53 protein-coding genes (1 of these 53 running past the window's edge) are annotated in these 57671 nt (G+C 44.2%); 29 read left to right on the plus strand and 24 right to left on the minus strand.

Annotation, left to right across the window (positions count from 1 at the left end; translation table 11 throughout):
* The 4 genes from G6R11_RS20165 to G6R11_RS20175 all read left to right on the plus strand — a co-directional run.
* On the plus strand, nucleotides 1-7520 hold a 7520-nt coding region (locus G6R11_RS20165; RefSeq protein WP_163134872.1), incomplete at its 5' end, for a DUF6862 domain-containing protein.
* 358 nt (nucleotides 7521-7878) lie between these two features.
* The gene (locus tag G6R11_RS21840; RefSeq protein ID WP_240352513.1) at nucleotides 7879-8157 is read left to right on the plus strand and encodes a transposase; all 279 of its coding nucleotides are present in this window, start codon (nucleotides 7879-7881) and stop codon (nucleotides 8155-8157) included.
* Nucleotides 8133-8876, plus strand: coding sequence for a transposase (locus tag G6R11_RS20170; protein ID WP_240352514.1), 744 nt, complete (start codon nucleotides 8133-8135; stop codon nucleotides 8874-8876). The genes G6R11_RS21840 and G6R11_RS20170 overlap by 25 nt, the downstream gene beginning before the upstream one ends.
* Nucleotides 8877-9394: 518 nt before the next feature.
* Nucleotides 9395-10150: a hypothetical protein gene (locus G6R11_RS20175; protein ID WP_163134874.1), complete on the plus strand. Its 756-nt coding sequence runs from the start codon at nucleotides 9395-9397 to the stop codon at nucleotides 10148-10150.
* A gap of 255 nt (nucleotides 10151-10405) precedes the next feature.
* Here the strand turns inward: G6R11_RS20175 and G6R11_RS22000 are convergent, their stop codons facing one another.
* A complete protein-coding gene (locus tag G6R11_RS22000) occupies nucleotides 10406-10702 on the minus strand; it encodes a transposase (protein ID WP_163134876.1) in 297 nt (98 codons plus the stop codon).
* On the minus strand, nucleotides 10699-11040 hold the full coding sequence (locus G6R11_RS20185) for a transposase (RefSeq protein ID WP_163134878.1): 342 nt from the start codon (nucleotides 11038-11040) through the stop codon (nucleotides 10699-10701). Before G6R11_RS20185 ends, G6R11_RS22000 begins: the two co-directional genes overlap by 4 nt.
* Before the next feature lie 101 nt (nucleotides 11041-11141).
* Between G6R11_RS20185 and G6R11_RS20190 the strand changes: the two genes are divergently transcribed.
* The 3 genes from G6R11_RS20190 (at nucleotide 11142) to G6R11_RS20200 (ending at nucleotide 13409) form a co-directional block, all read left to right on the plus strand.
* Nucleotides 11142-11534, plus strand: a complete 393-nt coding sequence (locus G6R11_RS20190; protein ID WP_163134880.1) for an HAD family hydrolase — start codon at nucleotides 11142-11144, stop codon at nucleotides 11532-11534.
* Between the two features lie 406 nt (nucleotides 11535-11940).
* Entirely contained in the window at nucleotides 11941-12573 is a 633-nt protein-coding gene (locus G6R11_RS20195; protein WP_163134882.1) for a LysE family translocator, read from the plus strand.
* A 158-nt stretch (nucleotides 12574-12731) separates the two neighbouring features.
* Entirely contained in the window at nucleotides 12732-13409 is a 678-nt protein-coding gene (locus G6R11_RS20200) for a GyrI-like domain-containing protein (protein ID WP_163134884.1), read from the plus strand.
* Nucleotides 13410-13732: 323 nt separating this feature from the next.
* Here G6R11_RS20200 and G6R11_RS20205 read toward each other — a convergent pair whose 3' ends face one another.
* Nucleotides 13733-14164, minus strand: coding sequence for a hypothetical protein (locus G6R11_RS20205; RefSeq protein WP_163134889.1), 432 nt, complete (start codon nucleotides 14162-14164; stop codon nucleotides 13733-13735).
* A 615-nt stretch (nucleotides 14165-14779) separates the two neighbouring features.
* On the opposite strand from G6R11_RS20205, the gene G6R11_RS20210 reads away from it, so the two are divergent.
* The 3 genes from G6R11_RS20210 to G6R11_RS20220 all read left to right on the plus strand — a co-directional run bounded on the left by G6R11_RS20210 (nucleotide 14780) and on the right by G6R11_RS20220 (nucleotide 16182).
* Entirely contained in the window at nucleotides 14780-15118 is a 339-nt protein-coding gene (locus G6R11_RS20210) for a thioredoxin family protein (RefSeq protein WP_163134891.1), read from the plus strand.
* Between the two features lie 104 nt (nucleotides 15119-15222).
* A complete protein-coding gene (locus G6R11_RS20215) occupies nucleotides 15223-15696 on the plus strand; it encodes a YcxB family protein (protein WP_163134893.1) in 474 nt (157 codons plus the stop codon).
* 102 nt (nucleotides 15697-15798) lie between these two features.
* Nucleotides 15799-16182: a VOC family protein gene (locus G6R11_RS20220; protein WP_163134895.1), complete on the plus strand. Its 384-nt coding sequence runs from the start codon at nucleotides 15799-15801 to the stop codon at nucleotides 16180-16182.
* Between the two features lie 64 nt (nucleotides 16183-16246).
* On the opposite strand, the gene G6R11_RS20225 is transcribed toward G6R11_RS20220, so the two are convergent.
* Nucleotides 16247-17440, minus strand: coding sequence for an MFS transporter (locus tag G6R11_RS20225; RefSeq protein WP_163134897.1), 1194 nt, complete (start codon nucleotides 17438-17440; stop codon nucleotides 16247-16249).
* A gap of 187 nt (nucleotides 17441-17627) precedes the next feature.
* On the opposite strand from G6R11_RS20225, the gene G6R11_RS20230 reads away from it, so the two are divergent.
* Nucleotides 17628-17948, plus strand: a complete 321-nt coding sequence (locus tag G6R11_RS20230; RefSeq protein ID WP_163134899.1) for a DUF1330 domain-containing protein — start codon at nucleotides 17628-17630, stop codon at nucleotides 17946-17948.
* Nucleotides 17949-18086: 138 nt separating this feature from the next.
* Here G6R11_RS20230 and G6R11_RS20235 read toward each other — a convergent pair whose 3' ends face one another.
* A complete protein-coding gene (locus tag G6R11_RS20235) occupies nucleotides 18087-22115 on the minus strand; it encodes a carbohydrate-binding protein (RefSeq protein ID WP_163134901.1) in 4029 nt (1342 codons plus the stop codon).
* A gap of 779 nt (nucleotides 22116-22894) precedes the next feature.
* On the opposite strand from G6R11_RS20235, the gene G6R11_RS20240 reads away from it, so the two are divergent.
* Nucleotides 22895-23236: a hypothetical protein gene (locus tag G6R11_RS20240; protein ID WP_163134903.1), complete on the plus strand. Its 342-nt coding sequence runs from the start codon at nucleotides 22895-22897 to the stop codon at nucleotides 23234-23236.
* Here G6R11_RS20240 and G6R11_RS20245 read toward each other — a convergent pair.
* Nucleotides 23233-23664 carry a hypothetical protein gene (locus tag G6R11_RS20245; RefSeq protein ID WP_163134905.1) on the minus strand — a complete coding sequence of 144 codons (432 nt, stop codon included), beginning with the start codon at nucleotides 23662-23664 and terminating at the stop codon, nucleotides 23233-23235. The genes G6R11_RS20240 and G6R11_RS20245 overlap by 4 nt on opposite strands.
* A 1-nt stretch (nucleotide 23665) precedes the next feature.
* On the minus strand, nucleotides 23666-23833 hold the full coding sequence (locus G6R11_RS20250) for a hypothetical protein (protein WP_163134907.1): 168 nt from the start codon (nucleotides 23831-23833) through the stop codon (nucleotides 23666-23668).
* Between the two features lie 182 nt (nucleotides 23834-24015).
* Here G6R11_RS20250 and G6R11_RS20255 point away from each other — a divergent pair, with 182 nt between their 5' ends.
* Nucleotides 24016-24246, plus strand: coding sequence for a carboxymuconolactone decarboxylase family protein (locus G6R11_RS20255; RefSeq protein WP_163134910.1), 231 nt, complete (start codon nucleotides 24016-24018; stop codon nucleotides 24244-24246).
* 22 nt (nucleotides 24247-24268) lie between these two features.
* Here G6R11_RS20255 and G6R11_RS20260 read toward each other — a convergent pair whose 3' ends face one another.
* Both G6R11_RS20260 and G6R11_RS20265 read right to left on the minus strand, forming a co-directional pair.
* Entirely contained in the window at nucleotides 24269-24655 is a 387-nt protein-coding gene (locus tag G6R11_RS20260) for a carboxymuconolactone decarboxylase family protein (RefSeq protein ID WP_163134911.1), read from the minus strand.
* A gap of 64 nt (nucleotides 24656-24719) precedes the next feature.
* The gene (locus G6R11_RS20265) at nucleotides 24720-25610 is read right to left on the minus strand and encodes a LysR family transcriptional regulator (RefSeq protein WP_163134912.1); all 891 of its coding nucleotides are present in this window, start codon (nucleotides 25608-25610) and stop codon (nucleotides 24720-24722) included.
* Nucleotides 25611-25817: 207 nt separating this feature from the next.
* On the opposite strand from G6R11_RS20265, the gene G6R11_RS20270 reads away from it, so the two are divergent.
* Together G6R11_RS20270 and G6R11_RS20275 are read left to right on the plus strand one after the other, a co-directional pair.
* A complete protein-coding gene (locus tag G6R11_RS20270; RefSeq protein ID WP_205472978.1) occupies nucleotides 25818-27011 on the plus strand; it encodes an MFS transporter in 1194 nt (397 codons plus the stop codon).
* A 274-nt stretch (nucleotides 27012-27285) separates the two neighbouring features.
* Nucleotides 27286-27756 (plus strand): hypothetical protein, encoded by a 471-nt coding sequence (locus G6R11_RS20275; protein WP_163134914.1) that lies wholly within the window; start codon nucleotides 27286-27288, stop codon nucleotides 27754-27756.
* Between the two features lie 43 nt (nucleotides 27757-27799).
* Here the strand turns inward: G6R11_RS20275 and G6R11_RS20280 are convergent, their stop codons facing one another.
* Nucleotides 27800-28429, minus strand: coding sequence for an MBL fold metallo-hydrolase (locus G6R11_RS20280; RefSeq protein ID WP_163134915.1), 630 nt, complete (start codon nucleotides 28427-28429; stop codon nucleotides 27800-27802).
* 135 nt (nucleotides 28430-28564) lie between these two features.
* On the opposite strand from G6R11_RS20280, the gene G6R11_RS20285 reads away from it, so the two are divergent.
* Together G6R11_RS20285 and G6R11_RS20290 are read left to right on the plus strand one after the other, a co-directional pair.
* Nucleotides 28565-28981, plus strand: a complete 417-nt coding sequence (locus G6R11_RS20285; RefSeq protein ID WP_240352515.1) for a CBS domain-containing protein — start codon at nucleotides 28565-28567, stop codon at nucleotides 28979-28981.
* A 2-nt stretch (nucleotides 28982-28983) separates the two neighbouring features.
* Nucleotides 28984-30417 carry a cobyric acid synthase gene (locus tag G6R11_RS20290; protein WP_240352516.1) on the plus strand — a complete coding sequence of 478 codons (1434 nt, stop codon included), beginning with the start codon at nucleotides 28984-28986 and terminating at the stop codon, nucleotides 30415-30417.
* Nucleotides 30418-30428: 11 nt separating this feature from the next.
* Here the strand turns inward: G6R11_RS20290 and G6R11_RS20295 are convergent, their stop codons facing one another.
* Entirely contained in the window at nucleotides 30429-31391 is a 963-nt protein-coding gene (locus G6R11_RS20295) for a TAXI family TRAP transporter solute-binding subunit (protein ID WP_163134916.1), read from the minus strand.
* Nucleotides 31392-31682: 291 nt separating this feature from the next.
* Between G6R11_RS20295 and G6R11_RS20300 the strand changes: the two genes are divergently transcribed.
* Complete coding sequence (locus G6R11_RS20300; protein WP_163134918.1) at nucleotides 31683-32444, plus strand: copper homeostasis protein CutC; 762 nt, start codon at nucleotides 31683-31685, stop codon at nucleotides 32442-32444.
* 1 nt (nucleotide 32445) lies between these two features.
* Entirely contained in the window at nucleotides 32446-34290 is a 1845-nt protein-coding gene (locus G6R11_RS20305) for a glycerophosphodiester phosphodiesterase family protein (RefSeq protein WP_163134920.1), read from the plus strand.
* Between the two features lie 30 nt (nucleotides 34291-34320).
* Here the strand turns inward: G6R11_RS20305 and G6R11_RS20310 are convergent, their stop codons facing one another.
* Genes G6R11_RS20310 through G6R11_RS20335 form a run of 6 tightly spaced genes read right to left on the minus strand, consistent with a single transcriptional unit; the run spans nucleotide 34321 to nucleotide 38680 of the window.
* On the minus strand, nucleotides 34321-34608 hold the full coding sequence (locus G6R11_RS20310) for a TfoX/Sxy family DNA transformation protein (RefSeq protein ID WP_163134922.1): 288 nt from the start codon (nucleotides 34606-34608) through the stop codon (nucleotides 34321-34323).
* Nucleotides 34601-35584 (minus strand): biotin-dependent carboxyltransferase family protein, encoded by a 984-nt coding sequence (locus tag G6R11_RS20315; RefSeq protein ID WP_163134924.1) that lies wholly within the window; start codon nucleotides 35582-35584, stop codon nucleotides 34601-34603. The genes G6R11_RS20310 and G6R11_RS20315 overlap by 8 nt, the downstream gene beginning before the upstream one ends.
* Nucleotides 35577-36239, minus strand: coding sequence for an allophanate hydrolase subunit 1 (locus tag G6R11_RS20320; protein WP_163134926.1), 663 nt, complete (start codon nucleotides 36237-36239; stop codon nucleotides 35577-35579). The genes G6R11_RS20315 and G6R11_RS20320 overlap by 8 nt, the downstream gene beginning before the upstream one ends.
* A 5-nt stretch (nucleotides 36240-36244) precedes the next feature.
* Complete coding sequence (locus G6R11_RS20325; RefSeq protein WP_163134928.1) at nucleotides 36245-36988, minus strand: 5-oxoprolinase subunit PxpA; 744 nt, start codon at nucleotides 36986-36988, stop codon at nucleotides 36245-36247.
* Nucleotides 36989-36997: 9 nt separating this feature from the next.
* Nucleotides 36998-37900, minus strand: a complete 903-nt coding sequence (locus tag G6R11_RS20330) for a LysR family transcriptional regulator (protein WP_163134930.1) — start codon at nucleotides 37898-37900, stop codon at nucleotides 36998-37000.
* Nucleotides 37901-37918: 18 nt separating this feature from the next.
* Entirely contained in the window at nucleotides 37919-38680 is a 762-nt protein-coding gene (locus tag G6R11_RS20335) for a YciK family oxidoreductase (RefSeq protein WP_163134932.1), read from the minus strand.
* A 148-nt stretch (nucleotides 38681-38828) separates the two neighbouring features.
* Between G6R11_RS20335 and G6R11_RS20340 the strand changes: the two genes are divergently transcribed.
* A complete protein-coding gene (locus G6R11_RS20340) occupies nucleotides 38829-41285 on the plus strand; it encodes a VolA/Pla-1 family phospholipase (RefSeq protein WP_163134934.1) in 2457 nt (818 codons plus the stop codon).
* 109 nt (nucleotides 41286-41394) lie between these two features.
* A complete protein-coding gene (gene sohB, locus G6R11_RS20345) occupies nucleotides 41395-42420 on the plus strand; it encodes a protease SohB (protein ID WP_163134936.1) in 1026 nt (341 codons plus the stop codon).
* Nucleotides 42421-42484: 64 nt separating this feature from the next.
* Here sohB and astB read toward each other — a convergent pair whose 3' ends face one another.
* Nucleotides 42485-43825 (minus strand): N-succinylarginine dihydrolase, encoded by a 1341-nt coding sequence (gene astB, locus G6R11_RS20350; protein ID WP_163134938.1) that lies wholly within the window; start codon nucleotides 43823-43825, stop codon nucleotides 42485-42487.
* Between the two features lie 302 nt (nucleotides 43826-44127).
* Here astB and topA point away from each other — a divergent pair, with 302 nt between their 5' ends.
* The gene (gene topA, locus G6R11_RS20355) at nucleotides 44128-46770 is read left to right on the plus strand and encodes a type I DNA topoisomerase (protein WP_163134939.1); all 2643 of its coding nucleotides are present in this window, start codon (nucleotides 44128-44130) and stop codon (nucleotides 46768-46770) included.
* 55 nt (nucleotides 46771-46825) lie between these two features.
* Here the strand turns inward: topA and G6R11_RS20360 are convergent, their stop codons facing one another.
* The 3 genes from G6R11_RS20360 to G6R11_RS20370 form a co-directional block, all read right to left on the minus strand.
* Complete coding sequence (locus G6R11_RS20360) at nucleotides 46826-47785, minus strand: methylenetetrahydrofolate reductase (protein ID WP_163134940.1); 960 nt, start codon at nucleotides 47783-47785, stop codon at nucleotides 46826-46828.
* Between the two features lie 111 nt (nucleotides 47786-47896).
* Nucleotides 47897-48661 (minus strand): DNA repair protein, encoded by a 765-nt coding sequence (locus G6R11_RS20365; protein ID WP_163134941.1) that lies wholly within the window; start codon nucleotides 48659-48661, stop codon nucleotides 47897-47899.
* Nucleotides 48662-48693: 32 nt separating this feature from the next.
* The gene (locus G6R11_RS20370; RefSeq protein ID WP_163134942.1) at nucleotides 48694-49386 is read right to left on the minus strand and encodes a sensor histidine kinase KdpD; all 693 of its coding nucleotides are present in this window, start codon (nucleotides 49384-49386) and stop codon (nucleotides 48694-48696) included.
* 163 nt (nucleotides 49387-49549) lie between these two features.
* On the opposite strand from G6R11_RS20370, the gene G6R11_RS20375 reads away from it, so the two are divergent.
* The 4 genes from G6R11_RS20375 (at nucleotide 49550) to G6R11_RS20390 (ending at nucleotide 52856) form a co-directional block, all read left to right on the plus strand.
* Complete coding sequence (locus G6R11_RS20375) at nucleotides 49550-50566, plus strand: DUF2817 domain-containing protein (protein ID WP_163134943.1); 1017 nt, start codon at nucleotides 49550-49552, stop codon at nucleotides 50564-50566.
* A complete protein-coding gene (locus tag G6R11_RS20380; RefSeq protein WP_163134944.1) occupies nucleotides 50563-51330 on the plus strand; it encodes an alpha/beta fold hydrolase in 768 nt (255 codons plus the stop codon). Before G6R11_RS20375 ends, G6R11_RS20380 begins: the two co-directional genes overlap by 4 nt.
* Before the next feature lie 49 nt (nucleotides 51331-51379).
* Complete coding sequence (locus G6R11_RS20385) at nucleotides 51380-51946, plus strand: hypothetical protein (protein WP_163134945.1); 567 nt, start codon at nucleotides 51380-51382, stop codon at nucleotides 51944-51946.
* Nucleotides 51947-52034: 88 nt separating this feature from the next.
* Nucleotides 52035-52856, plus strand: coding sequence for an Mbeg1-like protein (locus G6R11_RS20390; protein WP_163134947.1), 822 nt, complete (start codon nucleotides 52035-52037; stop codon nucleotides 52854-52856).
* 16 nt (nucleotides 52857-52872) lie between these two features.
* On the opposite strand, the gene G6R11_RS20395 is transcribed toward G6R11_RS20390, so the two are convergent.
* Entirely contained in the window at nucleotides 52873-53250 is a 378-nt protein-coding gene (locus tag G6R11_RS20395) for a hypothetical protein (RefSeq protein WP_163134948.1), read from the minus strand.
* Between the two features lie 251 nt (nucleotides 53251-53501).
* On the opposite strand from G6R11_RS20395, the gene G6R11_RS20400 reads away from it, so the two are divergent.
* Nucleotides 53502-53663 carry a hypothetical protein gene (locus G6R11_RS20400; protein WP_163134949.1) on the plus strand — a complete coding sequence of 54 codons (162 nt, stop codon included), beginning with the start codon at nucleotides 53502-53504 and terminating at the stop codon, nucleotides 53661-53663.
* 29 nt (nucleotides 53664-53692) lie between these two features.
* On the opposite strand, the gene G6R11_RS20405 is transcribed toward G6R11_RS20400, so the two are convergent.
* Both G6R11_RS20405 and rssA read right to left on the minus strand, forming a co-directional pair.
* A complete protein-coding gene (locus G6R11_RS20405; protein ID WP_163134950.1) occupies nucleotides 53693-54634 on the minus strand; it encodes a YeiH family protein in 942 nt (313 codons plus the stop codon).
* Between the two features lie 179 nt (nucleotides 54635-54813).
* On the minus strand, nucleotides 54814-55743 hold the full coding sequence (gene rssA / locus G6R11_RS20410) for a patatin-like phospholipase RssA (RefSeq protein WP_163134951.1): 930 nt from the start codon (nucleotides 55741-55743) through the stop codon (nucleotides 54814-54816).
* Between the two features lie 278 nt (nucleotides 55744-56021).
* Here rssA and G6R11_RS20415 point away from each other — a divergent pair, with 278 nt between their 5' ends.
* Both G6R11_RS20415 and G6R11_RS20420 read left to right on the plus strand, forming a co-directional pair.
* The gene (locus G6R11_RS20415; protein WP_163134952.1) at nucleotides 56022-56678 is read left to right on the plus strand and encodes a TetR/AcrR family transcriptional regulator; all 657 of its coding nucleotides are present in this window, start codon (nucleotides 56022-56024) and stop codon (nucleotides 56676-56678) included.
* On the plus strand, nucleotides 56665-57671 hold the 5' portion of the coding sequence (locus tag G6R11_RS20420; RefSeq protein ID WP_163134953.1) for an efflux RND transporter periplasmic adaptor subunit. Its footprint extends 295 nt past the window's final position; 1007 of the gene's 1302 nt are visible here — the first part of the coding sequence; its start codon is at nucleotides 56665-56667; the stop codon falls past the right edge of the window. The genes G6R11_RS20415 and G6R11_RS20420 overlap by 14 nt, the downstream gene beginning before the upstream one ends.

The raw sequence follows: 57671 nt of genomic DNA on the forward strand, positions 1-57671 counted from the left end.
TGGTAGAGACCCTGAATACACTTGGCCAATTAGAAGGCGGCCAAGCACTTAGCCTGAACGCCCAAAGCGTCAGCAACAGTGGCAGTATCCTCGCACAAGGCGATGCCACGCTTAATAGCGATAGTATTGATAACAGCGGAGCCCTGGTCAGTAATCAGGTATTTACGCTGAATGCAGATAGCCTGCACAGTAGTGGCCAGCTGCAAGGCGGGCAAGGTGTGCTTATCGACGCGGCAGAAGATGCCACCTTCAGCGCTGGCAGTGAGTTAGCCAGTGGTGGCGACTTACAGCTGAGTGCCAGCGACTTAGTGATGGCGGGTGAGAGCTTCGTGACAGGCGATAGCACACTGAGTGCCACCCACCTTACGCACAGTGGCGTATTTACTGGTTTAGGCAATGCCGAGCTAGTGGTGAGTCAGGCGCTGATAAACGCCGGAGAGCTGAGTGTTAATGGCGGTTTAGTGGCAAATGCAGGCAGCTTCACCAATAGCGCCTCAGGGCAGATGAATGCAGGCACCAGTCTGCGTATTGATGCAAACACGCTAACCCAAGCAGGGCAATTGACCAGCGGTGTCAGCTTAGCGCTAGTGGGCACTAATCTTAACCATACTGGAACTTCTCAAAGCATTGGAGAGATGCAGTTAAGTGCAGCTAATAATGCTGATCTGGCAGGGAGATTGTTAAGCAACGACTCGATTTTAGTTACTGGATCTGGGATAACGCAAGCTGGGCAACTATCTGCCGCAAAAAATATTGATATTGATGCGTCAAGTGTTGCAATAAATGGCGAGCTATATAGTGGTTTAACAAGCTCTGTTAATGCCGATTCTATTTCATTTAGCAATACGGCCAGTGTTGATGCCAACAATATTAACTTAAGCAGTACCGGTTTATTGCTCAACCAGGGCGCACTGGTTAGTCAACAGCAAATCAATGTAGCCGCCAATGATTTTGATAATCGGGCTCAAGTGGCGGCTGGGGCAAGCATCGCTGCTAATGCCGAGAAGATTAGCAACTCAGGTGCGATATCAAGTAATTCCAATATAAGCCTTAACGCCAATAACACGCTAACTAATAGCAGTAGTATTCATTCTTTGGCGAGAGTTGATTTAAGTGCTGCTAACTTAAACCAAATGGGAGAGGTAAGAGCTAATCAGCTAAGTCTTAACGCCTCTTCTATCTTAAACCACGACGGAGTGAGCTATGTTAGCGGTGCAACGACCTTAAACGCTGGAACGGGTAGCTTAGTGCAATCAGGCACTCTGGTAAGTGGTGGCGATATTAGCCTAATTGGTGGCAGTATTCAGTTGGCTAGCGGCAGTATTACGGATTCTCTTGGCAAGGTAAGTATCGTAGGGAACTCGTTAACTAATCTAGGCAAAGTACTGGCTAATCTTGGTGCAACCGTAGATGTTGTTGGCAGCATAAACAATAGTGGAGAAATACAAACTGCAGGTGTGCTGAACTTAGAAGCGGCAAATTTGTATAACAACGGCAGTCTAAGTGGGCATGGGCTTGTTGTTGATGTAACAGGAGTGGCAGACAATCGCGCTAACGCCGATATTCAATCTACCAATGGTTTGTTGATTGATGCGCAGTCCATCAAAAATAGTGGCCATATTGCGGCGACCAATGATATTACCTTTAACTCAAGCAGTGATTTTACCCAGTTGGGATCGGTTCATAGCTTTGGCTCCATTACAGCTAACGCAGGCTCTGCACTTACTAATAGCGGCGAGATCTTAGCAAATGATGATATTAAGCTAAATGCTAGCGGTAAATTGCTTAATACTGGTGAATTAGAAGCTGGGCGAGATATAAACTTAGTCAGTAGCGCTAATGCGGTGGTTAACCAAGGCGACGTTATTGCTAACCGAAACCTGTCTATTACCAGTTATCAAAGCATTAATAACCAAAACAAACTTAACGCCAAGAACAATTTAAGCTTACTAAGCAATACTGGAACACTTGTTAACTCTGGAGATGTTATTGCCGACAAAGCCTTGAGTTTAACCACCCAAGGTTCACTTACTTTGCAAGGCGGGATCTCGGCGGGTACAGACTTAAGCTTAAATACCAACGGCAACATAGTGAATAACGCCAGCTTGCAAGCCGGCAGAGACATTAATTTAGCTAGCCAAAACTTCACCAATAACAGTACTGTGAATGCTGGTGAAGACTTGGTCATTAGCGCAAACGGCAGTATTACTAACAATGGCGCTTTAGTGTCTGGTCAAGACATGGAGTTGAGCGCTAGCAATATCAACAATGTCAGCTCATTGCTTTATGCCGGCCGTAACATGGCTCTGTACACCACCAATAGCATTAACAATACCTACGGCGACATACTTGCAAATAACAATTTGGTGATGCAACGCAGCGCCAGTGGTGGAGCCAATAATTTAGTAAAAAATAGCTCGGGCACTATTCAAACCATTAATGGTGATATAACAATCAATACTCAGCATTTGCTTAATCAGCGAGAAGTGTTTGATATTGATACCTATACTTCAAGTGGAGAGGATGCCCCAGCTTCAATTACGTTAGATTATGGCGAAGAAAGCTTTCCCGACGTTCAGGTAAATAATCATACGCAAAATGGTTCAGGGGACAGGAGTGACAAGCACTACCAGTCAGTAAGTGCAACTGGAGGTATGAGTTTCACCAAAGATGGAGATGTAAATCGAGTAATCGTAAGTAACTCGAGTAGTAGTGGACAGATTATTGCTGGCAGAAATATGAGTATCAACGCAGCAACAGTTGATAACTTCTATAGTCTTATTCATGCAAATGGCAATTTGGCTCTTACTGGGAATACGCTGGCTAACTTATCTGCTCAAGAAGGTGAAGAGTCAACCCAGTACGTTTATCAACTAGATAGGCTAGAAAACAACCGCTGCAAATCCGCAGGATGGGGACATAGCTGCAAAGTAAATCTAAACAACGTTAGGGCGGTATTCAATTTAATTGATAGCCAAGTAACCCGCAGCGGCGGCACGCTCTACCAAGGCACTATCTCCGCTGGCGACACTATCACCGCCAACTTTACTGGAGGTGTTAACAACGAGCTGCTTTCTCCTTATTCGCCTACCCAAAATGTACAAGACCAAAATACTGGACCCATTAATGTAGGAAGCAGCAGCAGTGCCTCGCAAGGCGGAGCGGTTAACAATCAGCTATCTCATGGCCAAAACCAAAGCGCTAATGCTGCTGTTGGTCGTTCGCATGGCCAAAGTGCCAATGGCGGGGGAGTTGTAAGTGGCTCAACCCAACAATATGTGTGGCAAAATCTGGTTGGTGGGGTTTCGGGCAACCAAGCCGCTTTAGGCAATACCAACAATAATAATCAATCTTTACAAAGTAGCAGTATTAACTCAATCGGTAGTTCGAATGGAACTGTCGACTCTCAGCAAACTAACCATATTGGCTCTGTAGCTGATCGAGACGCAGCCGTTAACGGTAGCCTTGTTGCTACGAATGGCGGTTTTGGCTCCCATTCTTTAGATAGCCATAGCGCACAAAGTGGTGCTGTAAACGCATCGGCAATAGGTAGCATCGGCAACGCTCTTGCCTATGTTAATGCAGAGCAAGCTACAACTAGGGATACCCAGCAAGACTTAGGCGCTAACAATGTATCAAGCGCAGCGGCTAACTCTGGCTCTGTTAGTGCTATGTTCTTGGGCGCACTGGGTGGCGCTTATTCAGCAGCTGATGCTAATGCTGGCCAAGTGCAGCAAAACCAAATTAGGCCTTTAGGTTTAGCTAACGCTAACGTGCAAGCAAGGCAGCAAGATGGTGTAGCTTTAACTCATTTGCAAGGTGCAAACAGTGTTCCTGTACCTAGCTACCCTTTGCCTTCGGCTAACGGCTTATTCATTACGTCACCTAACCCAGATAGCGGTTATTTAATAGAAACCAACCCCGCGTTAACTGACTTTGACCAATTTATTGGATCTGACTACTTGTTTGATGAAATAGGCTTTAATCCCGACGACGATATTCTTCGTTTAGGTGATGCCTATTACGATACTCGCGTGATTATGCAGGCGATATTTGAGCAAACTGGCCAGCGCTACTTAGCTCAAAATATTGGCTCAGAGCTTGAGCAGATGCAGCAGCTTCTTGCTAATGCGGCCGAAGCTAATGAATCTTTAGGTTTAACAGTAGGTATTAGCTTAAGCCAAGAGCAAGTGGCTAATCTTACCGCCGATATAGTTTGGTGGGAAACCATCGAAGTAAATGGCCAGCAAGTGCTCGCACCTAAGTTGTACTTAGCCAATGCAGACCAACAAAACTTTAAAGGCGGCTTAGTGGCAGGCGGTGACATAAACATTAAAGCCGAAGAGCTCAACAACCAAAATACCATTGCCAGTGACGGTCGTTTGCACGTTAATGTGAGTAAGGACTTGCTCAATGACCAAGGTCGACTTAGTGCCAATGATGACTTAATACTGGCCGCTGGAAACAACATCACCAATATTAGCGGCGAGTTGTCGGGTAACAATGTGGCGCTGGTTGCTGGCCGTGACATCACCAATAAAACCTGGGTAAGCCAAGATAATGTAGCCGACGTTCATACCCGAACTGACATCGGCAACATTGCTAGCATTAATGCAGATGGTGATTTGCTGATGCAAAGTGGTGGCGATGTGGTAGGTGTTGCCAGTGAAATTAGTGCTAAAGGCAATGCCCAAATAAATACCGGTGGCGATCTTAATCTCGTCAACATAGATGATACACATCATTTACTGGTTGAAGGTAAGTGGAAAGTTACCGAGCAAGAAAGCACTAAATCAATTAACAGCGTATTGAGTAGTGGCGAAAACTTAAGCATTAATGTGCAAGGTTCGCTAAACAGCATTGCCAGTGACATATCTGCCAATGGTGATATTGCTATTAGTGCTGGCACCGGTTTAAATTTAATAGCTGCGAACGAAAGCTCGCTCGATAGAGTTGAAACAGGGTGGGGCAAAAATAAAGATATAAGCCAATCTAGCCAGCAGAAAGGCAATGAAGTTAATGCAGGTGGAAATTTATCTCTAGCCAGTGGCGGAGATAGTTATATACAAGGTGGTGAATTAAATGCCAATGGAAGTTTAAGCCTTGAAACAGCAGGCGAGGCAATATTTGATGTAACCACCGATAGTGAATACAGCCTCCATCGTAGAGAAAGTAGTAGCTTTTGGGGGGACAACTTATTAGAGATTGAAAAAAGTACCACTTCACGTGAAGGTGTTTCGCTCACTGGTGAAAATATCACGGTTAACAGTAAGCAAGACTTAACCCTCGTCGCCAGTGAGTTAGATAGTAATTCTAACATTACGCTGAGCTCGAGCGACGGCTCGGTAAATCTACTGTCGGCTAACGATGAAAACTACTACCGAAAAGATGAAACCAGCAGTGGCTTTTTTGTCGTCACTTCCGGCGAAGGAGAAACGGCCACCACCGCAAATTACGTGGAGTTGCGTCATCAAGGTGAACTAAGTGTTGAGGCCGCCAATGGCATAGTGGTCGACTTTAAACACGAAAAAGGCCAAAGCATAGAGCAAAGCTTACAAGCCTTTGCCGATAACCCAGATACAGCTTGGATAGCAGAGCTGCAAGGCCGAGAAGATATTGACTGGCAGCAAGTTACCGACGCCTACGACAGCTGGGAATATCACAACGAGAGTTTAAGTGGCCCAGCGGCGGCGATTATTGCCATTGCGGTGGCGGCGGTTACAGCGGGTACAGGACTGGCTGCGGCAGCTGGAACGATGGCGACCAACGCGGCAGCGTCGGTGGGTATGAACGCCACGCTAGCGGGCGCGGTGGGTGCGGCAGGCTCAGCCGGTACAGCATCACTCGTCAATCAAGCGGCCATGGCTCTCGCGAATAACAAAGGGGATATTGGTGGTGCGCTCAGTGACTTGGGCTCTAGCGATACAGTAAAAGGCTTAGCTACTGCCATGGTCACCGCAGGCGCCCTAAATGGCTTTGATGCCGTAGCTGGTTTTGCTGAAGGCACCAGCACCAGCACCAACACCAGCATCAGCACCAGCACTGCAGCGCAAGCCTCAGGCAACCCTATCATCAGTATCCCAACCGGAGAGGTGTCTTGGGCCAGCTTGGGGCGTGGCCTAGCTCACTCCACTCTTCAAAGTGGTGTAGACACCGCAATTAACGGTGGCAGTTTTAGTGATAGTTTGCTAGGCAACTTACAGAATATGCTGGCCAATGAAGCGCATGCTTCAGCATCTGGTTTGATTGGCGACTACAGCGCTGAGCTGGGTGGTGACGGTAGCCTGAGCAAAGGCTTGGTACACGCCGCTGCAGGTGGAGCGGCCGCTGAATTGGCCGGTGGCGACTTCGCAGCGGGGGCAGCTTCAGGCCTAGCCACCGAACTTAGCTCGGACCTAGTTCGGGATAACTTTGGTGATGAGCATGCGGCTACTGTATCTGGGGTGGTTGGCTCTTGGGCTGGCGTGGCAGCGACGGGTAAGGCGGAGGGGGCTTATACCGGGCAGACCGTGGGCGAGACCGTGATGCGGTTTAATCATTTGAGTCATGCAGAAGCTTCAGAACTAGCAGAGCAGCGTGAGGGTTGTAACAGCGGCAACCAATCCGCTTGTGAACGAGTCAATGAACTAAATCGACTAGACTATGAACGGGATCAAGCTCTCAACCTTGCCTGCCAAGATATGAGCAGTGCGGCCTGTCAGCAGCAAGTTGACTTTGCTGAAGAGAATCTAGCAAGTTATGAGGGAAATGTTTCACCATTTGATGAATTTGGAATTAGCCAAGCATACGGTGATGTTGAAAGAGAAGCTAGCGACCCCTCTGGCGCAATCCGTGAGCAACAAATTGGTGGCGTTCATGCGGCAGCGGGCTTGTTGGCTGATTTCACCCCTGGTGTTGGCGATGCTAAAGGGTTTGCTGAAGCGGAATCCAATATGGATTACTTATTGGCAACTGTGGGTTTGGTGCCGGTTGCGGGTGATCTTATTAAGAAAGCTGCTGATGCCTTTGACACAGGGGATATTAGTGCAGCACAAGACTTAGTCGCGCAAGCGATGCGGAAGATTGATGAGAGTCCTAAGCTGCTTGAATACAAGCCGGATGCGTCTAAACAACTGACTGGTGGAACGGATAAATCTGTTGGTGATTTAGCGAATGTGACGCCTCATCAGTTGAGTAGTCCATCTGAAGTAGACGAATTAATCGAACGAGACACTACAACTCTCTGGAGAGCTGTCGAGTTAGAGGAACTTGCTGATGTCCAACATTTTGGGGATTATAATATTCACCCAAACTCAACCTTTAAGAGATTTGCGTTTGATGAGATGTCATTGGATGATTTTGCAACTGCGAACCCGGGTAGAGTTTATACAAAAACCTATATTGAGCTTCCAACTGATAGGTTAGGTGATATGATCCCTCACCCTGATCCAGGAGGCGTTGAAAAAGCAATTGGAATTGATGTGTATGAATATCCAGAGTTCTATGATTGGTTTGATGGAGTGAATATTAAAAATGATTAAATATCGTGCGCGAGTAGAGATTTACTCTAGTGATAGGGGGGGGCGACCATGTGTTCCCACAGGTAGTGGTTTTTCGCCTCATGCGTGCTCGCTTGATGGCAATGAGTACTTGCCCATAGTAATTCACGATGTGCCATCAGCAGCATCATTAAACGAGGAGTTTGAGGCATCAATCGAGTTCTTATATCCGGATAAGCTTGACTATTCCGTCTTGACATCTAGGCAATGCTTTGATCTGATTGAAGGAATTAAACGTATAGGAATAGCTCGAATATACTCCTAAAAATAAAGGACACCCATAAATTTGACGCTTTAATTTTCCTCTTCTGGGCTTAAATACACTAGAAGGGGAATGGCTATGACTCGCGCCCGTGAACAGCAAATTTGTTTAGACAGCACGCCTTATTACCACTGCATTTGTCGCTGTGTTCGACGCGCCTATTTGTGTGGTGAAGACAGGGTAACAGGTACGAGCTTTGAGCATCGCAAGCAATGGATAGTGGATAAATTCACCCAACTCACCCAAGTATTCTCGGTTGAGGTTTGTGCCTATGCGGTAATGAGCAATCATTACCATTTGGTATTGCGGGTTAACCAAGAGCAGGCAGAGCAGTGGAGTGGAGTTATCGTGAAATAAATACCCGCTGGAAGCAGCTGTTCGCAGGCCACAATATGGTAGAGCAATACCTTAACGACCCACAAGCCAAAGATGAAGACCATCCTAAGACGATAGAAAAGCTAGAAGACTGGCGTAAACGCTTATTTGATATCTCTTGGTTTATGCGTTGCCTAAACGAACACATTGCCCGCCAAGCGAATAAAGAAGARCAATGCAAAGGCCGTTTTTGGGAAGGGCGYTTTAAATCCCAAGCCTTATTAGATGAAGCCGCAGTATTAGCCTGTATGGCTTATGTGGATTTAAACCCTGTGCGTGCCCAAATGGCTGATACCCCAGAAGACTCAGACTTTACCAGTGTGCAACTACGCATGCAGGCGCTAAAGGCCGCTAAATCAGAAGAAAACTTACAACCCTCAACTGTGCTACCGTTTACTGGCTACAAAGCCCATGGTGAACCTAGCCCCGGTTTACCCTTTAATCTTTACGAGTATTTAGAATTGGTAGACTGGACAGGCCGCTGCGTGCGAGCAGATAAACGCCGGGCGATACCTGCCAATGTATTACCGATAATGGCTCGGCTTAACATTAACCAGAAAGACTGGTTGAGCGTAGTGAAAGACTTTAATCGGCACTTTATTAGCGCAGCTGGCTCAAATAAACATCTGCAACAACATGCTAGTCAAACGGGCCGGCGATGGTGTGCCACGCATAGTCAGTTACAGCTCTGCGACACCTAGCTTAACTCACCAACATCCCATCAAAGTATTAGTTAAGCTTCTTTAAGGGCTGAGCTATGGCCGCCTTTCGCCAATTTAACTGCGGCTCCGTAACGCAGCCAATGTATCGGTAATCATGGTAACGATTGTTGTTGTCCGCATAGTAAACAGGCAGGCTAGAGTGAGTTTTAGCTTTAGCAATTTATGGGTGTCCTAAAGTAATTCTAATAAACTACCCAGAGATGAGTAGCCAAGCCTTTGTATTTTTTGATAAGTTTGTTGATAGAACGAATATTGGTGGGGATGGTGCCGTGATAAGTCGGCTCATCTCTTGAGTTATCAACACAATAAGCGACATCAGTGGTCTCTTTGTGAACATCTAGTCCAATGAAAAACGTGCTAGATTTAGATATGTCGATCTCCTGTTCTGTTATGACTTTGCATCTAACAGTGTGGCTCTAGTTTGACTAACCCACGATAAACGCAGGAGTTCGACACTTTCACCGGGGATCATTATGTCTATATTTTGAAGGGTGAAAATGTTAGCTACATATATTCGTGATATGTACAAAGAAAGCGATAAAGAAAAACTTGCCGACGCAATTGAGGAAATAGCCTCTGCGGTTGACGTTAATGGGTGGGCATCTTCTGGAGTCTATTGTTTTTGGGATCCTCAAACCAATCATATTCTCTATATCGGATTAGCTAGTGATTTGTATAATCGATTCAGGGAACACAATGGTCTGAAACCATGTCTTGCTAAAGGTTGTAAAAAAGAGCCCATAGCCTCATGGTTCAAAGATAACGATTATCTTGGATATTCAATTTTAGTTCAATCACGTTTAAGTCAAACTGAAGTGGCTAGAAATAATGGAAAGCTTATAAAAAGTTATGCTTCTGATTTATATGATCCTAGAGAAGCAATTGGTATTTCAGAAGGCTTGTTAATAGAGACTGAAAAGTTAAAACATGGGCAGCTCCCCCCTTGGAACAAGATTAGCGGAGCCTCTTACGGTAAAAATAAAGCAAGTCAAATGCACATCGAGCTTACAGAGTTGTTTACGGGAAAGCGCACAGATTTAAGGGTTGCCCAAAAAACGATAAGAGAAATCGCCAGCAGTGCTGAGTTCGAATCATTTGAGCTTTTTCTCCATGGGGTTCGACAAATGATGGCAATTACAGATTGGACCTTTGGTCGAGCTTGGAATGAGCTACCAGATGACTTCTATGCAAAAGATAGAATCATCGAACAAAGCTATGTTCCTAATATTCGAAGTCTGCTAAAAAAAATATAACAAATAAGAATAGGTGTCGCGCAGCCGACACCTTATTCGGGTGTTGAACAAGCCCAATGCTCCCTTCTATAGTAAATAGCGGTGTTGATATTGTCGGGGCCAAGGCCTTGTTACTTTTAGCAAGGCGAGTTTGGCTAAGACAGGGGGAATGGCGCTAAGCCTTTACCTGGCATACGTGATGCTAAGCTGTTATTTTTGTGTGTTTTCATCCTCATGTTAAGCCCTGCCATTCTCCTTATAAGGTTCGCCTTTCGGCTAGCTCGTTCGGCTAATGCCTGTGCAGTGCATGGGGTGTTGGCAGCAAGGGCATGGTCGGGTAGCGCTGTTGTTGTCGGTTTGGAGCGCGTCGAGATTAACGCGTTGCGACACACGCAGTAGTAACTGAATACGCAGCAATACCTGTTTAGCGTTACCCCGTAAAAAACCATAATCTCTCACCCGCTGTAAGCCCTTGGGCAATACATGCTGCAAGATAAGCGTTAAGAATTGCAAGGTAGGCAGGGTGGGGGTTTTGCTGGTGTGGCTTTGGCTATCTTGATACCTAAAACTCACTTGCACATTCTCGCTAAAGCGATGGCATCACGCCTATCGGTTTTGACTTTATCACCAGGCGCTTTAGGGATAAAGGCGGGAGCCACTGCCCAACATTCAATACCGTGCTTAGCTAAATGACGATAAAGCCAAAACCCACAGGGCCCAGCTTCATAAACTACGCAGAGGTGAGTAGCCAAGCCTTTGTATTTTTTGATAAGTTTGTTGATAGAACGAATATTGGTGGGTATGGTGCCGTGATAAGTCGGCTCATCTCTTGAGTTATCAACACAATAAGCGACATCAGTGGTCTCTTTGTGAACATCTAGTCCAATGAAAAACGTGCTAGATGTAGACATGTCGATCTCCTGTTCTGTTATGACTTGCATCTAACAGTGTGGCTCTAGTTTGACTAACCCACGATAAACGCAGGAGGTCGGCACTTTCACCGGGGATCATTATGTCTATAAGCCAAGGAGACCCCGTATTGCACCATGTAATGTTTGATGTCGATGGAACACTTGTCGAGTCCTTTAAATTCGATGAGGAGTGCTACATTGATGCAGTGTCTGAAGCTCTTGGACATAAGCTAGATAGCGATTGGTCTAAATATCCTCACATTTCTGACGCCGGTATTCTGGATCACCACTTGGCACAGCGCGGCCAACTACATACCAGAGAAGATGCACATACTAAGGTCAAAGCTGCATTCATCGCAAACATCAAAGGCCACCTATCTAGCTCATCAGCGAAGCAGGTCAATGGTGCCGCTGAGTTCATCACTCACTTGCGAAAGCAGCCGAACGTAAGTCTTTCTATTGCCACTGGTGGCTGGGGGAAACTGCGCGACTGAAGTTGGAGTCGGCTGGGATTGATGTCACTGGCATCCCACTAGCCTCTTCCAGTGATCACTATTCCCGCACTCAAATAATGAAGCTTTCTTTGCAAAAAGCAGGTATCCCGTCAGGCCATAAACTGACGTACTTCGGTGATGCTGCGTGGGATAAGAAAGCCTGTAAGGAGCTTCAGTTCAATTTTGTGCTGGTAGGTAACCGAATTGAACACAATCAGGCCATCAGCAACTTTGCATGCGTTGAGTAGGCGTGCAGGTTCATTGGCTTATAACAAAGCGCTCCGTCAGAAAACCAAAAGCCTCGCTGCGCTCGAAACGCTTTGTTTTCCGGTGAGCTTAAGCGTTAGAGTTTACGGCAAGTTACGGATGTTCAATTTTCAACTTAAATGTTGTAAGGGAAAAAAATATGGAAATTATAGTGTCTCTCGTAAGCATTTTAGGCGTAATGAGCCTTGGTATAATGAGTCCTGGGCCGAGTTTTGTTTTGGTAGCACGAACCGCTGTGGCAAGCTCAAGAGCTGACGGTTTAGCTACAGCAATCGGTATGGGAGTTGGCGCTCTCTTTTTTGCTACTTTGGCTCTTTTAAGTTTACAAGCAGTATTGTTAAGTGTCCCAACTTTGTACATGGCATTGAAGATACTTGGTGGAGTTTACTTGTTCTACCTTGCTGTTGTCATATGGCGGGGGGCAAAACAGACTATTGACATAGTTAATGGCTCAGGTGACAAGCCAAGTGAGGTTTACCAATCGTTTAAAATAGGTCTAATTACCCAACTCAGTAATCCGAAAACCGCTATATTTTATGGCAGTGTTTTCGCCGCTTTAATTCCTGAAAATTTGTCTATCTCTCTTGTGCTTGTTTTAGTTCTGATGCTATTTATACTTGAAGCGGACTGGTATTCAATTGTTGCTTTAGTTTTATCTTCAAGTGCTCCGAGAAGAGTTTATTTAAACTCAAAGACAGTTTTAGATCGCCTAGCTAGCTTTATTATCGTTGGCTTAGGGCTTAGATTAATTTTTAAAGCGAGCTCAGAGTAAAACTCTAAAAGGCACTTAAACGGAACAAAAACAGTGGCTAAGTTTCGCTTCGCTCCACATTTTAACCCACAACTTTAGTCCGCTTAACAATGCGCTACCCTCAACAATACCAGCTCCATTTGATTGTAAAAATGTAATTTAACTAACTAAGGTAAACAATGGCTAAAGATGCGCACTGTTCAGCAGACTTCAAACATGAGTGGCGCAAACATGAGAAGGCGCTTTATCTTCCCAAAAATAAGCCAGAGGTGGCTGAGGTACCTGCTTTTAAGTTCATCACCGTTAAGGGTGAGGGTAACCCTGGCAATGAAGCCTTTTCGGAATGTGTGGCCGCTTTATACTCGTTAGCCTACGGCTTAAAAATGAACTTAAAGAAAATGGCAAATGAACCAGCAGGGTATACCGATTATACGGTGTATCCGCTAGAAGGCCTTTGGGACATTAACGAGCAAGCTAAAAAGTCATTTAAAGGCACTATCAATAAAGATGACTTGGTGTATACCCTGATGATTCGCCAACCTGATTTTATCGACGAGTCATTATTTAATGAGATAAAAGCCTTGGTTAAAATGAAGAACCCGTCACCGCGTCTTTCATCGGTAAGCTTTGAAACATTGGTTGAAGGTCCTTGTATTCAAATGCTGCACTTAGGCCCTTTTGAAGATGAGCCGCTAAGCTTTTCGCAAATGGAAAACTTTGCCGAAAACGAAGGCCTGAACCGAATTTCAAAACAGCATCGTGAAATCTATTTAACAGATGCTAGGCGTGTGAGCCCTGAAAAATACAAAACCGTATTACGCTTCCAAGTTGAACCCAAAGCCATCGCCCAAGTTTAGATCTTGTCATTACTACTTTAATCGCTAGCCGAGCTTAAAGGTTTGGCGGTTGTTGTTGCATTGTGAATTCGGACACTTAGCTGTTTGTAGTGTTAAGCGCAACTGAGTTTTAATATTTGCCCTGAAAGCTACCAAAGCGAGCACTATTGAAGGTGGGCTATCAATGATGTTAAAAGAGATTATCTACAAGACGGCTAGTGCAATCCTGTTGCCGTTGAAGGCTGCGTGTTGTCACCCAGCCAGAGCAAAACATGCCGTTCTTTTACCCTGAGCTAAAAGCGTTGTGCATGAATTTGCTTGGTACCGTATGTGACCGAGCTTTGTTAGCTTCTTTTCCCTGTAAAACGGATCTTTTCAGCTTCTATAAGCGCATCATGAAAACCTGCTGTGGTAAAAGTAGCGTTATTAAAGCTGACTTTATGCATGCGGTTAAATGAAGAATTAACGATGGCTTTGTCTTTAAGACTTTTGGGCACCAATAAACAATGGTTTTTTTGATGCTTTGACTTAAAGGTGACTAGCTTTCCGGCAACTGTGTGTTGTTGTTCGGCCTTTGTGCAATTACCACTAACAGTGCTTGAAATGATGACGCCACCATCTGTAAAACTAAATTCAGCTAGGTAACCTTGATCTTGACTCAACACTGCAGCATTGTTGTTATTGGCTACATGCCAGTGTTGGGAAAACTCATCGATGTTTGCTAGAGAGCTGGCTGAAACAAACAGGCTTAAAAATACTAAGTAATACTTATTCATATTAGTCTCTCTCACAATTAAAAATTTTGCCTGAGTCAGTATCTTTTAAGCACTCGTATTCAACTCCATCTTTGTAAATTTCTACTTCAATGATTTGAGCATGAGCATTGTGACTAAGCATGATTGAATAGATGAGCAGTGATAATAGTGTTGTGTCGGTCTTTTTCATTGTTGTTGTCTCGTAGCGGTTAAGTTGATGAGGCTATTGTGTGACGTTGGTTGTTTTATTACCAACTAGCACCTTTAAGTTGAGCTTTGAGCTACTGGCCAACTGACCTGTATGTTGAAAATATTCAATGTTGGTTTTGTGGTTTCGTTAAGCTGAGGCGTTATGATGAAAAGCACTTATGCATGGCAAAGTTAACTTTTCGCAGACTCTGCAAAGCCCTTGGTAGATTTATGCATTGCAATTAATGTCATCAACAGGTGGAATAGAATCTAAAAAACCTTTAAGCCAGAGCTAAACAGCTATAGAGCTAGCCAAGCAAGTTATCCAGTAGTTGCTCTTTAGCTGTAAATTAGAAGGCTGTTATACAAAGTGTATGATTTCCCTCAGTAAAAGTAACTTGGGTGAGTGTTACTTTTAACGTCTGCCAACCACGGAGAAATACCAAGATGAACGCATGCCAAACTGGATTTAACCCTGAATACCATGAAGAAGCACCGAGCTTAGAGGAGTTAGCCGAGCTTAAAGGTTTGGCGGTGTTGGAGTTTGGTGCTACCTGGTGTGGCCATTGTAAAGCGGCAGCCGCCGCGGTTGAGACGGTGTTGTCCCCAAAAGATCTTCCGCACATTAAGGTGTTTGACGGTAAAGGTAAGCGCTTAGGACGAGCTTTTAAAGTAAAGCTTTGGCCAACACTGATACTGCTTGATTCAGGTAAAGAAGTTGCTCGAATCGTAAGGCCGGTAGAGGCAAGTGAGGTGCAAGCTTTGTTCGCAAATACAGGTGCTTAAGCTTTTGCTATTGCTTTGGCCTTAATTTAAGTAAAATGCCTCGCTATGGATAGCAAGCCAACGGGTTTGCTATTACGCCCACTTGTTATTTTATAAGTATCTTTATGCAAGCTTTTAGTACCCAGTTCACCTTATCTCGCGAATACTTAGCCGAGTGTTTTGATCAAACATCACCCTTTGAAAAGAAGTCACTGTTAAAGAAGTGGTTTCCAGCCTTGCTGCTGTTGGCAGGTTTAGCACTGCTGATGTTTACCGATCAACCGAAAGTGGCAGGCAGCATGCTTATTGGTTTAGCGATATTAGAGCTTATTCACCTTCGCTTTAAACGAACTTGGTGGCTAACCCGCCAAATGTGGGGCCGCAGTTCTAATAGCGAAGTAAAGCTTAGTGTGAGTGAAGAGGGTATTGAAACTCAAAACCCTTATACCAAAACAAGCCTCGCTTGGAGCGATGTAGAAACCGTTATAGAAACGGAATTAGGTTTTATATTGGTTGCCAAAAGCGGTGGGCGACAGTATTTGTCTAAGTCGCTATTTCCGGCTGAACTGGTGAGCGAGATACTAGCCAAGTTTAACTAACAGTGATTTAGTATCGCTCTCTACTAGCAATTTTGTTCTATAGGCTACTGTGCTGTTGCGTAACACTGCTTCTAGATTTAGCTAGATTCTTAAGGATAAGAAATGTTTAGTCACGTAATGATTGGCACCAACGATTTATCTCGCTCACAAGCTTTTTATGACGAGATAATGCAAGTGCTGGGTTATAAAAAGGGCGTAATGGATGCCAAAGGGCGTTGCATGTATGTCACCGCTTCTGGAGTATTGGGCTTAACCAAACCGATAGATGGAGAAGCCGCCAGTATTGGTAATGGTATGACCGTGGGCTTTTTAGCAAGTAGCCCAGAGCTAGTGAACGAATGGCACCGAGTAGGGCTTGAAAACGGTGGAACCGCGATTGAAGAACCACCAGGTGTAAGAGGCCAGCCACCGCGTGAACTGTATTTAGCTTATCTTCGTGATCCCGATGGTAACAAAATATGCGCAACCCATTTTGTGGCTAAATAGTTTGAGTGAACAGAGTAGCAATGCTAATTGCTGCTTGTTTGTATTAAGCTTTAGGTTGCGTTGGCTATTTAAGCTGTAACCTTTTTCCTTTAGCGGCCAGCGCCGAAAACACCGTACAAGCAATACCAAACAAGGCAATAGTGAGTAGTGGCAGCACCCAGCCTTGGCTAGTGGTATGGATAAAACCAATCATTGAAGGGCCCGTTGCTGCTAGTGCGTAACCAATACTTTGTGACATGCCCGATAAGGCTGCGGCTTGTTGTGAATTACTGGTTTTATGGCCAATAAAACTTAAGGCCACAATAAAGGTTGAGCAGTTACTTAAGCCAAACAAACCCACCCACATAATCGCTAAACTTGGCGCGATTATCATGCCAATTAAGCTAAACACCACCGTTGAAGCACAAAGAGTAATCAATACCGTATGGTTTTTAAGCTTTGCCAAAATAGGCATTAAGGCTAAGCCTGGCACCATGGTAGAAAACTGCAAAAAGCCATAGATATAACCGGCGTCTAATTCACTGTATCCCACATCGTTTAAGATTTTAGGTAACCAACCGGCAAAGGCATAAAAAGTAAAAGAGTTTATGCCAAGAGCTAAGGTAACAAACCAAGCCATTGGTGAGCGTAGTAATGTGCTTATTGCTGGAGTATTGTTTTCTTCTTGCGCTTGCTGCTGTTGCGTTTTACTTGATAGCTTGGGAAGCCAAAATAGCAGTGCAGCTAGGGGGAAGATGAGGTTAAAGGCTAAGGCAAATTGCCAGCCCGATACTTGGCTTGGCGCATGCAGCGACAGCGGCACCATAATGCTAGCAGCTAAAGTAGAGCCCACTCCCATGATAAAAATGTACAGGGAAGACACTTCGGATATGCGCTCGGGGAAGAATTTTTTTACCACTGCCGGTAGCAATACGTTACCAAAGGCTATACCTGCACCTAGCAGCACCGTACCAAGATATAAGGGGGAAACATAACCTAAAGAGCGCACACCAACACCTAAAGCAACACACAGTAGTGACACAACAAGTGCTTTTTCTAAGCCTACTCGTTGCGCCAGTTTTGGCGCTAATGAAGAAAACACTGCTAAGGAGATTAACGGCAGGGCAGTAACAAAACCTGCTTGTGCGGCGTTTAGAGAAAGGCTCTCCATTATTTGTTCTAAAACAGGCGCTAGGCTAGTGAACGGTGCTCTTAAGTTAAGAGCGACTAAAAACACGCCTATTAAGGTAAGTAATGTAACAGGTGATAAACGAGGCATCTTGGTTACTGCGAAGATAAAAACAAGATTTTACATCAAATTAGCATATTTGTATTACATATTTGCTATCAGTTTACAGATTAAATTGTTGTCCGGTATCGCCGATAGCCATGGCTTATTCTCAGGTGTAGAGTAGGACTTTGAATAATCACTAGCGTTACTGGTTTCACTATACATGGAGAACTTTATGTCTTACGAAATACTGGTGGGTTTACAGGTAATTGATGATGCAAAGTATGCTGAATATCGCGCTGCGATGAAGCCCATTTTAGCTGACTATCAAGGCCACTTTGTGTATGACTTTAGGGTGTCGGAGGTGCTTAAGACCGAACAGCAAGATTCACCTGAGCAACGTAAAATTAACCGTGTTTTTACCATTAACTTTAGCAGTGAAGCTCACATGGAAGACTTTTTTGCCGACGCCAGTTACTTAAAAGTTAAACAGCAGCATTTTGTGGATTCGGTGGCTAGTACCACCATAATTTCTGCTTATCAGAAAGCGGATTAGGTGAAGTACCCATAGTATGCAGAGTGTGTTCTGGTCGCTAGCTTAGTTGCTTAACGGTTTTAGAAAAAAAGCGCCACTCAGGGGAAGTGGCGCTTTTGCTTACGGTCTTGGTGCTAGGGCCAAGAGATTGCTAAGGCGTTAGCGCTGTGGCGGGGCGGAGAAGTCCCAAACCACCATGCTGGCAACCGTTAGCTCACCGTTATGTTTAAAGTCAACATTCACGGTGTTGTTGGTAGAGAGGTACTCTACCGGTACAGGAATTTCTAGCGTAGCAAAGTAACGGTCTGACGAGTATTTAGCCGGACCACGCCAATCGATAGGAGTGGTCACTTCGTTACCATTTACTACTAGCGAATTAATGGTTAGTAGGCCACCTTCGATGTCGTCTTGGTCTGGGAACAAGGCTACGGTTAAGCGTAACTGTGCTTCAGCAGCGCCACTTGGAACAGTAAGATTGTTAACTTTAACGGTTTTTGCACCACCATTTACGCTAATGCGATGAGGCACAGAACCGCCACTAACACTTTCTCCAAAGTATTTGTGCTCGGTGACTTTTTGGTTAATGTTAACGTTGTTGCTCAAGGTGTAACGCAATACCACAGTGCCGTCGCCAGCTAAGGTTAAGCTAGAAGGAAGCTGCTTTTTATGGCGGCGTTCTAGTTTAGTGTGCTCTACGCCTTCGAAGTACATTTGACGTAGTTCAACGTTACTCACGTTTAAGCCGGTAAGGCCCGCAACATTTAAGTTTACGCTGGTATCATGCTCTTCAAGGTTGTTAATGATTACAAACAACTCGTTGCCATCGACGTATGCGTTAACCTGAACATCTGGATCCGTTGAGTGAGTGTCAACGCGGGTGCCATCTACATCAGCCCAAAGCTCAAAGAACTTGATGTAAGAAGACCACTGCCAATCACCATTATTTAACGCTGATTCCATGATCATTGAGTAGTGGTAAGGTGCTGTACAGTTAACCGTAGCATCGTAGCCACAACCGCCTGGTTTGTATCCCCATAAAGGTTTAGCTGGGGTAAATGGCATTGACTTAATCACGTAATCTGGACGTTGCAAGAACTGCATTAACATACCGTTAAACGCTTTTAAGTTTGCGATGTCGTAACGCTCTTCGTGCGGCAGTTCATCCCACGCGCCGTTTACTGCGCCGTATTCAGACAGCACAAGCGGCTTGCGGTTTTCTAGACCACCTAAGTTAACGTCGTACCATTCCATCATGTCTAACATGGCTTGCACGTGTCCACCACGGCGAACCGTAGCTGCGCGGCCTCCGGCTGTTTCACTAGGCCAGTCGTAAATATGTACTGAGTAGAAGTCCATATCGGCACCGGCTTCTTCCATAAAGCCACGCCACATTACATCCCACTGATACCAATCGCTTTCACGCGTATCGTCAACCGTGGTTTGCATAGCTTCGGTAAACATTGCACAGGCTTCTTCGTCTACCCAAGCACATAGGTAGTCGTCTTGGTGGCGAGAGATACCATCGCGACGGTAGAAGTCATGTTGTCCCCACGTCATACCACCAACCATTGGAGCTTCATCACCTAAAGCTTGCTTAATTTCTTGAGCAACTAGTGAGTGATAGCGCCAAATGTCCTCTTGGTTAGTCACCATGAACTGACCAGTCTTCATTAACATGTCTGGTTCGTTTATCACTTCCCAGAACTTAGGCATTGGCTCACCAACGTTGCTGTTTTGTGAATTGGCATAGTAGTTGGCGAGGTAGTGACCCATCCATTTAGCGGACGTTTCAATGTTTTTCGGCTGCCAACCAGTTGACGTCATACCATTGTCGTACCAGCTAAGGGTAGGGTAAGTTGGATGCGGATTTGTACCCGCAATCAGCTCGGTGTTGCTTGGAGAGAAGCGTTTATAAAACTCGTTGTTGGCGTAGTCTTCACGCAATACTTTACCGCGGTTTACCATCCATTCCATATCTGGGTTATTCGCTAAAGATGGATCTTGAGCGGTTTCTTTGAAGCGCCAAGTTGCAGTACCGTTGTCTCGGCCTAAGGTTACTCCAAGCGTATTCACCACATAGTTAAGCTTATCGCTGTGGCCATTCCAATCTTGCTCGTAAATCGCACTGTGCATAGTAATGTGGCGGTTACGACCAAAGTCAGACACTCCATTAACTTCATGCAGCATATTGGCATTCACACTAACTGATACCGTATGGCTGTTGCTTAGTTGTGAAGTAGAACAACCTTCTGAATTGGCAAACTCGTCGACAGGTGTATTTGGACAAATATCTACACTGTCTGCAACGCCATCCTCGTCGGCGTCACTACCTAACACTGGACAACCCTGAGGGTTTACATTTTGGCCAAAAGGCGTGTTTGCACATTGATCAATGGTATTTGGTATCCCATCAAAATCGTCATCGTCACCGCCAGTGCTTGCACAGCCTATATCGTCAACAAAAGCACCTTGAGCTGTGTTGGGGCATTGATCAATGCGATCATTGATTCCATCTTGGTCGGTGTCCTTTTGCGAAGGCGTACAACCATTTGAGTCAGCCACTTCATCACTTGGACTGCTAGGGCAAATGTCATCTACATCTGGAACACCGTCGCCGTCACCATCGATAGCTAGATCAACATCGCCTATGCGACTAAAGCTGATACTGTCGATATTGAATTGGAAATCAGCAGAGCCTGCACCGTAGATGCGAATAGTGTTGGTACCGCTAAAGATATTAAATTTGCCATTACCTGGCTGGGTATAAAACGTATCCCAATCGCCACCTACGCTATTCACTGTGGTAATGTTTTTAATCGTTAACTGGCCGTTATGGTCAGTCACCATTAAACCTACTGCAGTGTCACTTAAAGTACCGGTAGACACTCGGTAACTAGCATCGTACAAACCACCGTTTTCAAGTGCTACGTAAAACTCTAAGTAATCACCTGAGTTGAAGTAGTTAACGGCTTTACCGTTAGCTAGGTCGTAAATTTGTACTTCGCCGCCAACTGCTTGGTAGTTTTCTGCTTCTAGGGTGAAGCTGCCAGCTACTGGTACTGGATCGCTACCATTACCAGGTGGAATGACTACTGGAGGGTCAGTTGGATCGGTCGGGTCTGTCGGGTCAGTTGGATCGGTCGGGTCCGTAGGATCAGTTGGGTCCGTAGGGTCCGTAGGGTCCGTAGGGTCCGTAGGATCAGTTGGGTCAGTAATGTCTCCTTCGCGCAACAAAGCAAAGCTGGATAAGTTCCACTGCCAGTCGTTGGTGCCAGAGGCATTTAAACGTAGTTGCACAGACCCGCTAGGCATTGACAGCAGGTAGCTTGGTTTTAGAGATTGGTAGTTATCCCAACCGCCAGCTGCAACAGAGGATTTCCCTGCGGTGGTCCATCCATTCCCTGTATTTAGTAATACTTCAATTTCTACGCCGGCATCTATAGCTGTAGCAATTAAATATTCAATGCTGTAATCACCAGCTTCAGCAATGTTTAGGCTGTAGTCTACATAATCACCTTTGTTTATGTAGTTGATAGCGCTTACGCCGTTGGTGGTGTAGGTGCTAACTGGCGAGGCTTGGCCATCAGCAAAGCTACCTCCACTCGCACTAAAGCTGGTGGCTTGGGTAATTAGAGCTTCTGGTGGAACTACAACAGGGGGCTCTGGGTCAACCGGTTCACCGGATACTTTTTGCAGGGTGAAGTAGTCTAAGTTCCACTGCCAATCATTGCTGCCAGAGGCTGCGATTCGAATATCTGCTTGGCCACTGGGCAGTTCAATAGTGTGGTTTGGTGCAAGTGCTTGAAAATTATCCCAGCCTGCAGCCGATACGCTGGTTCGCCCTTGCGAGACCCATGCGTTACCATTTTTCACTAGTACTTCAATTTCAGTGCCGTTTGGTATGTCGGTACCAATAAAGTACTCAATGCTGTAAGTCCCGGCTTCAGTAATATCTATTTGATAATCTAAGTAATCGCCTTTGTTCACAAAGTTTATTGCAGTAGCACCATTCACCGTATAGGTACTCACTGCAGCAATTTGGCCGTCGTCGAAGGTTCCGCCAATCATAACGAAATCTTCTGCCTCTACTCGTATTGCTTCACCAGCCGCTGCTGAACATACACCTATGCTCAGAATTGAACTGACAGCAAAGCAGAGCGGAGCCATTTTCATTGCCTTGATAGTCATAAAACTTCCTATGTTTATATCCTAGTTATTCATTCGCGTTGTTACTTGTTGATCTGTTAAAACGCAATATGCTCAATTTTGGTATACCAATTATGGTTACCGTGTTTAGTTATCTAAGGCTTAACCTTGTAAAAGTTGCTTAGCGTGTTTGCGTCCAATAGCCGCCAAGCTACTTAAGCTGCGGTGCTTAAGTAATATGATTGCGCTATCTAAAACGTTGATCACTTGTTGCCACTCCTTGGGTTAAGCGATTCAAGAAATAGCTACCTCCTTATCGGATTATTCGCCTCCCTAAATAACGCCATAGGTTGACCAATTTGTTTGTAGTTAAGCAAATAAATAGCATCATTGGTTATCCAAAATTTAGAGTTTGATCACAATTGGTTGATCAATATTTATTTTTACTGGGTGAATAATTACTTGATTAGGCGAACTGTGGGGCAGTTCAAAATTTGTACTTTATGCGTTTCATGGAATTTTCTGGTTGAAGGTGTTGCGGCTAACTGGTCTGATTTGTAATTCTATTAACTCATTGTTTCATAGTATTTATCTGCTATTTCAGCCGAGGTTTTGAGTTAAGGCTTGTCACTGAAACTTAAAAGGGAAGTGGAAAATAATTGAACGTTATTTGCTCAAATTGCTTTAGCTAAGCTGTTGTTAAGTAATTGAATAATATGCAAGTATATTGCATAGCATTGATGTTCTAGCGGCATAACTGTTTCTGTCTTGTTCTAATGGCCTTAGGTAAATAGACAAGCTTATAAGTACACGAGTGATGAATGGAAACACGAACAGGAAAATTATCTAAAAGATCAATATTAGCTTTGTTGGTTACTGCTGTAGCAGCTTGCTCACCGCTTAAGGAAAGCTACACAGTTGAAGATTTTCAAGGCTATTGGATTTATGGCTTTGAAACCTCAGTATTTGAGAGTTGCATGGGAGAACGATATTGGATGTGGTCTAGTGACGATGTTGAAGGACTTTACCAACGAGAAGGCTACTACAACCCTGTGCATGTAAGCGGCTACATCCTGCCACCCAGCCCAGAGCAAAATATGCAGTCATATTTGCCTGAGCTGAAGGTGAAGAATATGACCTTGCTAGAAACCGTGTGTAACTAGCTATTTTTTCCGGTAAATCTAATTTTCTCTGCCTGTATTAATGCATCGTGAAAACCATTTGTGGTGAAGCTGGCATTGTTAAAGCTAACTTTTTTCATGCGGTTAAAAGATGAGTTAACCACAGCCTTGTCTTTGACGCTTTTAGGAATTAGAGAACAGTGAGTTTGTTGCTGCTTTAGCTCAAATGTCACTAGTTTACCCGCTACTTTATGTTGTGTAAGGTCACTGGTACAGCTACCACTAATAGTGCTAGATATGATTACGCCACCGTCTACAAAACTAAACTCAGCAATGTAGCCTTGATCTTGACTTAGTACTGCAGCGTTATTGTTGCTAGCTACTTGCCACTGTTGAGCTAGGAGCTTGTTGTTTGCAAAGGCACTTGTTGAAATAACTAGGCCTAAAATGAAAACCAGATGCTTATTCATATTAATCTCGCTCACAGTTAAAAATTTTGCCAGAGTCAGTGTCTTTTAGGCACTCGTATTCAATTCCTTCCTTATAGATTTCAACTTCGATGATGTGAGCGCTGGTAGTTTGGCTAAACATTAACAAACCAAAGATAAGCGATAGTATTGCGGCTGTATTTGTTTTCATTTTATTGTCTCGTTGCTGTTTGCTTGGTGAGCCTATTTTGCAGCGCTGCCTAATTTTCCACCAATTAGCACCTTTAAGTTTGGCTAACAGCTGATAACAAACCGGAGAGAATGTCGAAAATCTTCAATATTTGAATTTGCCGTCTAGTTAGATTGAAACTTCATTTTGAAGAGAACTTAGATATGACCAAGATAAATTATTTAGCAGAAGCGCCTAAGGCCATGCAAGCTTTAATCGAACAAGAAGAGTATTTAAAAAGCCAATTTAGTCAGCATCCAAGTTTGGGCATTAAACTTTTAGAGTTGGTTAAGCTAAGAGTATCGCAGATAAACCAATGTGCCTTCTGTATTGATATGCATCGTAAAGGCGCGATTAAGGCAGGAGACAGTTGGCAACGCCTTAACTATACGTAAAATTGTTAACAGCGAAGCATGTTTAAGGTGTAAGTATTCCGCGCTCTTCAAACACTTGCTTGGCTACTAACATGCCGTTAATTGCGGCTGGAAAACCGGCATACACAGCCATTTGTAAAATCACCTCGGTAATTTCTTTGGGACTACAGCCTACATTTAAAGCGCCATGGATATGAACCGCTAGTTGCGGAGCACAGTTGCCCATGGCGGTAAGTGCTGAGACTGTGGCTATTTCTCGAGACTTAAGATCTAAGTCTTGGCGGCTGTATATGTCTCCAAAGGGAAACTCTATGGTGAACTTGGCGAGATCTGGACATATAGTGGCAAGGCTTTCTATTACTTTGTGACCCGCTTCGCCGTCTATTTCGCTTAGCTTGTCAAAACCGCGTTGGTATCGAGTTTGTTCCATGGTTTACTCCAATAACTTAATGTCTAAGCATTAGCCTAGACCTTGGAGCTAAGTCCAAGTCAAGCTAGAGTTTTAACTTGGGTTGGATAAAGTCGATAAAGGCGGTGATACGCCGAGCAACCGCAGACGATTTGTAATACACCGCATTAACTTGGCGACGATGGCTATCACTAAGTAAAAATGAATCTAGCACGGTAACGGCTTTGCCCTGGCTAATGTCTTGCTTGATCATAAAGCCTGACAAACACGCAATGCCGTTGCCCGCCAATACTAACTGACGAACGGTTTCCCCGTTGCTGGCTGTAACACTAGGTTGCAATGAGTCAAAGCCTTTCAAGGGCCAATGATTAAGCACTTTAGCGCCGCTAAAGCCGATTAGTTCGTGTTGATTAAGCTGGCTAACTGTTTGCGGTACACCACGTTTAGCTAAGTATTCTGGCGAGGCAACAATATGTAGTTCGCTAGCGCCAAGCGGGCGAGCATGTAAAGTTGAGTCAGTGAGCTTGCCAATGCGGATCGCCAGATCGGTTTTTTTCTCAAGTAGATCGACAAAACCTTCGTTTGAGCTCAGCTCTAAATCGATGTCTGGGTAGGCTAGTTTAAATTCACCAATTAGCGGCACTAACTGATGCAATACAAAAGGGCTAGCTGCGTCTACCCGTAGGCGTCCTTTGGGCAGCTCTCCGCGAGAGATAATGTCTTCTTCGGCTTGTTGAATTTTGGCTAAACCAGCACGTACAGATTCTATAAACTGACGGCCCTCGTCGGTTTGCTCAATTCGCCGGGTAGTGCGGTTGAGAATGCTAATACCCAACTGCTTTTCTATTTTGCTTACCGCTCGTGACACTTTAGCCACTTGAATATCAAGCACATCTGCTGCTGCAGAGAAACCACCACAGTCGACGACTGCGATTAAAATTTCAAGATCGTCGGAACGGTTTTTTAGGCTAAACATTAGTTAATCTACCTAGTGAAACAACAAAAGTATTCACCTAATACTAGTGGTTTTTAGAATAGTTGTCTCAATGTATTGGACTTATTGCTTACATTTTTTACAAAAGTATTTTGTAGAAGCTACTGTTTTTAACAAAGGTTGTCTCGCTAATAATGGCCGCCATCAGGTTGCTGCTGCAACTATCAATGGATTACGAGAGAGATGATTATGCCTTTAGCTTTATTCGCACTTACTTTAAGTGCTTTTGCCATTGGAACCACCGAGTTTGTGATAGTGGGTTTAATTCCGACTATGGCGCAAGACTTAGCGGTTTCTTTACCTTCTGCCGGTTTGTTAGTGAGTTTATACGCTTTAGGTGTTGCGGTTGGCGCACCTGTCTTAACCGCGCTCACCGGCAAGTGGCCAAGAAAACAAGTGTTGTTAGCGGTAATGAGCTTGTTTGTAGCGGGTAACTTGCTGGCTTGGCAAGCACCTAGTTACGAAACCTTAGTTGGTGCGCGAATACTCACTGGACTCGCTCACGGCGTGTTCTTTTCTATTGGCTCCACCATTGCCACTGGCTTAGTAGCCAAAGAAAAGGCCGCCAGCGCCATCGCGATTATGTTTACCGGACTTACCGTTGCTTTAGTTACCGGTGTGCCTTTAGGTACTTATATCGGCCAAAACTTTGGTTGGGAAACCACCTTTTTAGTGGTGGCTATGTTGGGCTTAATTGCGCTTATCGGTAGCGCACTATTAGTACCTAGCAATTTAAAGCAATCACCGGCTACCAAGATTAGCGAGCAAGTTAAAGTACTCACCGAACCACGTTTACTGCTGGTATATGCGATTACCGCAATTGGTTACGGCGGCTCATTTACCGCATTCACCTTTCTAGCGTCAATTTTGCAAGATGTGAGCGGGTTTAACGCCAATGCCATTAGCTTAATTATGTTGGTTTATGGGGTATCTGTAGCCTTTGGCAATATTTGGGGTGGTAAAATGGCCGACCGTTTAGGGCCAACAAAAGCACTTTCTTGGATTTTCTTAGGTTTAGCCTCGGTACTGTTGGTATTCAATTTTACTGCGGTAAATCCAATTGCAGCGGTATTAACCATTTTGGTGTGGGGCGCATTTGCCTTTGGTAATGTACCTGGCTTGCAAGTATATGTGGTGAAACTAGCTGAACAGCATACCCCAAATGCAGTGGATGTTGCCTCTGGTTTAAACATTGCCGCATTTAACGTGGGCATCGCAATTGGCGCGTGGGGCGGCGGCATGATTGTAGCTAACGCGGGTGTGGAACATACGCCGTGGGCAGGTGCAGTTATCGTATTAGGCGCTTTATTGCTAACCCGCTTAAGCGCGGCTTTAGACAAAAAGTCGACTGTTAGCGAAACCCAGGTGTGCCAAGCAGCTTAAGCGAACTTGATTAGGCCGCTTAGTAAGGCCAGTTATATTGCCGCTCACTTAATGTGAACGGCATTATTGTTTTAGTCAGGCTTTTATCTTCGTAACCTGAAAATAAAGCTTACTTAAACTCGGGGCCTTACCTATACATTTTCTCAATATTGAAAAATAGTTGGGCTTTGTTGAAATAGAAGCTAGTGATTGTAGGTCTTTGTTTGGCGTGAAGAAGTACTAAAGTGCTTAGTTCGACTACGCTTAAACAAGATCCAAAATCAGGGAGTTAGCTTTGAAAAAGCACATACCACTTATTCTATCTATTTACGTTGCCTTTGTTTTTTTACAATCTTTATTCTTTAAGTTTGCCGGTTGGTTTGGCAGTCCAGCAGACATTACTGTGTATATTTTTGATACCGTTGGGCAGTGGTTGCGCGATGGCTTGGGTTTGAATCTTATTGGCGATTTGTTTGGCCAATATGGAGAAACCGTTATTGGATTAGCCGAATTAGTGGCGAGTATTCTTATACTGCGTAAAGTAACGCGTTTTTACGGAGCACTGATTGGTTTAGGTGTGATGTCTGGCGCTATATTTTTTCACATTTTTACCCCGCTTGGCCTGTTCCCATATACCGACTTAAGCTGTTTGCAAGAAGGCTGCCCTAGAGAGTATCCCTTGTTCTTTATGGCGATTGGAGTATGGCTAAGCTGTGCCTATCTACTCTATCTAGACCGCAGCAAAGTACTTGGCAAAGCGGAGTAATACCGAACTATAAAAAAGGCACCAGATTTGGTGCCTTTTTTATTTAGCGGGTGTAGCCGTTAAATTCTTTTTCGTGGCCGATAGTCGACATAGGGCCATGTCCGGGTAAAAACTGATAGGCATCATCAAGTGTATAAAGTTGGGTTTTGATGGCGTTGATCAGAGTAGGGTGGTCGCCTTTGGGGAAATCTGTTCTACCAATCGAGCCGTTAAACAATACATCGCCAACAATCGCCAGTTGGTTGTCGTGGTCGACAAACACTACATGACCAGGAGTGTGTCCAGGGCAGTGGCGCACTTCTAGTTTTAACTCACCTACTTCAATCACTTCACCGTGTTCTAACCATTGATCAGGGGTAAAGCTAGCCACTTCTGGAAAACCAAACATTTGGCATTGCATGGCCATTTTGCTTATCCAGAAATCATCATCTTTATGTGGGCCAATCAGCGGCACTTGATAGCGTTGCTGAATAATGCTGCTTGCGCCTACGTGGTCTAAGTGACCATGGGTTAGCAGAATTTTTGTTACTTCAACACCAGCCTTTTCTACCGCTGCTTGAATCAATTGCGGATCACCACCTGGATCGACAATCGCAGCTTGTTTGCTTTCATCACACCAAATAAGGGTGCAATTTTGTTGAAACGGAGTAACGGGAATAATTTGGTAAGCCATCTTAGTTAACTCTTATTGATTACAAGCCTAGTGTACGTATGTAGATGAAATTTTCTATAGTTTGTAATAACTAAGGCACCAATTAAAGTGGCTTATGTTTATAATGGAAATAAGCCCAACAGATTGGAGAATCACTTGAATATCAAAGATATTATGCAAACTCGAGTTGTTACCGTAGGCATGGATCAGCGGCTATTCGATATAAAAGACATTTTTGATAATGTGAGTTTTCATCACTTAGTGGTACTTGATGATGAAGACGCCGTAGTTGGCGTTCTTACTGAGTCAGATTTGTTAGCCTCACTTAGCCCCTATTTGGGGAAAGCGGCAGAAAGCCAACGCGACGTACATACCTTAACCCAGCGAGTTCATCATGTTATGACTCGCCAGCCTTTGTGTTGTGACCCTACTACCAGCATTAGCGATGCCGGCCGTAACTTGGTGGATAAAGGTATTAGCTGTTTGCCGGTAATTGATGAGCATCGCAAATTGTTGGGCTTAGTCACTTGGAGAGATGTTCTCGCTTGCCTATTAGTTAATAACGACAACTAACAATGACAAGTACTCCTCTTAACCCGCCTGTGATGTTTATGGGCTGTACCAGTGATGCGGGTAAATCCTTGGTTTGTGCCTTGTTTTGCCGCCACTTAACTAATGCAGGTTTAAACGTTGCGCCGTTTAAAGCGCAAAACATGAGTAACAATGCAGCGGTAACTCAACAAGGCGGGGAAATCGGCCGCGCTCAATATCTGCAAGCCATTGCCGCAAAGCAAACACCAAGCATTGATATGAATCCGGTGTTGTTAAAACCACATAGCGAAAAAGGCGCTCAGGTAGTGGTGAATGGTGAAGTAAGCCATGAGCTGTTAGCTAAAGACTGGCACCAACGAAAATCGGTTCTTTGGCCAGCAGTAACTGCTAGCTTGGCTCGCTTGCAACAGGATTATTCGCAACTGGTGATTGAGGGAGCCGGAAGCCCAGCCGAAGTTAATCTGCGTAAAAGTGATATTGTAAATATGGAAGTGGCCTTGCACTGCCAAGCCTCGGTTTACCTTATTGCTGATATCGACCGCGGCGGTGCCTATGCGCACTTGCTAGGAACATGGATGTGTTTAAGCGCAGAAGAGCAAAAGCTTGTAAAAGGTTTTGTGCTAAACAAGTTTCGTGGTGAGCAGGCTTTATTGCACGATGCCAATGTGTGGTTAGAAGAGAAAACCGGCATACCGATAGTGGCAGTTATTCCCTGGACCGAGCACCAACTACCCGAAGAAGACAACTTTTTTCACCGCAGTGTTTGGCAACCCAATTGTTTGAATATTGCGCTAATTGTTTATCCTTATGCCAGCAACTTAGATGAGTTTGATCCTTTGGTGTATCAACAAGGGGTGAATGTTGTTCCGCTCCGAGAACACCAAGATTTAAGTCACTTTGATGCGATTATTTTACCTGGCTCCAAACATGTTGCCGCTAGTCGCAAGCACTTGGCAAAAACCGGTTTAGACCAGCAAATCATTAACGCTGCAAAACAAGGCGTTCGAGTAACTGGTATTTGCGGAGGATTACAAATTCTTGGGGAACACAATCTTGATCCGAACTCTGTAGAAGGTGAAGCATTTAAGGGCTTATCGCTACTTCCCCTTACTACAACATACTCCAGCTTAAAAACTACAGTTCAACGTAGTATTGATTTTGGCGATGAAACAATACAGTGCTATGAAATTCATCACGGGCAAACTCAGTGTTCAGCCCAGTTAGATAGCTTTGTTGAGCAAGCAACTGGTTGGCAGCTAGACAACGTGCAAGGATCCTATCTGCATGATTTGTTTACTAATCGAAAGGTTTGCCAAGACTGGCTAGAAAGCCTTGGTTGGCAAGGGAAGTGCGAAGACTGGAATCAGGTACTAGATAATGAACTAGACAGGCTATGTGACAAGTTAAGCTTGCCACTTAGCCAGCTATCCGAACAGCTAGGCTTAACCAAGCCTTAGTTTGAAAACCTTTAGTTTACCCAGCCTTGTTCACGGTAGTAACGCAGGGCGCCAGGGTGAAGTGGGGCGCTTAGATTAGTATTGATCATTTGTTCTACATTGAGTTCTGCAAGAGCAGGGTGCAAAGAACGAAGCGTATTCAAGTTTTCAAAAATTGCCGCAACAAAGTTATATACGGTTTGTTCCGACAGTTGCTTATCGGCTACTAAGGTTGCACTTACACCAATCGACGATACATCGCTAGGGTTGCCATGGTAGGTGCCCCCTTTAATGGTGACAGGTGAAAAGTATTCGTACTTGTCAGCCAAAGCCATAATGGTTTTTTTCGATAAACTCAGTAAATTAGACTCACACATTGTGGTTGCGCGGGTAATCGAAGTATTGGGGTGGCCGACTACGTAGATGATTGCATCGGTTTTGTCTCCACATAAGGCACGACTTTGCTCGTCTGGCTTGAGGTTAGTAATTTTAGAAAAGTCAGACTCTTGCCAATTTAATTGCTGCATCACCACTTGCATAGTGGAATATTGGCCAGAACCCACTGGACCTAAGTTAATAGCATGGCCTTTTAGTTCATCAATTTGCTTAACATCTAAATCGGCATTTACCAATACAGTTAAGGCTTCTGAATAAAGGGAAAGCAGTGAGCGTAGTTCGCTATATGGACCTTGTTCACTAAATTCACCAGCTCCTTGGTAGGCTTGCCAATGAACGTCTGACTGAACGATGGCTAAGTCAATGTCGCCACTTTGTAATGCTTCAATATTGTCGCTAGATCCACCAGAGCTTTCTGCAGTACAGCTTAATTTTCGGTGTTCGTTGCTTTGTTCAAGAAGTCGGCATAACGCGTTGCCAGTTGGGTAATAAACACCGCTTACGTTACCAGTGCCTACAAATAAGTACTCATTGCTATGCGCAAGGTTTGCGTTGATCGCCAGTGCAGCAGTCAACAAATATAGAGAAAATCGTGTCATCTTATCACCCAAAAATGTCTTCTTTCCTTAGAATAACCTAGCCAATATACACAGTTATTTAGTAAAACGCTTGTTCGGGCGGCTAAGTTGTGAGCTGGAAAACCTTTGATTTTTCTTGTTGTTAAACTATTTAAAGGCAAAAATGACTGGGTTTAGAGTAAAAGCACAGATATTTTGGCCGAATATTTTTGATCTAGTTAAACAAAGCGCTGTTTATGTTTCGTTTAGTCCCTCGTTGCCTGACAATAATCCGTTATAATCATTTCAAGTTATTTATCTATGGTTAGTTGCTTGGCTTTATTACCTCCCTCTCAATATACATTAGAAATTTGTTGTTATAGTGAAGATGACATTATAAGTGCCATTCAAGGCGGCGCTACACGTATCGAGTTATGCGCAGGCCAGCGTGATGGTGGCACCACACCAAGCTATGGCGCATTACTGCAGGCGAGTAAACACCTGTCAAAAATAGACATAGTGGTGATGATCCGCCCGCGTGGTGGGGACTTTTGTTATACCCGCAGTGAGCTTCAACAGATGGTCGAAGACATTAAGCTAGTTGAGCAGTTGGGTTTTAAAGGAGTGGTATTTGGGGCACTAACGGAGCAAGCTTCAGTTGATCTCGATGCCTGTAAGTTGCTTATTGCAGCCGCAAATAACCTAGTGAGCACTTTTCATCGAGCCTTTGACTGTACAGCTAATCCTACTATTGCCGCAAAGCAACTCAGTGATTTAGGCATAGATAGAGTGTTAAGCTCAGGACAAAAGAACCACATTGAGCAGGGTTTAACATTGCTACTAGCCCTACAGCAACAGCATCAAAATATAGAATGGATCGTCGCGGGCGGGGTTCGTGCTCACAACCTAGCCATGCTTAAAAAGCAGGGAGTAAAGCACTTTCACAGTGCCGCCTCTGAGCCGTTAATTAGCAAATTTGATACCCGCTATGCCTTGGCAATGGCCGCAGATAAGGATCCACAATTGGAATTGCAGCGCGCACAAGTCTCTCAACAGGAAGTCAGCGCCATGGCCTTGGCTTTAGAGCGTAATTAACATGCTGCCAAACTTACTGCATAGAGTTCGCCATTTTGTCTACTACCTAGCCAGTTCCTTAAAGAATCGCGGCATAGCGATGTTTGGAGCTTATTTGTTGGTACAGGCTAGCTGGCTCGCCATATTTGCGCCTTTGTCGATAGTGGTGAGTGAAGCCTTGATGTCTTGGTATGGACTTAAGGGCGTTGCCAACCAAGAGTTGTTGGCCTTCTTCCTATCGCCCAGTGGTTACTTGTTTGCAATCTGGCTGGTGGCTATGGCTTTGTTTAACTTCTTTTTACAACAAGGCGCGTTAACCCTGTTGCTTGCACAGCACGAAGTAAACAAGCGCTCGGTGTCGCAAGCGATCCGTTTGTTGGTGAACCGGGCGTGGACAATTGCTAGGTTGGCATTTTTGCAATCAGCCTTGCTGATTAGTATTAGCTGTACCTTGTTGTTTATTGGCCGTTGGTTGTTTGGCTTAATGCTTGCCGACTGGGATATTAACTATTATCTCGACCAGCAACGAAATCAGCTTTGGTTTTATTTTGCTGCCTTAAGCATAGGTGGTTTACCTTTAGCTGTTTGGCTTGGGTCTAAGTGGCTTAATTGGTGGTTTGCCTTGCCATTTTGCATGCTGCAAAAAAAGCCCCTGCTGGCGCAACTCAAGGATTCAACCCAACTCAGTATTGGCCAACGTAAGTTGATCTTGTGTTTGAACCTTGCTTGGTTTGCCTTACGTACTTCTGTGTTTGTTGCGGTGATCGCCGGTTTTATTTGGTTACTTCGCATTAGTTTAAATTGGTGGGCGCCAGAAGATGTTACTCCTTTAGCCTTGTTTTTGTTTAGTGCAACAGTGCTAGCGGGTGGCTCTATTGTTAGCTTCCTAGACACTTGGCTATACGCAAGTATTCAATTTTATCTGTTTAAGGTATTAGCTAAACAACACAAAGAAAGCCTGAGCAAACACCACCAACAAGTATTGAAAGAAAACCACCGTGTGCATTTAGGGCTACGGTTAATTTTTATCGCTGTCTTGCTGTTGGGCGCCAGTGAAATGAAAGAAGAAGTCGCTGCGTTTAACCAGCGTTTTAGCGAGCCAAGTACCATGCTTGTAATGGGCCACCGAGCTGGAGGTTGGTTAGCCTTAGAAAACAGTTTAGAAGGCTTACAAAAGTCGATAAACCTTGAATTGCCAGTGACGGAAATAGATGTTCAATTAACCGTTGATGGTCAAATAGCGGTGGTGCACGACCGCGATTTACGCCGCCTAACTGGCAGTGATTTAGTGGTGCCAGAAAGCTCATTTGCGCAAATTCAACAAGCCTTTGTAGATGCTGGTTTTAGCCAACCACAGGCTTTACCTTACTGGTTAGAAAAGAGCGCTAACAAGATTACTTTAAACATTGAACTTAAACGCTACGACAGTTCTTTAGCCTTGGTACCTGCGCTGTTAGATTCACTAAAAGAATATCCATACCCGGTCATCATAAGTAGTTTAGATATTGAGCTACTTGAAGAATTAAAGCAGAAAATTAGCGGTACCGAATTAGCCGATAGAATTAGTACGGCCTTTATTGCGGCTGCCAGTTTTGGTGAATCGGCTGTGCAACAAAATGTTGATATGTTGATAGTGAACCAACAATGGGTAAACGCCTGGCGATTATTCAGTGCGCAACAGCGAGGCCAAGAAGTACACGTATGGACAGTTAACAATGCTGCAGACGTGGAGCGGCTTTATTATTTGCGGGTAAATGGGGTGGTTACCGACTCGCCGATTATGGCTTTAGAAACATTAGAACGACTTTACGGCTTAAGTGAAGTTGATCATATAGTAAATAGTTTGCGCTATTGGTTAGCACTTTAAACAAGATGCTAGCTAAGGATTATGGTCATCCTATTTGGGTGCTAGGCCAAGCTCGTCTAGCTTGAACAAGATTTCTGTTTTGTGTTGTTGTTTAATCTCTTGCCAGTGACGATCTTCTCTTGCGCCGATAATGGCATAGATAGAATTTAAACCGGTACCTTTTACTGTTGATTTCAAGCGAGCATAAAGCTGGTAAGGGTCTATAGCCATAAAATCATCAACGGAGTGGATATTGACCTCTGCCAATATTTCTTCACTGCGTGGACCAAAGCCTTTTAAATCTCTCAAGCGCTTTGGCTTAGCTGATGTTTTAGTCATGCTGACTTTGACCTCTTAGCGAAAGCTTGAAGAAATTTTCAAAGGCTAACCAACGCTGTCGCTGCTCTTCAACCGTGCTTAAATAGAAGCTTAGACTCTGCTTGGGGTGTCGTTGATTCAAGGCAAACAAGTCCAAGCGCGAGATACAGCCTAATTTGGGATAACCGCCAATTGTTTGCCTATCGACAGACAGGATTATTGGCAAGCCATTGGGCGGTATTTGTACTGCGCCTAAAGCAATCGCTTCTGACTCTTTAGTAAGTGGAACATCCTTTATCGCCGAGCCATTTAGCCTTAGTCCCATTCGATCACTTAAGTCACTAAGTTGATAGTCTTGTTGCAAAATTTGTTGCCGTTGCTGCTGACTAAATGAATGAAACTGGTAACCCGGAATAAGCGCGAGTTTTAAGTGCTCTTTATAGCTAGGAATATAACGATTTGGTGTTTGTTGCACTGGAGTGGAGTCGAGTTGCTTAGCACTTTTTAGCGGATAGAAGAGTTTGTCATTTGGTTTTAAGGCGCGCCCGTTAAAGGGACCTAAGGCCTGCTTAGGTGAGCTGCTTACGCTATCAAGCTCGCTGTTTAGTATAAAGCCGCCTTGTATCGCTAAGTAGGCTCTTAGCCCCGAGCGACTGGGGCCGAGATGCAAAGTTTGACCCGCTTCAACTCGAATACTTTGCCAGCTAGCGATTTGGTTGTTGTTTGCTTGTGTAGGTTCAAGGCTAAGCGGCATGGCTGCACCACATACTGCTACTAGGCATGCCTGCTCAAAATGCAACTTTGCGCCACCAAAGGTGATTTCTAGGGCAGGGCTGTTAACGGGATTACCTAGCAAGCGGTTGGCCCAATTAAAGGCATGTTTGTCTGCTGGCCCCCCTGGACTTACGCCAATATGTTGAAAGCCGATACGCCCGTGATCAACAATTAACATTTGTGGTCCGCTACGAAGTACAGTGAGTGAAGCTGCTTTAGTCACTGCTGCCTCCGTAATTGAGAAATTCCTTATAAGTGAGTTCAACAAAGCGTACTTGGTCACCCACTTCTAAGGGACACATTGGTTCGACATTCTTATCGAATAACTTAATTGGGCTTTGGCCAATAATATGCCAGCCGCCGGGGCTATCGCAGGGATACACCGCACTCATATCTTCCGCTATTGCTAAGCTGCCAGCGGGTACTTTACTTGCTGGAGTGGACTTACGAGCTAGACTTAGCTGTGGGCTTAATCCGCTTAGGTAAGTAAAGCCGGGCATAAAGCCAATCATCTTTACTTGATAAACACCTTGCTTATGCAGCTCAATAACCTGATTAACACTTAGTTGCAGTTGCTGAGCTACCGCTGATAAATCAGGTGCAAGCTGCTGTGCGTAGCAAACAGGGATTTCAAAAGTTTGCTTAGATGAAGGTCTGCCTAGTTGTAGCTCAAACTGTTGAACTGCCGCGCCAATTGATTCGAACTGTGTTTGGTTATTGCCAATGCAAAGTAGGGTATCGCTGGCCACGATTATATCGCTGATGTTGTCTAGCTGATCCTTTAAGAAGCTCGCTAATTGTGGAAGCGCTTGGCAATGGCTGACTGAATGGCTGCTTATTAATACGCTATCTTCATTCACGTAATCGATGCAATACATAGTGATTAGTCGATGTTTGACATTTGAATTTGTTTTTTGATGGCTTGAACCAGCTTAACGGCTGCTTGATTGTCGCCATGAACGCATAAGGTGTCGGCCTCTACTTTTAGTAAGCTGCCGTCTGCACAACGTAAGCTTCTTTGTGAGAGCAACAAACTTACTTGCTCTAACAGTTGTTCTTTACTGGTAAGAAGCGCTCCAGCTTGGCTACGTGCTTGTAAGCTTCCATCGCTTAGGTAGCGTCTGTCGGCAAAGGCTTCTTTAATTAGCGATAGTTGGTATCTTTCTGCTAGCTCGCTAATAAAGCCTTGGCATTGGGTTGCATGTACCATTAGCTGAGGAACCTGATTCAGCCCGGTTAAGGCTCTGCAAACAGATTCAAAAATCTCAGGATTTTTATGCATGTCGTTGTATAAAGCGCCATGTGGCTTCACATAGCTCAATTTAAGCTGGTGAAACTGACATAAGGCATCTAGCGCGCCAATTTGCGTTAGCACTAGGTGAGTGAGTTCATCGGCTTGGTAGGGGATGGATCGGCGGCCAAAACCCGCTACATCGGCGTAACTTGGATGCGCTCCTATAGTTACATCATACTGCTTGGCAAGGGCTAAAGTTTTGCTCATCACATTGGGATCAGAAGCATGTCCACCACAAGCTATATTGGCAAGATCAACGTGGGGCATGAGCTGCTCATCAACTCCCATTTCCCATACGCCGAAGCTTTCTCCCATATCGCAATTTAGTAACATCTATCTTCCTTAACGCAGCGTTTTACAGTGTTGAATAAGTAGCTTTGAAAAGTGCTGACCCGCTGGGCCTAGTTGTTCTGGGCGTGGCACCACTAGGTAAGTCACCAAAGATTTTGCCGCACCGCCACTTACATTAAGTTCAACTAAGCTGTCATCTTCAAAGTGAGGTTGAGCAATATGCAGCGGCAGCCAAGCAAAGCCTAAACCCTGTTTAAGTACCTCTACGACTCGGTGAAAACTGCTAAACGTCCAGCGTTGTTCGGCTCGTAACCAGCCTCTCTCTTGCTGAGGGTTTTTGCCGGTATCGCGGATCACCAGTTGAACATGTTGTATTACTTCGTCGATAGAAACCGGCTGTGGCATTTTGGCGAGTGGGTGATTTCGATGAACAACAGGAACCAAAGTGACTACGCCAAGCCGTTCTCCCAAAACACCCTTAGGCAAATAAGCAGTGATCACTAAATCAACTTCGCCCTCGGCGATTGCATCATCGGCACCACTTACTACAGTATCAATGACTTCGACACGGGTACCTCTGCTTTCAGGTAAAAAGGCTTTAAGTGCTTTGATAACCGGAGCTTGCGGCTGAATGATTTCACAAGCCAAGCTCAATTGAGGTTCCCAACCTTGCTCTAGACTTGCGGCGAGCAATTCAAGCTCTTGAATGTTCTGGCTAAGCAGCTTACTGCGCCTAAGCATTACTTCGCCCATTGGGGTTAAGTAGGCTTTACGACCTTTTACTTCAAGCAACTGAATGCCCAGCAAGTTTTGCAACTTACTAACGGCGTGATTCAGTGAAGATTGGCTTTTATTTAGCTGGCTAGCAGCCTGGGCGTAGCCGCCATAATCAACCACGGCTTGAAATATTCGCCACTGTTCAATAGTACTTTTGGCGCGAAATGGCTTGCTCATTGCTACTATCCTAACAGCTTATTTAGCTTGCGCATCTAAGCTAGTGCCGGTTACGCCGATACTGGCATCGCTCATCAGGTATAAGTAATTGGGCATAATATCTAATGGTGTTTTTAGCGTTTTTGGATCTTCACCGGGATAAGCAGTGGCGCGCATCAAGGTGCGGGTTGCCCCTGGGTTAATACAATTGCTGCGTAAACCGGTTTTATCGAACTCGTCTGCAATTACCTGCGACATACCCTCAACTGCGAACTTAGATACTGAATAACCACCCCAATAAGCACGGCCTTTTTTACCAACACTTGAAGACGTAAATACTAATGAGGCATTGTCGCTTTTAAGCATTAATGGCACTAAAGCTTGGCTAAGCAAGAATTGAGACTTTACGTTCACCTGCATCAGCTGATCCCAAAGATCTTCTTCAATTTGTACGTACTGGCTTAAAACGCCCAAGTGAGCAGCGTTAAGAAGAGCACCATCTAAGCGGCCAAACTGATTTTCAATGGTGGCTGCCATATCAAGGTAGTTTTGTTGAGTTGCGCCCTTAAGATCAAGAGGAATAATGGCTGGTTGCGGCGCGCCTAAAGCTTCGATTTCATCATATACAGCTTCAAGCTTTTTTACTGTTCTTCCTAGCAAGATCAAGGTTGCGCCGCATTGTGCAAAGGATAGAGCCGCTTGGCGGCCAATGCCATCGCCCGCGCCGGTTACTAGGATGACTTTGTTTTCTAGCTCATCACTGGCTGCTTGGAAGTGTTGAGGAGAGGTTTCCGTGCTCATTTTTTGTTCCTGTAGATGTGCGTTGGTGCACAAATATTTGATTAACAATTAAACAAGTGTTTAACGCCTGGTTAGACCTGTTGCAAAAATGTAAACAAATGTTTAAGGTTTCTTTGAAAAACATACTATAAAAAAGGAATTAGCTAATATGCGTATGTCCCGAATAGCTACAGCAGTTACTCTATTAACATCAGTTACTATAGCGGGTTGTGGTAGTAGCAACTCGCCATTTGATTTTGGCAATGATATCACGCCAAATGAGCCAAACTCAGTAAAAATTCGCTTCAATCCTCTTACTGGTGATGTATCTACACCCAATAACTTGTTGTTTAACGGTAGCTTAGACGGGACGATCAACTTACCAAGCGAAGCCGATATTAGCGTAACTCAGCAGTATCAAGATATTACCAACGTACTAGGCGCGTTAGATGGTTGGCAAACCAGTGTGCCGTTTTCAATCCCCTTAGCTTACGGCGATGATGACGCAGAGTTCAATGAAGAAATCGATACTAAGTTAGATGCTAGCTCTTTCCCAGCCGGCGTATTGTTGTACAAAGTTCGTGCTTCTGGTTTTGCCGATACTTGTGCTGACGTGACTGAAAACGGTGGTAGTTTTGTGGCAGGGCAAACATGCCGCGTTGATGAGCAACTTGTTTATGGTGAAGACTACGTCGCTACTTTTAGTGATGGCAGCTTAATCGTTACACCTTTAGTGCCATTTACGCCTGCTACTTCGTACATGGTGGCGATCACTGACCAGCTGTTAGATGAAAATGGCCGCAGTGTTGCCGCTGGAGACGCGTACCAACTACTTAGCTCTCCAATTACTGCTGATGATGATGCTACAGTTCAAAGTTTGAAAGGTTTAACTGCAGTCAATAATGGCTTGTTAGCTGCTGAAGGAGTGACTGCAAACGTGAGTTACTCTGCAGTGTTTACCACTCAATCTGTTGGAGGCGTGTTAAGTACGTTGCAACAGGTCTATGGTGGAATGGCGCTTAACAACTTGTTACCAATGAGTGCACTTGTTGATACGGGAACTACGGCGCAAGACGTTGCAAATGCAGCATTAGGCACCAGCCAGCCGGGCTTTGTTGCTGCTAAGTACTTCAAGTCTACATTGGCTGTTCCTTACTATTTATCAGATCTAGATAATCCAGATCTTACTGGCGCTGATGTAAACAAATGGGCGCAAGCCAAAACCGATAGCCCAGTAGCCATTTTACAACTGCTGCAAACTAATGCTGACTTTGCCGACCAAGGTAGTGCTACCAGCTTTTGGGCGCAAGCTGGCGCTAAAGGGTTTGACGTAGCCACATTTGGTGGCTTAGTAGCTGGCGGTGATACAACAAGTGCTGGGCAAATGCTTGCTCAAGCTGAATTAGCGGGGCTAACTTACATGGAAGATGGCGAAACTAAAGCAGTTGATGCTCATCGTCATTTAACTGTTTATAACCCTGTTCCCGAAACCAAGAGCATGGCTTCGTTAGAGATAGACATTTACCTACCAGATGAAACGTTAACTGGCCAAGCGATGCCGGCCGAAGGTTGGCCTGTGGTTATCTTCCAACATGGAATTGGTTCAGTTAAGGAAACTGCCGCGGCAATTGCTGCAAGCTATGCCGCTCAGGGATACGCAGTGTTGGCAATGGACTTACCTTATCATGGTAGTCGTGGTATCGATTTAACCGGTGATGGCAATCCAGAAATTAGCGCAACGGGTGACCCTCAAGTTTTTGCTAATTTAGGTAGTTTTTTAAGTATTCGAGAAAACTTACGTCAATCAACTGCTGATCTACTGGCAGTGCGGGCTGCCTTACAAGCCGCTGGAGCACCTGCAGAACTAGATGGAAGCAAAGTGCATTATGCTGGTCAGTCATTAGGTGCAATTGTAGGTGTTGGCCCTGCATCTATTGCTGATACAGTAAATGTAAGTGGTTTTGACATAGACTACAGCCTACAAAGCGTATCTCTTAGTGCACCAGGAGGCGGTTTAGCGGGAGTTTTCCAATACTCGCCAAGTTTTGGTCCTACGGTTGAAGCCGGTTTAAAGTCTAACCCTGGTTATTTAGCTTTGGTTGCAGCTGGTCTTGGCTTTGAAGACAACGACACTGCAACAGCCCTTGAGCAGTTTGCGGTTTATCAAGCCACGTACCCAGAGGCAGCACAGCTCGTTATTGATTCTAACTATCCGGCTTTCGCGTCAATTTTTGGCTCTTTAGCGCAAACAGTGGTAGACGGAGTAGACCCACTTAACTACGCGCAGTCAGGGTTTGAAATGCCAGTACTAGTCCATGAGATAGTCGGTGACGGTAGCGAAGGCAGTGGTGATCAGGTAATTCCAAACAGTATTGCAACTTTACCCTTAATTGGCACTGAGCCGCTAATCGCTTCTATGGGCTTAGAGGGCACAGAAGTAACGTCTGCGGGTAGTTATGCCGTTCGCTTTAGCCAAGGTTCACATAGCTCGCTAATTTCACCAACCGCTAACTTGGCTGCCACGGTTGAAATGCAAACTCAGTTTGTTAGTTATGCAGTAAGCGCAGATGCTGGTAATGCAAGTGTTGTAGTGAGCGACAGCTCGGTGATTGCTCCCGTTCAATAAGCATCAAGTTAACGGTTCTAAGGCCTGCATCGCGCAGGCCTTTTTTGTTACTTGGTTCAGTGTGCAAGCTATGGTACTAATAGCAGCTCGAAAATATGAGGGCAGAAGTTTGGATTTTTTGATTGAGTTTGGATTGTTTTTTGCGAAGGCCTTAACGATTGTTATCGCCATTATAGCTGTAGTTGTGGTTGTGATTGCCGCCTCTTCTAAAACTAAGCACAAAAGTGGTGAGCTTGAAGTGACTGATTTAAGTGAGCAACACAATGAGGTTGAGGAAAAACTTAATCATAACCTCATGAGTAAAGAGCAACTTAAACAGCATAAGAAGCAACTAAAGCAACAACAAAAAGAAGAAAAGAAAAAAGGCGAAGAACAAACTAAACCACGATTGTTTGTTATCGACTTTAAAGGCAGCATCGACGCTAAAGAAGTCGCTAGTTTGCGAGAAGAAGTATCTGCGGTACTTATTACCGCCAAAGCAGACGATGAAGTGCTGCTGCGCTTAGAAAGCGGCGGAGGCATGGTTCATGGATACGGTTTAGCTGCTTCACAACTAAAACGTATTAAAGCTAAAGGCATTAAGCTAACTATTGCGGTTGATAAAGTGGCAGCAAGCGGTGGCTATATGATGGCCTGTATTGCCGATAAGATTATTGCTGCGCCATTTTCTATCGTTGGCTCAATTGGTGTGATTGCGCAATTACCAAACTTTAATAAGGTACTAAAGAAAAACGACATCGATTTTGAGCAGGTTACTGCTGGTGAGTTCAAACGCACCCTAACGATGTTTGGCGAAAATACCGACGAAGCACGCAAAAAGTTTCAATCTGAATTAGAAGAAACTCACGTATTGTTCAAAGAGTTTGTTCAGGAGTTTCGCCCGCAACTAGATATATCTAAGGTCGCAACAGGCGAACATTGGTATGGCACTCAAGCCTTTGGCCTGGAGCTAGTAGATGAAGTTTCTACCAGTGATGACTACTTGATGCAGCAGTTTGAAGACAAGCAAGTCGTACAGTTTAAGTACCACACTAAGAAGAAGCTGGCCGAAAAACTAAGCCAAGCAGCTAGTGTTGGGGTAGAGCGCGGCGTGATGAAAATTATGCAGTCTCAAACTTGGGATTGGACCAAGTAATAGCAGCTAACAACGCTGAGAAAAAAGCCTGATATTACATCAGGCTTTTTTGTTTCTAGCGTTTTTAAGCTTGTTGGAATGGGTAAACCGAACCTAGATGTAAGATTTGAGTCAACTCATCTAAAGCAGTGTTAACTTCAGTTATAAGCTGCGGATCGCGTAGATCATCAAATGCTAAACTATCGCGATAATGCTTATCAACCCATTGATTTAATGTAGCAAATAGCTGCTCATTCATGATGGTGTGTTGGTTCACTGCGGCCAGTTCCATATCATTTAATGCTACGCGCAAACGCAAACAAGCAGGCCCACCACCGTTGCTCATACTCTGTTTAACATCAAAGTAATGCACTTGTTTAATTGGGGTATCACGGCTTACTAAATCTTCCAAATAAGCACTAACTTGGGCTGATTCTTGGCAGTTTGTTGGTGCAATAATGGCCATTTCACCCGGGGCTGTGGTCACAATTTGAGTATTAAATAAGTAGGTTTTCACCGCTTCGGCTACGCTTACTTCTTTGTCGTTAACTTCAATGAAATGTAGCTCATTATCGCCGAAACGCTGCTGAATATGCTGTAATTGGAGCTGAGTATTTAAAAACGCTTGTTGATGATAAAACAACACATTTTGGTTACCTACAGCGATTACATCATTATGGAAAACCCCTTGGTCAATTACCCCTGGATTCTGTTGCATGAAAATCGCTGTGTCTTGATCTAAGCCGTGTAAACGCGCCACTGCTTGGCTTGCTTCTAAAGTTTGTCTGGCTGGAAATTTTGTTGGCGCTACTACGCTACTATCGGCGGCTGAACGGCCATAAACAAACAGTTCTAAGCCCGCTTCTCCGTAGTTTGAACATAAGCGGGTATGGTTGGCCGCTCCTTCATCACCGTAGTAATCGTTCTCTGGCAAATGTTGATGGTGTTCAAAGTATTTCGCATCGGCAAAAACTGCCTTCAAAATATTGCCAGTAACTTGTGGCTCTATGGAGCGATGCAGTTTATTGGTTAGGTTAGCCGGTGTGAAATGAACTTTACCGTTTTCAGTATCTGCGCTAGGCGATACAGTGGCCGCATTGGCGGTCCACATGCTGGATGCTGAATAGCTGGCGAGTAGGGCATCTGGATCTTTTTTTGCCGCTTGTTGTAAAACTTGGCTATCGTTACCGGTAAAGCCGATACGACGAAGAAGGTTGAGGTCGGGACGTTGTTGAGGAGCTAGCACCCCTTGGGTAAGCCCTAAGTCATGCAAGGCCTTCATTTTTAGTAAGCCTTGCTTGGCAGCTTCTTTAGGGTTTGAGGCATTTTGGGCATTGGATAAAGAGGCAACGTTGCCGAATGAAAGACCCGCATAATTGTGGGTTGGGCCAACTAAGCCGTCGAAGTTGACTTCAAAATGTTTCATAGTCTTCCTTTTACTACGCTCACTTAAAAAATGAGTTATCTTTTATTGAAAAATTTGACACCAATGGTTATTTATATTGGCAGAAAAAGAAAATCAAGCGTATAACACTACGCTTTACTGGGATTTTCAGATGTTATCAGTTTGTATCTTGGTGGTCGAGTGCTTAATTAATCGCCCAATAAACCAAAGATGCAAAAAAGTTATTGACCTATGCTAAGTCTCGAGCAATATAAAAAAGAACGAACATCTATTACTTTCCGTCAATAGGCCAAGTTGATGGACACAATGGTAAAAAGAAAAATATGAGCAAATCTCTGGTAATTGTAGAGTCACCAGCAAAAGCAAAAACGATTAACAAGTACTTGGGTCGCCAATATGTGGTGAAATCAAGTGTCGGTCATATTCGTGATCTGCCTAGCAGTGGTAGTGCAACCAATAAAAAGAAAGCTGCGCCTGTATCCACTAAAGGATTAAGCGCAGAAGAAAAAGCCAAATTAAAAAAGGCGAAAGATAAGAAAGCGCTAGTAGCTCGAATGGGTGTGGACCCCGAAAAGGACTGGAAAGCCAATTACCAAATTCTTCCTGGCAAGGAAAAAGTAGTTAACGAGCTTAAAACTCTCGCAGAAAATGCCGACACCATCTATCTCGCAACCGATTTGGACCGCGAGGGAGAGGCAATTGCTTGGCACTTAAAAGAGATTATTGGCGGCGATGATAGCCGCTTTAAGCGCGTGGTATTTAACGAGATTACTAAGTCAGCAATTAAAGACGCGTTTTCGCAGCCAAGTGAATTAAACATGGCGCGAGTAAATGCTCAGCAAGCTCGTCGATTCTTAGACAGGGTTGTGGGTTACATGGTATCGCCGCTGCTTTGGAAAAAAATTGCCCGTGGTCTATCTGCTGGCCGAGTTCAGTCGGTAGCGGTTCGACTAGTGGTTGAAAAAGAACGCGAAATTAAAGCGTTTGTGCCGGAAGAGTATTGGGACATTCATGCTGATTTGAGCACTCTATTGGGCGAAGGATTTCGTTTAGAAGTTGCTAAAGAAAACGGCAAAGCGTTTAAACCAGTCAACAAGCAGCAATCAGAAGCTGCTGTTTCTACCTTAAAAAGTGCCGATTACCAAGTTGTTAAGCGTGAAGATAAACCGACACGTTCAAAACCAAAAGCACCTTATATTACCTCTACCTTGCAACAGGCCGCTAGCACCCGACTAAGTTTTGGTGTTAAACGGACCATGATGTTAGCTCAAAGGCTCTATGAAGCGGGTTACATTACCTATATGCGTACTGACTCAACTAACTTGAGTAACGACGCTGTAGAGGCTGCTAGAGGCTATATTGGCGATAATTTTGGTGCCAAGTACCTTCCAGAGAACCCTATACGCTACTCAAGTAAGGAAGGTGCTCAAGAAGCGCACGAAGCGATTCGTCCTTCAGACGTTAACGTAACTAGCGCACAATTAGCTGGTGTAGACGCTGATGCAGCTAAATTATATGACTTAATTTGGCGTCAGTTTGTAGCCTGTCAAATGACCGATGCGCAATACGATGCCACTACGGTAACAGTCAGCGCGGCTCAATTTGAACTGCGTGCGAAAGGTAAGATTTTACGCTTTGATGGTTGGACAAAAGTACAACCAGTGGGTAAAGCAAGTAAAGCCGAAGATGGTGTGCTACCAGCGGTTAGCCAAGGCGATAAGCTTAACTTAGTTGAGCTGGATCCTAAGCAGCACTTTACTAAGCCACCGGCGCGTTTTAATGAAGCGTCTTTAGTTCGTGAGCTAGAGAAACGTGGTATTGGTCGTCCGTCTACTTATGCATCAATCATTTCAACCATTCAAGATCGCGGATATGTTCGCACTGAAAGCCGTCGTTTCTACGCGGAGAAGATGGGTGAAATTGTTGCTGAGCGTTTAACTGAAAGCTTCCAAGACTTAATGAACTATGACTTCACCGCAGAGATGGAAGAGCGTCTCGATGAAGTAGCCGATGGCAACATTGAGTGGAAGCAAACACTTAACGAGTTCTATAAAAACTTTAAGAAGCAATTAACGGTTGCCGATGATGATGAAAAGGGGATGCGCAGCAATACCCCGGTTCTAACCAATATCGAATGTCCAGATTGTGGCCGACCAATGGGGATCCGTACTGCTAGTACAGGTGTATTCCTGGGTTGCTCCGGTTACGCATTGCCACCTAAAGAGCGTTGTAAATGCACCATCAACTTGATCCCAGGTGAAGAAGCAGTTGCTGCCGAAGCTGAGGAACAAGAAACCGAAGCATTGCGCGCAAAAGAGCGTTGCCCGGTGTGTGGCACGGCCATGGACAGTTACTTGATAGACGAAAACCGCAAGCTGCATGTGTGTGGTAATAACCCTGATTGTGAGGGTTATGTGGTTGAACAAGGTAGCTTCAAGATTAAAGGCTATGACGGCCCAATTGTTGAGTGTGAAAAGTGTGGCAGTGATATGCAGCTACGCACTGGCCGTTTTGGTAAGTACATGGCGTGTACTAACGACGCGTGTAGCAATACCCGCAAAATATTGAAGAATGGTGAAGTGGCTCCACCACGAGAAGATCCGGTTCATTTGCCGGAACTGCCTTGTGTAAATAGCGACGCCTACTTTGTGCTGCGCGATGGTGCTTCTGGTATCTTTATGGCAGCGAGTAACTTCCCGCGCTCACGTGAAACCAGAGCGCCTTTGGTAGAAGAGTTGAAGCGATTCAAAGACCGTTTGCCAGAGAAGTTCTATTACTTAGCCGATGGACCAACGGAAGACCCTGATGGGGTGAAATCTTTGGTTCGTTACAGCCGTAAAACTAAAGAGCAGTACTTAAGTACCGAGGTGGAAGGTAAACCCACTGGCTGGCGAGCTTACTTTAGTGATGGTAAATGGACCATTGAAGATAAGCGCAAAAAACCTAAAGCCAAGAAAAAGGCTTAAGTAAATAGAATAAAAAAGGAAGCACTTAGCTTCCTTTTTTATTTGTTTATAAGCCTTAGCTGTTTAGCTGCAGTTGCGCTAGCTTTTTGTCCATGGTGGCTTTTAGTAGCTTATACAGCAAAATAGAGGCATCAATTTCTTCTTTGCGATTGGTAAGGCTTTCTATGTTTAACCCTAAAGGGATCCCAAGCGGTAGAACGGCTTCTAAAATCTGCACTAAGTTGTTGTAACAAATTAGGATTGATTCTTTTAGAGGCTTGTCTGCATTAAGAATTCGCAGGCTAGTTGCCTCTGGCACTGATATCCCCAGCCATTCGATAAACTCTAGTGTTTTAGCACTGCCACAAGGCGAGAAGGTAAGAATGATTCGCTGAGGGTGCTGATCGTTCTCGGAACATTCATGCGCGTAACGCGTTAGCATGTCGATAGTAGCTTGTGCGTTGTAAACTGCTTGAGTAACAAAGTACTGGCACCCTTGGGTTGTTTTGTGGATCAACCTAGCATGTTCATCGCCCTTTTTAGCATGGCGCTCTGCAATGGTAACGCCGCCTAAATAGAATTCTGGCGCATGATTTTCGATTGCTTTGTAAGCATCAGCTAAGCTCAGCTGAATGTCGTTAGTGGCTGCTGGGCTGCCAACTAATACTAAATCGCGGATCTCAAATTGGTGCCACGCTTCTTTTAACCAGCCAACAAAATCTTGCTCGTTTCGTTGAGAGACACTTTTATAAGTAATTACCGAACGCTCACTTTTATGCATAAGCAGCTGCGCATACATACGCGGATCATGGGTTTGCATATACGGAAATGGTCTTGGCTTATCGATGCGGCTGCTTTCGTCTTGAATGTCGTAAACAATTAAGCCGTCGTATTCAATTTCGTCTAAACGAGACAGTAATTTGTCTGCGATATCGCTAACTTTTTCTATGTCGGTTTTTTGCTTTGGCGGGGTAGTACCTATGAAGTAAACCCCATGGAAAGGGTCACTAGAAATTTGCTCAAGTGTTTTACGCATGTTGTGTTTGCTTTATTTATTTAGTTGGCGATATTTTCGCACAGCTTTGAGCCGCAGGTCTAACTTTCTAGTTAGGCTGCTAGGTCAAAGCTAGTGAATAATTGAGGGGGCTTACCACTTTTTCTTGGGTTGAAACAATACATCCAATTCGTCTGTTTCTTTTTCGGCAAGATCTTCTGCTTCTTGTTTGCTGTCAGATTTGAGTTTGTCACTCATTTCTTGATTCATTCGACGCATGTCTTGCAGCTTTTGCTCTAAGTAGGCATCGCGGTCAGAAATATTACTCAAGGCTGCAATGCCTTTATTAAGTAACTGACGAGCTGTACCCCATTGGCGTAACGCTTGCGCTTCTACAGCCCGCTTAAGAGCATTTTCAATGTTTACTTTAAGCTGCATTAATTCTAAGCGTCGATCTTCTAGAACAAATACTTGGGTGTTTAAGCGGCCTTTGGCGTGCTCTGAGCGAACCACTGCGCGGATTTTTTTGACTATCTGCAGCATTTGCAGGGCATCTTTATCAGTGTCAGGTGCTCTAAAAGCACTGTCACTAATTTCACTAGCGTTTTTAATTTGGCTAAGCTGACCTTTGGTTGCGCGAATACGGTTATTCAAGCCTTTAACGCTAGGGTCAGTGGTTCTAATTTGATTGAGGGCTTCTAGCATTCGTTTATGCAGAAGCTCTACCAACTCTTTGCTATAGGGCAAAATAGAGGAATGCAGTAGCAATTCTTCCGTTTCGTTAATAATTGCCTTTTGTTTGGCAATTGCTACACGGCGCTCGGTTTCTTGCTTTTGTTTAAATTGTTGAACCATGTTGTAGGCGATAACTAAAAATAACAACGCGCCTACGCCAAGCAATACTAAGGTAAATACCATATTTAAACCGAAAAATTTCCTAAGTGTTTGTGCTACGGGAGATATAAACTAAAACGGCTACCACCTAAAGAGCTGCCATTTTCTAGTTTTATTTTACCTTCCTTGCCCGAATTTATATGTGCTTTAGCGATCAATTTTGCGAAAAACAAACCTAAACCGCTACGATTTTTAACAAAATTTATTTGCGACGCTACTTCTATATTTGCCAAGTCGATAATGTCTTGAGGAAACCCCTCACCGTCATCATCAATTTGGATACATAAATAGTTATCGGCTTGTTTTGCAGATATTTTAATTTGTTTTTTAGAATAACGAAGTGCGTTCACTACAATGTCATTAAGTAGGTAATCCACCAGTACGCCGTCAAAGTACCAACTTAACGATGACTCTACGTCAATCTCAACATTCATTTCTGCTTGTTCGATGAAGGTTTGATTTTTGAAGTAGATGTCGTTGAGCAAGTCTTCGAGATATTGCTCCTCAATGGTCATTGGCATTTGCTCTTTTTCAAATCGATACAAAGCCAATAACTGCATCAAGCTACCGTTTAAGCGTGATACCTCGTAATGTAAACGCGAAAGCTCTTCGCTGTCTTCTCTGCCTAACTGCTTAGAGCGGATGGCGATGGATTCTGTAGACTGAGTCAGCATACACAGCGAATTTTTCATATCGTGAACTGCAGTGGCTAAAACTGATGAAAAATCTAGCTTGTCGTTTACTGGCATGTTGAGTCCTTATAAGCACGTTATTGCAGTGTAACCGAAGCCCAGCTTTGTCGCAAAATCAACTACTTCCAAAATACTATTAAGAATACTTAGAGAGCTATTAATAAATCTGTAATGGCATTTTGCTAGTTGTAACTTGCCAATTATAGCAAGCGAGGACGCGATGCAAGGCCAAAGTGAATTCCCAGAGATGGATCAACTGCTGAGTATACTTAAGCAGTTTCCAGATAAGCTTAAGGTAGAGTTATTGTGCGATGTTAAGGGCAATGGCGACACTTTGTACCCGGTGCATGCCATGAGCTTAGGCAAAGTTTCTATCGATAAACCTGGGGTGTTGTTTGTGGGCGGTGTTCACGGCGTTGAGCGTATTGGTAGCCAAGTGGTGTTGTCTTTTTTGGCTAGCTTATTACAGCGACTCGATTGGGATCTACAATTGCAGCAGTTACTCGAGGAGTGCTATGTCGCTTTTATTCCCATTGTTAACCCAAGTGGCATGGTGTTGCAGCGCAGAGCAAACGCTAAGGGCGTTGATTTAATGCGTAACTCACCAAGTATCGCTAAAGATGGTGCGAGCTTTATGGTTGGTGGGCAACGGATAAGCAGCAAGTTACCTTGGTTTCGTGGCAATAAAGATGAAGCTATGGAATTGGAGAATAGGGCGCTTTTAGAATTTGTAGAAACCAAGCTATTTCCTCGGCCTTTTAGCTTGGTACTCGATTGCCATAGTGGCTTTGGTCACAGTGACCGATTATGGTTTCCTTATGCAAATTCTGCCACCCAAGCTATTGCAGATCTCGGGGCAGTCTATCGCTTACGAAAAGCGTTTTTCACCGGCTTCCCACATCAAAATTATTTGTTTGAGCCGCAAACCAAGCATTATGTTTGTCACGGCGATCTTTGGGATTACTGTTACGACCAATCGTTAAATCATTCCGGCAGTTTTATTCCGCTAACATTGGAGATGGGCTCTTGGCGATGGTTAAAGAAAAACCCGCTGCAAGTGTTTAATAGCCTAGGATTATATCACCCAATGAAGCCGCATCGAGTGCAACGTGTATTGAGGCGTCACTTGGTATTAATGGAGTTTTTAATGGACGCAAGCTATTCATGGCGAAGCTTGTTTAATGACTCACAATTGGAGTTAGATAAATTGGCCGCCATCAAAAAGTGGTATTCATGAGCAAGCTTCAGCGGCCAATTGTACTGATTAGAGGTTTGGTCAGGGAGCAACGTCATTGGGGGGATTTTTCTAAGCTTCTCCAGCAGGCATTCCCAGAGCGTTTAATATTGAGTTTTGATACGCCTGGCAATGGTCTCTTATGCCACTTAACCAGCGCCGATACCATTGCTGATATGCGGCAAAGCTTGCGAATTCAGCTTAAGCTCACAAACGCTAACATCGATTCTGTCGATATTGTGGCTATTTCTTTAGGCGGAATGTTGGCGGTAGATTGGGCAACGCATTTTAGTCTTGAAGTTAATTCTTTGGTGCTGATCAACTCTTCCAATGCGCAGTTTTCGCCGTTCTATAAACGGTTAAATTGGCGTATCTATCCGTATTTGCTCAGTGCCGTATGCTCAAGCTCTTCGAGTGACCGCCAATCAAAAATTTTGCGATTAACCAGTAACTTCCCTTTAAAGCACCAACCAGTGCTGGACTTTTGGCTTAAGTGGGCTGAGCAATGCCCAGTGAGCCTAAAAAACGCTTATTTACAGCTTAAGGCGGCAGCTGCGTTTAAAGCTGCAAATAAACCAAAGCAAGCGTTGCTAGTTTTAAATAGCCGTAGAGACAAATTAGTGGATGCCAGTTGTAGTACCGATCTTGCTAGGCATTGGCAAGCAGACTTAAAGCAGCACCCAACTGCGGGGCATGATCTCCCCTTAGATGCGCCGCGATGGACAGTGAGGCAAATTCAGCGATGGCTTAGTGAATTAAGCTGCTAACCTTAAAATCGAACAAGTGACTTTACTATTAATCTTTAGGAGAGTGTTTATGGGTAAATGGCTGTATATTTTAAGCTTGTTTTCATTCTCTACGCTAGCTAATCAACTGGCCATTGAAGTTATAGAAGGTGCTTATCCAAAGCTTACTTTTCGCATAGAAGCGCTTGAACAGCTTGAACTTAAGGCGCACAACAAAGCCAGTAAAAATGACCAAGAGCAGGTCTTTCAAATAAGTTTACCTACAAGCTCTGCCTGCGTGGCTAATAACTTACAGCTGTTAAGAGGTCGTTTAATTGCTGTGGAGTTCGCTTGGAATCAAAGCATTCAGCAGCAAATATCTATATTAAGCCAAAACCAACTATGGAAAGATTTTGCCTATCGAGTAACGGTTCCTAGCTCTAACCCTAGCTGTAACTTGCCCAGCATTGAGTTGAGCTTTCCAAGTTTGTCCACCTTTAATAGCGGTTGGGGAAGGGTAAATGTTAATCAGGTTTCAGGCGTAAACGCTCATAACTTTTTTGTGATGCAGCAGGTTGGCAATAGTTATCAGTTCAATTTAATTAGCCCCAACCACACTAAAGCCCAACAATACTGGCTAAAGTTTTATGCTCAGTAGCTCTATCTGCGGCGCTTCATCAAACTGTCATATTAAATTGTGAACACTATGTTTCAATATACAACCAAAATGACTTAGGTAGTTTTGTTTGAACCAACCGCTAATTCAAGAGCCCGTCGCTAAACTTAAGAAGCTAAAACGATATCAATATGAACGTTACGCGGTGTTATGCCGTCTGGCTTATCCGTCGGCCATGGAGGGCGTGACAGAGCAGTTAGACAAGTATTTGTATCAAGACGTGTTTGATCGCTGGGGGCGTTCCACTACGCGAGTGCTTTGGAAAGAGAACAAAGACGAAGTGATTGTGGTGTTCCGCGGTTCAATGAATATCTTTGATTGGCTGGTCAACTTAGCCTTTATCCCGCGTAAATATCGCCTTGGAAAAGAGCATTATCATGTGCATTGGGGTTACTTACAGCTTCTTGAGCAATTAAGCTGTGATCCTAATCGAAGCAAGCACAAGTTAACGGTTTATCAACGCCTCGAATCGATACTGCTGCCTTTGATGGAGCAGGGTAAACGTATCTCGCTTACCGGGCATTCTTCGGGTGGTTGTATGGCGGTTTTAGTCGCCGATAGACTAGAGCGGCAATATCCTAAGAAAGTAAAACGAGTAGTCACTTTTGGCCAACCCGCTACTGGGCTGTGGAATTTTAAGAAACATTACAAATTGCACCGCAAAACCTATCGGATTTGCTGTGACTTAGACATTGTAACCTTCCTTCCGCCTTTACCTTTTGTATATTGGCATGTGGGCCGAATGCTGTGGTTACATGATGAAAAGATTTATGAAAACACGCCTACTTGGTATCGCATGAGTAAATCGTTAGTGAGTTGGCTATTACTGCCGTTCACCTATCACTATATGCGTAAGTATATCCGCAACAAAGACTATTTCGACGAACATTAAAAAGGAGTTCTAGGCTCTAGGAGCCTGCAGCGCTGCGGTAAGATTGCACGGCACGAATGCCTTTTTTACTTACGTTAACCACTTCTGTTCTTGGCCAACGTCCACACATTAGCGTGATGAATTGCTCATCTTCTTTGTAGTAAACATAGCGTTGCCCTTGCCCCAAACTACAGCACACCGGTTTGTCATCTAAATAGCTAATGCTAACAAAGCCATCTTCCGAATGTACGCTAGGACACCAATCTTGGGTGGTTCCACCATGGTGATTGGGCTGTTGAGCACGCAATACGGATAACACGTCTACGGTGTTGGCAGGGTGAGTAGAAAACCAATTAAGATAGTCAGAAAAGCTAAGCTCTTTGTCATAAAACTTTGCCAAGGTTACTTTTTGCATTTGCAATATAGCTAAAACCATAACTAACAATGCGATGATGAATGGAAAAAGTATTCTGTAGAACAAAGTTCGAAACATTGTGCCTGCCGTAAGTATTGTGACCGCGGACGATTCTAACAAAAATGTGATGTATGTCTAATTATTATTGGCCTCAACAAGGATTCTTTATAAGCGGCAGTACTAGCTTATAGATAAAGTGAATTTGCAGAAGCCTCTTGGTTAGTTACAGTTTTGCTAACTGGAGGGTGCAGATGTTACGCAAAATTTTGTTAGTGGTTATTGTTCTAAGTCTACTAATCGCTTGGTTTAGTCATGATTTAGTTCGCGCAGTATTTGAAGCAACTGCTTTTTTGGCGGTGCTTGTTATGCTGGGTGCGTCCTTACTTAACAAAAGCAGAGACACACCTAACTAACTGGTAGTGCCTAGTCTCATTCAGTTCTTTTAGTAGAATGCCTTGATGATAAGCAACGAGCCCACCGCAATGCAGACCCAAAGGCTAACGCCAAGCAGCAGCGGTTTGCTACCAGCTTGCTGTAAATTCTTCGCGGTTAAACCGTAGCCAATCAAAAATAAACACACGCCCAATAACTGTTTAGAAAGCTCAAATAATCCCTCATAAACAGCTTCAAACATTGGTACAAAGTTGCTGATTAGCATGGCTATGATGTAGAACAAAATGAAGTAGGGTATCGAAATCTTGGCATCTTTCTCTTTGAATATTACCGCACTTAATAATGCAACGGGAATAATCCAAAGAGCCCTTGCAAGTTTAACTGTTGTCGCAACACTTAATGCTTCATCACCATAAGCAGCTGCAGCGCCCACCACTGATGAAGTGTCATGAATAGCAATGGCTGCCCAGTAGCCAAATTGGCTTTGGTTTAAATCAAATAAGTGGCCAAGTAGTGGGAAAACAAAAAGGCCACAGGCATTTAAAATAAACACAGTGGCTAAAGCCAAAGAAATCTGTTTGCTGCTAGCTTTAATCGCAGGTGAAACGGCAGCAATAGCACTGCCGCCACAAATTGCGGTACCTACTGAAATTAAATAGCCAGTTTTGCGCTCAATTCCTAGAAGCTTAGTCGCTACTAAGCCAAGAATTAAGGTGAAAGCGATAGAACCAACAATTAAACCAAAACCATGCTGGGTGTACTGTATGGCTTGTGTGATAGAAATGCCAAATCCTAAACCTACAACAGAAATAGCCAATAAGCGTTTAGTGAGCGCGCCCACATCAATGCTTTTTGGCGTTAAGCCAAAGCTGGCTAAGCAAGCGCCGATTACCAGCGCACCGGGACCATTTATGAGTGGCGTGATGATGATTAAACAGAAAACAATGCACAACACATCGGCTTTGTTCATTTGTTTTAACTTTTCTAGCATTCTAAGTCCTCTACAACTGACCTAAGTATACGCCGTGAAAGGACTTGCTGCTTGTTAGAATTTTAGTGACCAAATTTCAGGATAAAACTATATCTAACTGTATTTATGGATAAATATTATTGCATATAAGTAAAACTGATTAATTTAATCGATATTATTCATCAGCTTGAAAAGCCAAATTATCGGTAAAATAGTTCTTCTTCTATCTGTGGTCTCATCAACTCTGTCACTCTTTTTCCCTCTGCTATTGCTTCTTCCGCTCGATGAAAATCCATAATCCCGATATCACCCAGCTTTGGAGATAACAAAATATCAGGAGGATCACCCGCCATTCTTGTGCGGGTTAAACGTTCTTGCATAATGTTTATTGAGGTAGACATTACGCCTATCATGCCTGGCGAACGATTATTATTCGGCTGCTTTAGGTTACTAAGCATGGAGTTAAGGAAGTCTTTACCGCCACCTAACAAGCGCCAAAATGGTTGCTCGTTCGCGTTGCTATCTTGCTCGTTCAATTCCAGGGGATGATCGGTTAGCGCTATTCTTGATTTGTCATTATTAAGGTTTACCGCGATAACCATGTCGGCGCCCATTGCTCGACAAAGAGATACCGGTACTGGATTCACTACCGCGCCATCTACCAGCCACTGATCTTTTAATCGATAGGGAGCCATTAGTCCCGGCATAGCACATGATGCACGCACTGCGTCTCTAACTTTGCCTTTTTGCAGCCATATCTCTTTTCCTGATTCCAGCTCGGTGGCTACCGCGCCAAACGGGATTGCAAGTTGCTCAATCTTATCGCTACCGATGTATTTTTCTGCAGCATTAAAGACTTTTTCTCCGGTGAGCAAGCCACCACGGTAAAGGGAAAAATCCATTAAGTTAAATACTTGCCAACTGGAAAGGCTTAAGGCCCACTCATGCAGTTTGTCTATTCGTTGGCATGCGTAAGCTGCGCCAACTAAGGCGCCGATTGAGCAGCCAGACACAATATGCGGGCGGATCCCCATATCTTGCAGGGCCATAATCACTCCTAGGTGAGACCAACCTCTTGCTGCGCCACTGCCAAGCGCTAAGCCAATTTTCAACTCACTTTTACCTGTCATTATCATTCCATTAAGGTACTTTTATCTTTGGCATTGTTGCTTAAACTTTATCAATATCCTAGTGATCGTTAAGCTTAAATTGAGCTGGCTATCATTTTGATGTCCTTAGTAATAAATACAACGTAGTGCTAAGTGTTTATTAATGGTAAGTCGCTGTGACAAAACGTAAATCTAGGTAAAATTCATTGAAATCTACCTAGTGAAGAATTTTACTGGGCGCAGCAACTCCAGTTATGTCTTATCATTAATTCTACATCTGATGAATAAACCAGAGAGTTATGAGCCAAAAGAATCCTGTGGGACGGCCCAAAGGCGACAGCCAAGCGAGAGACAAACTATTGGATGCTGCAACCCAACTTTTTTCGAAGCTTGATTACGACAAAGTATCGATACGTATGGTAGCCAATAAAGCAGAAGTTGATGCAGCATTAATTCGCTACTACTTTGGCTCTAAGGCTCAGCTATTTGGAGAGATGTTAAAAACAGTCTCCAATCCGGTGTTTAATACTTTGCAGCAAGGCAAGCAAAATACCGACGTCAGTGATTTAGGCAAAGTCATGCGCGCTTACTACACCACCATGGTGGAAAACCCGTACTTTCCTAAACTTATATATAAATTGTCAGGTTTGCCCAGAGAGCACGAAAGTGCCCGGCAACTTGAGCTTATGATTGGCAATATGGGGCGGTTTAAAAGCAAAGCGCTTTTTGAACAGTTGCTAAATAAAAAAGCCTTGTTAGAGGGTATAGACCCGGAAATGGCGCAAATTAGCTTTCTGAGTTTGATGGTGTTTCCGTTCTTAATGCCTGAACGATTATTGGAAGCCAATCAAATTGAATTATCGAAACAAAAATTTTTAAAACTTGCAGATCACAACGTTCAGTTGCTTGAGCGTGGATTGTTTAAATCAAAGGAACAACGTAATGCAGCTCAATAAACCTTGGTTGATTTTTCCAGGCATTGCTATTGGCATATTTTTTCTAGTTCTCGCCATTACGACCAAAGAAGTCGCGCCATTAAATGCTCAGCATCAGTCTTCTCGACTAGTTGAAGTCACAGCGCTAAAACAGCAAGCCGCAGCGCCTTTGGCAATCGCCTACGGCAGGGTAGAGCCTAAAACGAGCTGGGAAGCAGTAGCAGAAGTGAGTGGAAACCTGGTTTATCGTCACCCCTTGTTAGAAGAAGGGCGATTTTTACCCAAGGGATCGTTGTTACTTAAAATTGATCCTCTCGAGTACAGTTTAAAAATGGTTCAAGCTGAAGCCAATTTAAATGCCAGCATGACTCAGCTGGCTCGTTTAACTCAGGAAGAAACCAACTTAAAAACTAGCTTAGATATTGAGCGCCAACGAGCTTTGTTAGTAAACGAAGAATACAAGCGTAAACAAAAGCTTAAAGAGCAGAATCTTATTTCCAGCTCGGAGTTAGAAAACCAAAAGCAAAATGTACTCATTCAAAACAATGTTGTGCAAGAGCTTGAGAATGCTTTGCAACTTATTCCAGATGATAAAAGGGTTGCAGAAGCTCAATTAGCGGTAGAAAAAGCCAAGTTTGAAGATGCTCAGCGCCAACTTAGTAAAACAGAAATAGTGCTACCTTTTGATGCCAAGATTGCAGAAGTGAATATTGAAACGGAGCAAGTGGTTAACTTGCAATCGGTAATGGTGGTAGCGCAAAAACTGGATGTAATGGTGGCAGACGTTCAGTTGTCACTCACCGATATGCGCCACTTAGTGAGCAGCGTACAGCATTATCAAAATGCTTTGGGTTTGCCGTCTATCGATGAGTTAGAGTTCGAAGCATCGGTAAGCTTGGTAGCCTCTGGTATTGAATACCGGTGGCCAGCCAAAGTAACCCGTGTTGGCGAATCGGTAAGTGTAGAGCAGGCCACCGTTGGTATGTTCTTAGAAGTTGAGCAAAACATTGCCGA

Origin of the sequence: Agarivorans sp. Alg241-V36 (assembly GCF_900537085.1) — a bacterium.
In the GTDB taxonomy this organism is placed as follows: Bacteria; Pseudomonadota; Gammaproteobacteria; order Enterobacterales; family Celerinatantimonadaceae; genus Agarivorans.

Excerpts from the sequence above, each read along its gene's own strand:
- G6R11_RS21840 (WP_240352513.1), top strand. The coding sequence starts at position 7,879 with ATGACTCGCGCCCGTGAACAGCAAATTTGTTTAGACAGCACGCCTTAT.
- G6R11_RS20175 (WP_163134874.1), top strand. The coding sequence starts at position 9,395 with ATGTTAGCTACATATATTCGTGATATGTACAAAGAAAGCGATAAAGAA.
- G6R11_RS20185 (WP_163134878.1), bottom strand. The coding sequence starts at position 11,040 with ATGTCTACATCTAGCACGTTTTTCATTGGACTAGATGTTCACAAAGAG.
- G6R11_RS20190 (WP_163134880.1), top strand. The coding sequence starts at position 11,142 with ATGTCTATAAGCCAAGGAGACCCCGTATTGCACCATGTAATGTTTGAT.
- G6R11_RS20195 (WP_163134882.1), top strand. The coding sequence starts at position 11,941 with ATGGAAATTATAGTGTCTCTCGTAAGCATTTTAGGCGTAATGAGCCTT.
- G6R11_RS20200 (WP_163134884.1), top strand. The coding sequence starts at position 12,732 with ATGGCTAAAGATGCGCACTGTTCAGCAGACTTCAAACATGAGTGGCGC.
- G6R11_RS20205 (WP_163134889.1), bottom strand. The coding sequence starts at position 14,164 with ATGAATAAGTATTACTTAGTATTTTTAAGCCTGTTTGTTTCAGCCAGC.
- G6R11_RS20210 (WP_163134891.1), top strand. The coding sequence starts at position 14,780 with ATGAACGCATGCCAAACTGGATTTAACCCTGAATACCATGAAGAAGCA.
- G6R11_RS20215 (WP_163134893.1), top strand. The coding sequence starts at position 15,223 with ATGCAAGCTTTTAGTACCCAGTTCACCTTATCTCGCGAATACTTAGCC.
- G6R11_RS20220 (WP_163134895.1), top strand. The coding sequence starts at position 15,799 with ATGTTTAGTCACGTAATGATTGGCACCAACGATTTATCTCGCTCACAA.
- G6R11_RS20225 (WP_163134897.1), bottom strand. The coding sequence starts at position 17,440 with ATGCCTCGTTTATCACCTGTTACATTACTTACCTTAATAGGCGTGTTT.
- G6R11_RS20230 (WP_163134899.1), top strand. The coding sequence starts at position 17,628 with ATGTCTTACGAAATACTGGTGGGTTTACAGGTAATTGATGATGCAAAG.
- G6R11_RS20235 (WP_163134901.1), bottom strand. The coding sequence starts at position 22,115 with ATGACTATCAAGGCAATGAAAATGGCTCCGCTCTGCTTTGCTGTCAGT.
- G6R11_RS20240 (WP_163134903.1), top strand. The coding sequence starts at position 22,895 with ATGGAAACACGAACAGGAAAATTATCTAAAAGATCAATATTAGCTTTG.
- G6R11_RS20245 (WP_163134905.1), bottom strand. The coding sequence starts at position 23,664 with ATGAATAAGCATCTGGTTTTCATTTTAGGCCTAGTTATTTCAACAAGT.
- G6R11_RS20250 (WP_163134907.1), bottom strand. The coding sequence starts at position 23,833 with ATGAAAACAAATACAGCCGCAATACTATCGCTTATCTTTGGTTTGTTA.
- G6R11_RS20255 (WP_163134910.1), top strand. The coding sequence starts at position 24,016 with ATGACCAAGATAAATTATTTAGCAGAAGCGCCTAAGGCCATGCAAGCT.
- G6R11_RS20260 (WP_163134911.1), bottom strand. The coding sequence starts at position 24,655 with ATGGAACAAACTCGATACCAACGCGGTTTTGACAAGCTAAGCGAAATA.
- G6R11_RS20265 (WP_163134912.1), bottom strand. The coding sequence starts at position 25,610 with ATGTTTAGCCTAAAAAACCGTTCCGACGATCTTGAAATTTTAATCGCA.
- G6R11_RS20270 (WP_205472978.1), top strand. The coding sequence starts at position 25,818 with ATGCCTTTAGCTTTATTCGCACTTACTTTAAGTGCTTTTGCCATTGGA.
- G6R11_RS20280 (WP_163134915.1), bottom strand. The coding sequence starts at position 28,429 with ATGGCTTACCAAATTATTCCCGTTACTCCGTTTCAACAAAATTGCACC.
- G6R11_RS20290 (WP_240352516.1), top strand. The coding sequence starts at position 28,984 with ATGACAAGTACTCCTCTTAACCCGCCTGTGATGTTTATGGGCTGTACC.
- G6R11_RS20295 (WP_163134916.1), bottom strand. The coding sequence starts at position 31,391 with ATGACACGATTTTCTCTATATTTGTTGACTGCTGCACTGGCGATCAAC.
- G6R11_RS20305 (WP_163134920.1), top strand. The coding sequence starts at position 32,446 with ATGCTGCCAAACTTACTGCATAGAGTTCGCCATTTTGTCTACTACCTA.
- G6R11_RS20310 (WP_163134922.1), bottom strand. The coding sequence starts at position 34,608 with ATGACTAAAACATCAGCTAAGCCAAAGCGCTTGAGAGATTTAAAAGGC.
- G6R11_RS20320 (WP_163134926.1), bottom strand. The coding sequence starts at position 36,239 with ATGTATTGCATCGATTACGTGAATGAAGATAGCGTATTAATAAGCAGC.
- G6R11_RS20325 (WP_163134928.1), bottom strand. The coding sequence starts at position 36,988 with ATGTTACTAAATTGCGATATGGGAGAAAGCTTCGGCGTATGGGAAATG.
- G6R11_RS20330 (WP_163134930.1), bottom strand. The coding sequence starts at position 37,900 with ATGAGCAAGCCATTTCGCGCCAAAAGTACTATTGAACAGTGGCGAATA.
- G6R11_RS20335 (WP_163134932.1), bottom strand. The coding sequence starts at position 38,680 with ATGAGCACGGAAACCTCTCCTCAACACTTCCAAGCAGCCAGTGATGAG.
- G6R11_RS20340 (WP_163134934.1), top strand. The coding sequence starts at position 38,829 with ATGCGTATGTCCCGAATAGCTACAGCAGTTACTCTATTAACATCAGTT.
- astB (WP_163134938.1), bottom strand. The coding sequence starts at position 43,825 with ATGAAACATTTTGAAGTCAACTTCGACGGCTTAGTTGGCCCAACCCAC.
- topA (WP_163134939.1), top strand. The coding sequence starts at position 44,128 with ATGAGCAAATCTCTGGTAATTGTAGAGTCACCAGCAAAAGCAAAAACG.
- G6R11_RS20360 (WP_163134940.1), bottom strand. The coding sequence starts at position 47,785 with ATGCGTAAAACACTTGAGCAAATTTCTAGTGACCCTTTCCATGGGGTT.
- G6R11_RS20365 (WP_163134941.1), bottom strand. The coding sequence starts at position 48,661 with ATGGTATTTACCTTAGTATTGCTTGGCGTAGGCGCGTTGTTATTTTTA.
- G6R11_RS20370 (WP_163134942.1), bottom strand. The coding sequence starts at position 49,386 with ATGCCAGTAAACGACAAGCTAGATTTTTCATCAGTTTTAGCCACTGCA.
- G6R11_RS20375 (WP_163134943.1), top strand. The coding sequence starts at position 49,550 with ATGCAAGGCCAAAGTGAATTCCCAGAGATGGATCAACTGCTGAGTATA.
- G6R11_RS20380 (WP_163134944.1), top strand. The coding sequence starts at position 50,563 with ATGAGCAAGCTTCAGCGGCCAATTGTACTGATTAGAGGTTTGGTCAGG.
- G6R11_RS20385 (WP_163134945.1), top strand. The coding sequence starts at position 51,380 with ATGGGTAAATGGCTGTATATTTTAAGCTTGTTTTCATTCTCTACGCTA.
- G6R11_RS20395 (WP_163134948.1), bottom strand. The coding sequence starts at position 53,250 with ATGCAAAAAGTAACCTTGGCAAAGTTTTATGACAAAGAGCTTAGCTTT.
- G6R11_RS20400 (WP_163134949.1), top strand. The coding sequence starts at position 53,502 with ATGTTACGCAAAATTTTGTTAGTGGTTATTGTTCTAAGTCTACTAATC.
- G6R11_RS20405 (WP_163134950.1), bottom strand. The coding sequence starts at position 54,634 with ATGCTAGAAAAGTTAAAACAAATGAACAAAGCCGATGTGTTGTGCATT.
- rssA (WP_163134951.1), bottom strand. The coding sequence starts at position 55,743 with ATGACAGGTAAAAGTGAGTTGAAAATTGGCTTAGCGCTTGGCAGTGGC.
- G6R11_RS20415 (WP_163134952.1), top strand. The coding sequence starts at position 56,022 with ATGAGCCAAAAGAATCCTGTGGGACGGCCCAAAGGCGACAGCCAAGCG.